Raw genomic sequence first — 56,580 nt, 5'->3', positions numbered from 1 at the left:
GCATCCGGGCGGCGCTCGATCAGACCGACGGCAACCGGACGAAGGCGGCGGAGCTGCTCGGCATCAGCCGGGCCACCCTCTACCGGCGCCTCAACGAGTACGACATCGGGTGACACGCACCAGGGGGCTCACTCCCCGAGCGTCTCCATCAGGCGCTCGTAGTCGTCCGCGGTCAGCTTCTGCTCGGCGCGGAGCCGCTGCAGGGCCGCCCGCACGGCTGCCGCATCGGTGGTGTCCGGCTCCGAGGCCGGCGCAAAGTCGATGTCCCGCACCATCGCCGCGTCCAAAAAATCGGCGACGTAGGACGCGGCCTTTGGCGTGCCCGAGAAGTCCATCGTCAGCTCGAACGTCGCCCGCCCCCGGTTCACCGTCAGGTCCACCCCCTTGCCGCCCAGCCCCAACCAGCGGCTCTGCGTCTCCACCCGCACGAGGTCCGGATACCGGACGGTTTGTGTGGCCTGAAGGTCGTTGTTCTGAAAGACAAACCGATCCCGCGTAAAGACGGCCCCATCGCCCCCAGTACCACTCAGCGTCGCGTCGTACAGCGCGAGTACCTCGTCCCGCCCCACCTCCGTCGCGTAGTCGGAGAGCGCGTTGTCGAGCCGGCCTGACGGCAGGTTCGGCGTCACGAAAAGACCCATCTGCGGGGCATGCGGCAGGCGGTCGCGGAGCAGGGCCTCCATGGGAGCAGGGGTTCAATGGGACAGACCCGACGCGGGGCCGTCACGGCGCCGCGGCCATCGCGGCGGCCTCAAAGAAGCCCGTCGTGGTGTCGAGGACCCCGCCAAAGAAGACGCCGAGCAGAACGAGGGCGACGGCGCACACCACGAGCGTCCCCTGGGCCCCCAGCGTGGCCTGGGGAAACGCCGCGTGCCGCACCGGGTCGGTCGCGTCCACCGCGTCGGCCGACTGCATCCAGAAGACATAGACGACGCGCAGGTAATAGTAGGCGCTCAGGGCACTCATGAGCACGCCGATCACGACGAGCCAAGTGAGCCCCGCGTCCACGGCCGGGGCGAACACGAAGTACTTTCCTGCGAAGCCGCCGAGGGGAGGGAACCCGATCAGGCTAAACATGAAGATCCCCATCGTGGTACCCAGGACGGGCCGGTCGTTGGCGATGCCCGCGAGGGACGACAGCGTCTGCTCGCGGCCCTCCTTGCCGTCCCACTCCAACATCGCCATCACGCCGAAGGCCCCGATGTTCATCACCGCGTAGATGAGCAGGTACAACAGCGCCCCGGCGTATCCGGCCGACGTGCCCGCCGAGAGCCCCACCAGCACGTATCCGGCGTGCGCAATGGAGGAATACGCGAGCAGTCGCTTCACGTTGGTTTGGGCCAGCGCCATCACGTTCCCGATCACCATCGTGAGCACCGCCACCGCGGCCAGGGCGAGTTGCCACTCTCCCCCGGGCACGGCGTGGACGAGCACCAGAATGAGGGCGGCAAAGGCCGCGGCCTTCGTCGCTGTGGACATGTACCCGGTGAGCGGCGTGGGGGCCCCCTGGTAGACGTCGGGCGTCCACATGTGAAAGGGCGCCGCGCTCACCTTGAAGAAGAAGCCCACGAGGAAGAGCGCAAAGCCGCCCCAGAACAGGAGCTGGGTCGAGACGCTGCCCAGCTCAGCCGCCGCCATCTCCGGCAACACCATCGTCCCTGTGGCCCCGTACATGAGGGCAATGCCGTATAGGAAAAAGCCGGTCGAGAAGGCCCCGAGCAGAAAATACTTGAGCGCGCTCTCCACCGCTCCCTCATCCTCTCGGATGAATCCCGTCAGGACGTAGAGGCACACCGACATGGTCTCGAGCCCGAGGAAAATGCTCACCATGTTGTTGGCGGACCCAAGCATGATCATGCCGACAGTACAGAACATGATCAGCGCGTACACCTCCCCGTAGTCGTATCGCAACTGGTTCAAGTAGGGCACCGAGAGGAGAATCGTGGCCAGGCCCGTAAGTAGGATGATGAGGTTGATGAAGGCCACGAAGCCCCCGGTCCGAAGGGTCTCGAAAAACACCGTGTTCGGAGGGCCCCCGAGGGCCGTGGCTTCCCACACCGCACACACGCCGAGGGCCGCCACCCCGAGCCACGGAATGGCCGGATGGTCGTTGCGGTACGCATCCAGCACAATCATCGCAAGCCCGACCAGCCCCACGACCGACATGGAAAAAGCCGCCGGCAGGTCGGCCACGAGGGACGGAAATGCAGTGGACAAATCCATAGGCACAATCACACCGTTCGTTGCTCAAACATCGTCCGCCGTGACTCCCACACGGCAGGGTCCCCTCGGCCGCCCCCTAGGCGAGGTCTTCGATCTTCGCGGCCAGTTCGACGTCCATTTCCGTCACCGTGCCCCCCGCATCGTGGGTCGTGAGGGCGACGGACACAGTGTTGTAGACGTTTTCCAGTTCAGGGTGGTGCATCATCTCCTCGGCGTAAAAAGAGAGCCGGACAATGAAGCTGATGGCCTCCCGGAAGTCCGAAAACTCGTAGGTCTTCTGGAGTTTGTCGTCGGCGTGGGACCATCCGTCCAGGTCCGCAAGGGCGTCGTCGATCGCGTCGTCGGAAAGGGGCTCACGTGAAGGCATAGGCCACAAAAACGTAGGTTGGAAAGAAGAGAGCGGAAGAAGCTTCGCCCGGAGGCTACCGGTCGGTCCGGCAGTGGTCCCCGAGCCCGGTCAGGGCGAGGGGGTCGGAATGTCGATGTGCACTTCCTGAGCCTCGGGGGGCGCCGTGGGCACCTGCGTCGGCTCCTCCGCCGTGGGGGCGTTGTTCGCCTCCATTCGCGCCACCGCCGCCCGCTTCTCCTCCACCGTCTCCAGGAGAAATTCGGTCGTGGGGGCGGTCTGCCGGAGGAACGGGCTCGGGAAGAAGCCAAGGACAAACATGAGCACGATGAGCGGCGCCATGAGCCCAAACTCGCGGGCGTTCAGGTCCGCCATCTGCGCGTTCGCCTCGTCGGTGAGGGCCCCGAAGAAGGTGCGGGACACCATGTGGAGCAGGTACATTGCCGCCAGGATGACGCCGGTCGTCGCGACGGCGATGAGGACCGGACTGTCAATCACGGTGCTCTTGAAGGACCCGAGCAGGATCAGAAACTCGCCCACAAATCCATTTAGGCCGGGCAGGCCCGCCGAGGCAAGCACGCTAATCACCATGAGGGTGGTGAGCACCGGGACGGACGTCGCGAGCCCGCCGTAGTCGTCCATCATGCGGGTGTGGCGCCGCTCGTAGAGCATCCCTACGAGGAGGAAGAGAGCCCCAGTGGAGAGGCCATGGTTAATCATTTGAATCACCGCCCCCTGCATCGCCTCCGCGGTGAAGGCAAAGAGGCCCAGCACCACGAACCCGAGATGGCTGATCGACGAGTACGCCACGAGGCTCTTCGCGTCGTCCTGCACGCGGGCCACCAGCGCCCCGTAGATGATGCCGATGACGGCGACCCCCGCAAACAGGCCGGCGGAGCTCTGCGCCACGTTCGGGAACAGCGGCAGGCAGAAGCGCAGCAGGCCGTAGGTGCCCATCTTCAGCAGCACCCCGGCCAGGATGACCGACCCCCCGGTGGGGGCCTGCACGTGGGCGTCTGGCAGCCAGGTGTGCAGCGGAAAGAGCGGCACCTTGATCGCAAACGAGAAGGCAAACACGGCGAAGAGCCAGCCCTGCACCGCCAGCGGAATGTTGTACTCCAGCAGCGTGTACCAGTCGGTCGTGAACACGCCGTTATTGACGGCGTCGCCCGCCGCGTAGCCGAGGTACAAGATGCCCACGAGCATCAGGAGCGAGCCGACGAGCGTGTAGATCACGAACTTAACCGCCGCGTAGATGCGCTCCGTACCGCCCCAGACGCCGATGATGAAGTACATCGGGATGAGGGTGAGCTCGAAGAAGATGTAGAAGAGAAAGAGGTCGAAGCTCGTAAAGACCCCCGTGATGCCCGTCTGCAGCAGCAGGAGCAGCGCGTAGTAGCCCTTGTGCTTCTCCTCGATGTAGGTCCAGGACGAAAGCACGACGATCGGCCCCAGGAGCGTCGTCAGCATCACGAGCAGGAGACTCAGCCCGTCGATGCCCACGAAGTACTTGACGTCGTAGCCCTCCGGCAGCCAGCCGGCCCACACGTCCGCCAACTGCGGGGCCAGGGCCGTACTCACCGACGGGTCGTACCCCACGAAAAGCCCAATCGAGAGCAGAAACGTGACGGTCGTGGTCGCCAGGGCCGTCCAGCGGATCGCAGAGGCGTGCCGCAGGAAGAGCGTGAGCAGCGCCCCGGCGGCGGGCAGGAAGATGACGAGAGACGTAAGATAAGGAATGTCCATCAATTGTGGCAGTGCCTGATCGGCAAACAAGGAATCACCTACAAATCGGTCGCCCGCTCATGCACTCGCGCGCCCCACTGTCGGGCTCCGAGAAGGGCGGCCCAGAAACAATCGCCTTCCTCAAATCCCGTACAGCATCAGCCCCACCAGGAGTGCAGCCCCGAGAGTGAGCGCGAGGGCGTAATTCTGAACGAGGCCCGTCTGGACCCGACGCAGCAGGCCGCTCGCGTTCTGGGCAGCGTCGGCCACCCCGTTTACGGCCCCGTCCACCACGGCCGTGTCGAACGCCGCGAAGCCCTTGCGTCCGATCCCGTTGATGAGGGAGTCCACGACCACACCGTCGTAAAACTCGTCCCAGTAGTACGCGTCGTCCCAGGTCTGGTAGAGGCCCTGCAATCGCTGCTGGAGGGCAGCGTCGTACGCCAGCCCCTGCGCCGAGTAGACCCGCCAGGTGTAGTACACGGTGCCCAGTGCGATCACCGAGCTCAGCAGGATGAGCCCCCACTCCAGCGCCAGCGGCACATGCCCGTGTACCGACGCCTCCGCCACCGGCCCGCCGTATTTCGCGCCGAGGTAGTGGTGAATCCAGTTCCAGTCGCCCCCTTGAATGACGGCGGGCAGGCCGATAAAGCCCCCGACGACGGAGAGGGTGCCGAGTGCCCACAGCGGCCCCGTCATCGTAGACGGCGACTCGTGGGGCGTGAGCTGATCCGGGAGCGGCCACCGGGGCTCTCCCTCGAACGTGAGCATGTAGGAGCGCATCATGTAAAACGCCGTGAGTACCGCCGTAAGCACCCCGACGACCCAGACCGCCATCGCGTACGTCTGTCCGTCGTAGCCGTATTCGAAGGCCTTGAACAGGATCTCGTCCTTGGAGAAGAACCCGGCGGTGAGCGGAATGCCGGAGATCGCCAGCGTGGCGAGCAGGTAGGTCATGCGCGTAGCAGGCATATACTCGGCGAGCCCCCCCATCGTGCGCATGTCCTGCGGATCGAAGTCGCTCGTGTCCCGCCCCCGCTCCTCCAGGCCGTGCTCCACCTCCTCCATTCCGTGGATCACGCTGCCGGAGCCGAGGAAGAGACAGGCCTTGAAGAAGGCGTGCGTAACGACGTGAAAGATGGCCACGAAGAACGCCCCCACGCCCGCCGCCATGAACATGTAGCCCAGCTGTGACACCGTGGAGTAGGCCAGCACGCGCTTGATGTCATCCTGCGCGATGGCAATCGTGGCCGCCATCAGGGCCGTGGCCGCCCCCACGACGGCAACAATCATCATCACGACCGGCGTCCCCAACACGAGCGCCGAGAGGCGCGCCAGCAGGTAGAGCCCGCTCGTCACCATCGTCGCCGCGTGGATGAGGGCGGACACCGGCGTGGGCCCGGCCATCGCGTCCGGGAGCCACACGAAGAGCGGAATCTGGGCGCTCTTGCCGGTCGCCCCCACGAAGAGCAGGAAGACGATCCAGTTGAGCGTGGCCTCCGGGAGGCCGGGTCCCTCCGCCAGCAACACGTCAAAACTCAGCGACCCGAGCTCCTGAAAGACCAAGAACATGGCGACCAGGAAGGCAAAGTCACCCACCCGGTTCACGATGAAGGCCTTGTTGGCGGCGGTGCTGTTGCTGAGGTCCGTATACCAGAACCCAATCAGCAGGTAGGAGCAGAGGCCGACCCCCTCCCACCCCAGGAACAACACAGGCAGGTTGTTCGCCAGCACGAGGTTGAGCATGGCGAAGATGAAGAGGTTGAGGTAGGCAAAAAACCGCCAGTACCCCTCGTCCCCGTGCATGTACCCGATGGAGTAGAAGTGAATGACGCCGCCGACCCCCGTCACGACCAGCGTCATCAAGAGCGAGAGTTGATCCACCCGGTAGGCAAACGAGAGGTCGAGGTCCCCCGCCGCCATCCAGGTAAAGTAGTCCGCCACGACCGGCTCCCCGCCAAAGGTCACGAACAGGTAGACCGCGAGAACGAACGGAATCCCCACGACCGCCGTCCCGATCGTGCCCAAGAGCGTCTCCCGAGTGCGGAGGTTCTCCAGAAAGAGCGGCGCCACGCCATTCAAGACCGCCCCGACGAGCGGCAGGAGAAGAACGAAGCGAAGCAGATCGGCAGAAGTCATCAGCGCGGCAAAAGTCCGATGTCCGAGACGGGCACGACGAAAGCGAGACGCAGCGGCACGTTAGTGTTTGAACAGATGGATCTCCGTGATGTCCACCGTCACCTTGCTCCGGAAGATGGCGATCACGATCGCAAGCCCGACGGCGGCCTCCGCGGCGGCCACCGCAATTGAGAAGAAGACGAGCATCTGCCCGCTGGGGTCGCCCATCGACTGACTAAATGTGACCAGCGTGAGGTTGACCGCATTCAGCATCAGCTCCACCGACATCAGCACCACAATGGCATTTCGGCGGAAGAGCACCCCGAACGTGCCGATGGTGAAGAGCACGGCGCTCAGCGCCAGATACCAGTTGGGGGCGACGTCCATAGCAGCAGGGGGAATGCGGGTTCGCGGGATCGTGCGTGCGGTGGGCCCCTTCGAGGTGAGCGAAGAAGCAGCGCTCCGCCCCACTGGCCTGAGCGCCGGGCTACTGAAAACGGCGCTGGGCGAGCAAAACGGCCCCGACCGTCGCGGCCAGCAGCAGGACGCCCGCCACTTGCAGGTGAAGGGCGTAGCGAGTAAACAAAATCTCGCCGAGGGAGGCCGCGCTCCCCACCTCCGCCGCGGCCTCTGCCCCCACCGGATCGACCCCAAGCTCAAACTGCAGCGCCACCATGTAGAGCAGCTGGCTCAGCAGCACGAGCCCAACCGCGAAGCCCCCGATGCTGGCCCATTCGATCTCCTCCAGCTCGGGCAGGGCCGAGAGGTTGAGCAGCATAATCACAAAGAGGAAGAGGACCATGATGGCGCCGGCGTAGACGAGAATTTGAATGACGCCGATAAACGACGCATTCAGGGTCAGGTACAGACCAGCAATGCAGAAAAGATTGAGCACCAACCAGAGGGCACTTGACACCGGGTTGCGGGCGATGAGCATGCCGAGCGCAGCGGCCACCGCCACCGTCGCCAGCAAGAAGAACATGGAAGGTGCGGCCATAAGCCCTAGCGTCCTAGCGGGAGGAACCGTCCTGTGCAAAGAGGCCCGGAAGGGGTTTCCGGAAGGAATGGAACGAATCCGTGATTGTCCACCGGGCGCAAAGTAATGCGCCACCGACGTAGGGGCAAGATTCGGGGCGGTTAATCATGCATGAATTGAAATGGGCCGCCCAGACCGCCCGTCTCGACGCTACGACGGCAGGGACTGCTCGGAGACCGGTGCGGGCGAGGGGGCTTCACTCCCATGAATGGGGATCTCGGTGGGGGCGACGTGCAGGTCTCGGTCGAATACCTCTTCGAAAAGGGCCCCGTGCTCCTGGGCCGCCCACACTTCAAGCTGGGGGTCCGCCTTCGTGGCCAGCAGCACGTGCAGGGCCGTCTCGGTAAGGGACGCACGCAGGGCCATGACATTCTGGAAGTGACTGCGATCCAGGTTCTCCGCGATGCGCAGCAGGGCCGCGAGCTGGCGGACGCGCCGCTGCCGCGCCGGGGACAGGCGGCCATAGTGCTCGTGCGAGGCTGCGTCCGGCGTCTCCGCTCGGTGGTAGCGAGCCACCAGCGCCACGATTGCGACTTCTTCGGACCGAAAGCCTTGGAGGTCGGCGTGCTCGATGAGGTAGTGGGAGTGCTCGTGGTGCTCATCGTGCGTCACGAGATAACCCACGTCGTGCAGAAGGGCCGCGTATTCGAGCAGCTCCGCGTCGCTCGCAGGCCCGTCGTAGAGGGGGCGACAGATATCAAACAGGAACGTGGCCGTGGCGGCCACATGCTGGGCGTGTTGTTCCTCCCAGTGAAACCGATAGGCAATCTCGTGGACGCTTCGACGCCGCGGGCTCCGGAACCGCGCCATCCGCTGGAGGCGATCGTAGTTCGAATCCAGGAAGTGCACCACCATCCCCTCACGCAAGGCATTCGGCGAAACTGCAAAGTGGCGCACCGAGGGCAGTCCAGTACAGACCGTATCGAGCAGCACTGCCCCCGCCCCGATCTGATCGACCCGTCGCGGCTCGATGGCCGGATGATCGGTCCGCTCCTCGGCCGTGGCCTGCATCACCGAGCGGAGGGCTGTGCGCACATCCCGAATGGGAAGCATCGCCTGGAACGGCGATCGGTCCGGCATGCCCTCTTGCTCCAGGGTCACGCGGGCCAGGCTCTTCATGGTTCCCGAGGAGCCCACGATGCGAACCACCCCGTGCTCCCGACATGCCGTGAGCACGTCCGTGAGCACGCGCTGGCAGTGTGCCCGCAGCCGCGCCTGCTCGTCTTCCGACATCGGATCCGTCGTCACGAATTGCTCGGTCATGCGGGCCGCCCCGAGCTTCAGGCTCGTGCTGAAGACCGGCCTGTCATTGTCCACGACGATACACTCGACCGATCCGCCGCCGATGTCCATCACCAACGAGGGCTCACTAAACCCCTCCGTCCGGCTGACACCCTGAAAAATGAGATCGGCTTCTTTCTCTCCACTAATGGGGCGGATGCGCAGCCCCAGCTCCTCGTGGGCCCGCTCGATGAAGTCTCCCCCATTGCTTGCCTCTCGGATGGCGCTGGTGGCAAACGAAAGGTACTCGCGCGTGTCCCACCCGTCGGCCAGCAGCTTGATGCGAGTGAGGGCCTGCAGGCCCCGCGCGATCGCGTCCTCGGGCAGACGGTTGGCGTCCAGCCCGTGCTCGCCGAGACGTACCATTTCTTTCAACCGGTCGACCACCTGATAACTGCCGTTCGGATGGGCGTCCACGATGATGGCATGGAAGGAGTTGGTCCCGAGGTCGATCACGCAGACCCGAACCGGCGAGGCTGTTCCGTGGGCCCCGTAGGTGGTCTCCGGGATGAGGGTGCAGGCGGCGCGTTCGTGGGGGGAGGGCATTACCAGTTCGGCTTGGTGAAGACTAACTGAGCGTGCGAACTGCCGCCGGAGAGACAGGCCCACGGGGAGAGGGAAATGCGGGACATGATACCTATACATCTCCCCTCTGGTTCGCGTCAAGCCCTTCCCTCTCGCACAGCCAAGCCGAGAAAAAATGACTTTAGGCCGAGAGCTCAGCCTGACCGGGAATCTGCTCCGTGACTGCATGGGCCCAATCGGGGGGCGACGCGCCTGGGTCCCACCGCACCGCAGTCAGTTCATCGCGATGCGCGTAGACCCAGTGCGAGAGCAGGCGGATTTCGGTCGCGTCTCGCTTGGAAAACGTCTCCGGCGGATCGGCGTCCGCGTCGAAGACCGACCGGCACCGCTCCCGCAGGTGGGCCCGCTGCGCCGGCGAAGGGGAGAGCGCATGCGTGATGGCTTCCTCGAACTGCCCGAAGCGAACCAGGATCACGTCCACCCGGTCCGACCACTCGGGGGCGCGGTGCACCAGGGCCGCGTGGTGCTGGCGCACCGGGGCTGCCGCCACCCGCTGCTTCTCCAGAATGCGCTCCAGTTGCTCCAGGGTGTCCCGTAGCTCGGCAGCCTTCTCGAAGTTGAGCTCGTCGGAGGCCCGCTGCATCCGGCCCCGCATCTTGTCAAGCACGCGCTGGTCCTGACCGGTGAGAAACGCCCGCACGCGCTCAACGACGGTGGCGTACGTCTCCGGATCCTCTGTCTCGCAGGGGACGGCACACCGGTCCATGTCGGCGTAGAGGCACCGCTGGCCCAGGTGCAGCCGCTCGTCATCACACTCGCGGAGCTGAAAGAAGCGGCCAACCACGTCCACCACCATCTCCGCCTGCTCGGTGTTGCGCACCGGGCCGTAGTACTCGGCGCCGTCCGCCTCCAACCGGCGGGTCCACGACACCGTCGGGTACTGGTGGGCGGTATCCAGCCGAATGAAGGGGCGGTTGTAGTAGCGGCGCTGCGCGCGGTTGTACCGGGGCTTTTCCGCTTTGATGCGGCGCGACTCCAGGAGGATGGCCTCCAGCTCCGTTCCGGTCGTGGTCCAGTCCACCGACCGCACCTTCTGGAGCATCTTCCGCTTCCGGGCACCGCTCGACTCGACCGCCGTAAAGTGGCTGCGGAGACGGTCGGACAAGCACTTGGCCTTGCCGATGTAGAGGGGCGTCCCCGAACTATTTTTCATCACGTAGACGCCCGGCGCGTCCGGGGCATCCGGGAGCACGTCGTCCCGAATGGACTCGATGTGCCCCGGCACCTCCCGCACCGTCTGGTAGCTCTGGTGCTGAAAGCGCAGCAGGGCCTCAACGGTCTCCACCTCGTGCTCGAAAGCCAGCTGGCTGAGGAACCGTCGCAGCACCACGCCGGTCGCCTCCGCGTCCCCGAGCGCCCGATGACGCCCGTCCACGTCGATGTCGTAAAACTGCGCGAGCCGCCCGAGGCCCTTCGAGTCGAGCCCTGGCAGCAACCGCCGCGCCAGACGGACGGTACAGAGCGTGTCGTTGGAGAGGGTGTCCTTCCCGGTCCGCTGCAGTTCGGCGTCCAAGAATGAGACGTCGAACGAGGCGTTGTGCGCCACGAGAATGCCCCTCCCCAAGAAGGCGCAGTAGTCCGGGAGAACCTCTTCGACGGGCGGCGCCTCGAAGACCATCCCCGTCGTAATTCCGGTCATCTTGGTAATCCGCCCCGGAACGGACTGCTGGGGGTTGACCAGCTGCTGAAATCGGTCCACCACCGCCCCCTCCCGCACCTTGACCGCCCCAATTTCCATGACTCGATCGTCGTCCGGCGTGGTGCCGGTCGTTTCCAGATCGGTCACCACGAATGTTGCGTCGGCAATGTCCATGCTACTGCGACCGCTTCGGGGAAAGGTGCGTGTGCTTCTCCTCGAGACGTTGACGGGGCGATAGGCCATAGTCGAAGTCGTACAGGGCCCCTTCCCAGGATCCATATTGGGGATTGGGGAGCACGATCCAGCGCGTTCCCCAATATTCTCGGAACGATCGGCCCTGCGCCCGCCGGGCCGACACGCTCGTGTCTGCCTCCGCTACGAAATCCCCGAAGTTGTCTCCCACGAGCAGCAAAATGCGGTACCGCTCGGCAACCCACTTCCGGCGGGCCGTCTTCGAGTCCCAGCCCTCTCGTTCGCCCTGCGTGAGCACGGCATCTGGGGCGTCCTCCACGGGAAAGTCGAGGGCGGCGAGGTTGCTGCGGGTGGCTCCCTCCAGGGGCGCGTCCCGGTTGGTCAGGTAAATCACCTGTACCCCACGGCCCGCAGCCGCCTGTGCGAAGGAGCGGGATCCCGGCACCGGAGCGGCCTGCTCTTCGCGGACCCAGGCGGCCCAACTCTCCGACCCGTACCGGGCGCCGTCCCGAATGAGACGGGCCTGATAGGGGCTGTTGTCGAGGACCGTCTCGTCCACGTCGAGCACCACGGCTGGCGGCTTGTCGCGGTAGGCGTCACTGCCGTCGGCCGCCTGTTCCACGGAGGCCGTCCACTGACTGTCGGCCAGCGCACGCTGCATCATGATCTCCGCCACTCGATACGCCTGGCGCGCCGTTCCCTCGTACTCCACCGCGGTCTGTGTCCAGAGGGTGCTGTTGAGGAGCGGGTTGCGGAGAGACGCCGCCCGGGCGAGGCTGTCGGTCCGCGCCTCAAGCGAATCCACACGGGCCTGAAGACCCGCTCGGTCTTCCGTTCCTTCCTGAGGCTGGAGGGTCTGACAACCGGTGAACAGCAACAGTATGAGCGCAACACCCGGAGCACATCGAGGCACGAAACACAACGGTCAAACTCGAGGGACGACGACTTTTATCTTCTTGTGTGCGCAGCCACCGCGGTACGATAACATATTTGGTGTCTCATTCAGAGGCAACCCTGGCAGGGACCCTCCGCTTCAATTTCTTGCGGGGTGGTTACACCTTGCGGAGACGAGCCGTGCGCGACAGAGGAACGATTTGCCCGAAAGCAGGTGCGGTACACTGCGAAGTTCTCCCACGCTCTTCCCGATGCCTTCCATGCCTGACCCCGACGACTTCCTACAGTTTAGCAAGAGCATGACGTCGCTGCCCAGCAGTATTTTTCAGGGCGGCCTCGGCGACCAGCCACAGTCCGGTCTCGTCCCCAAGGTTGTGGAACAGACCACCCGCGGCGAACGGGCCTATGACATCTTCAGCCGCCTCTTGAAGGAGCGAATCGTGTTCATTGGCACGCCGATCAACGACCAGATTGCCAACCTTACCGTGGCCCAGCTCCTCTACCTGGAGAGCGAGGGGTCCAACCAGCCGATCAACATCTACATCAACTCCCCGGGCGGCGTCATTTACAGCGGACTGGGCGTATACGACACCATGCAGTACGTGGGCGCTCCCATCTCCACCACGTGCGTGGGACTGGCCGCGTCGATGGGGTCGGTGTTGCTTGCTGGTGGCGAAGACGGGCAGCGGGCATGCCTCCCCAACTCCCGTGTGATGATGCACCAGCCGATGGGCGGGACCGAGGGCCAGGCCTCCGACATCGAGATCCAGGCGAAGGAGATGGCCTGGCTCAAGAAGCGCCTGTACCAAATCCTGTCGTTCCACACCGGCAAGGACATCGACCAGATTGAGGAGGACGCGGACCGCAACCACTGGTTGAGTGCCGAGGAAGCACGGGACTACGGCCTCGTCGACAAGATCATGAACGAGGATAACCTTAACGCCCTTAAGTCTCTCCCCACCAACGGAGAAGCGGGCGACGACGAGAACGCGGATGAAGACTCGGCCTGAGGCCTTCCGTCTCGAAACGTACTGCCCATCTCCGGCCCCGACGGCCGGGGATGGGCTTTTTTTATGGCCCAAAAAGCCAGCCTCCGCGGCCAGGGCTAAGTCCCGCTACGGCTTTTCGGTTTCGGTAAATATCGTCACCTTTTGGTCGTTGAGATAGCGGTGATTGGCCTCCAAAAAGTCTACGGAGGTGTCTTTTTGTCGAACCTGCCGGGCTGACCGAACGGCCCCTACCAGGGCCCCAACCACCAGCCCTGCGTCGTATGCGCTCGTCCATGCCCCCCAGAGATACCAGATGAGGGAGCCTCCCAATGTTCCCATCAGAATCCCTCCAAGGGCGTACTTGAGGACTGGGACGAGGCTCGTAAGGATGCCTCGTCGCCACAACCCCCAGGCCCGGGGCATCCGCTCGGCCAAATATCGGAACGCCCCCTGGCCCGTGACGAGCCATCCGGTGATGCCCACCCCCCCGCCGATGGAGAAAACACCAGTGGTTTCTAGCTTCTCCAGTAGAGCCGTTCGGCTGAGTGGAAGCCACGTCAGCGCACGGTTCAGAACGATCCCTGCCTCCTCGTACATCGCCCCGACCCAGATGGACAGCGCCAAGAGCCCTGCCACCGTGAGAAGGGCGTACGCGAATGCAATCATGTATCGCATCGTGGAACAGAGGCTCGGTGGTAAAAGCCTGCGTCTGGAGAGACCCTGCGAGGAAATTTGTTGTTCACCGTGCAAAAACCGAACCGTCTCTGCACTGGGTGTCGGCGATGTCTGCCTTCAATCTACGGGGGTTTTCACACACTGCCCTGAATTCGCCGACACGATGCGGCGGACGGCTCGTTTTTAGGCCTGTCACGGTTGCCCCTTCTTACCACCGCTTTTTGCTCCATGGAATATCGTTCTCTCGGATCCTCCGGCCTCAAGGTCTCCGCCCTGTCGTTCGGCTCGTGGGTAACCTTTGGGGACCAGGTCGACGTCGATCGGGCCGCCGAGTGCATGCAAATCGCGTACGACCACGGCGTCAATTTTTTCGACAACGCTGAGGCGTACGCCGGCGGCCAGTCCGAGCGGATGATGGGCACAATCATTCAAGAGAAGGGGTGGACGCGGAGCGACCTGGTCGTGTCCACCAAAATCTTCTGGGGCGGCGACGGCCCCAACGACCGGGGCCTGTCGCGCAAGCACGTCGTCGAGGGCACCAAGGCCGCCCTGGAGCGTCTGCAGATGGACTACGTGGACCTCGTGTACTGCCACCGCCCCGACCGACAGACGCCCATCGAGGAAACGGTCCGCGCCATGAGCTTCCTCATCGAAAACGGATACGCGTTCTACTGGGGCACGAGCGAGTGGAGTGCCGATGCGATTCGACACGCCCATGAGGTGGCCCGCCGCGAGCACCTGGTGCCGCCGACCATGGAGCAGCCGCAGTACAACATGCTTCACCGGGAGCGCGTGGAGCGCGAGTACGCCCCGCTCTATGACGACATCGGCCTGGGCACTACGACCTGGAGCCCCCTCGCCAGCGGCCTGCTGACGGGCAAGTACAACGACGGCATTCCGGACGACAGCCGCCTCGCCATGGAGAACTATGAGTGGCTGCAGGATCAAGTGCTTCGTGAAGAGCAACTGGCGACGGTCCGCGAGCTCTCAACCGTCGCCGACGACCTGGGGTGCAGCACCGCCCAACTGGCCCTGGCCTGGTGCCTCCTGAACGAGGACGTCAGCACCGTCATCACCGGCGCCTCCAAACCGTCCCAGGTGGAGGAAAACATGCAGGCCCTCGATGTCGTGGATCGGATTGACGACGCCACGGAGGCGCGAATCGAATCGATCCTCGACAACGAGCCGGCCGCCCGGCCCAACTTTCGCGATCAGTAGCGGTCGCTGCGTCCCCGCAGACTGGAGCAACGGCCAGAGCCCTCCCTATAAGGAGGCCGCGGTGGCGGGGTCAGAAAGGTCTCCGTCCACCTCTACCCGATACGAAGCCCCGGCCCGGTCAAGAGTGGGGGCGGAGCAAACCAGCGTATAGGCATCGTCTGCCTCTAAGACCTCCACGCGCATCAAAACGGAGAGGCTGGCTTCCTCCAGGTCACTGAATCGATTCGACAAAAATTGATCGTTGAACCGCGCCTCGAGGTGCGCACGCCCTCCCTCTACGACAAGCGTCCCGGTGGTGAAGCCATGCAAGGGCCGAAGGGCCTCATCCCGGTCTTGGTGTCGCCAGTGGACCTCAGTCAAAAGATATTCGCCGTCGGCAAGCGTGCTCATGATACGGAAAAGAGAAGACGCACAAAAAACGGATCGTTGACTCGCACTTGTCGCCAGTCGAAGCGATCCTACGCTGGCCCCCCTGGGAAGTTGCGATTGGTACCGGTGTCCAGGCCGGCCCGAACACTGTGGAATCAGCCGTGTCTCTTTCCCCGGATCGTCTGTAAGATCCGGTGGTCCATGTTCACGACTCCTGTTACGCCCCGTGGCCGTGAAGCTTGCCTCCTGGTTCGAACATCTGTCGCCCGTTTTCCAGTCCCTCTTGGCTGGGGGATTTACCTGGGGAATCACCGCGCTTGGGGCCTCTCTCGTCTTTTTCACGCGCCGCGTAAACCAGCGCCTCCTCGACGCCATGATGGGGTTCGCGGCCGGCGTGATGATTGCCGCCAGCTTCTGGTCCCTTCTCGCCCCGTCCATCGACATGGCCGCGGCACAGGGCGTGACGGAGTGGGTCCCCCCAACGATTGGGTTTCTTCTGGGCGGTGTATTTCTCCGCCTGTCCGACGCGCTTCTTCCTCACCTCCACCCCGGCGCGCGACGGGCGGACGCTGAGGGCCCCTCTACGTCTTGGCGTCGGGCGACGCTGCTGGTCCTCGCCATCACCCTGCACAACATTCCCGAGGGGCTCGCCGTGGGGGTTACCTTCGGGGCCGCCGCGATTGAGTTGGAGGTCGCGACCGGAGCCACCCTCGCCGGGGCTGTCGCCCTCGCCCTCGGAATTGGGTTGCAGAATTTTCCCGAAGGCATCGCCGTCGCCATGCCCCTGCGCGGCGAAGGCCTCTCGCGGGGCAAAAGCTTCTGGTACGGTCAGTTGTCGGGCGTGGTGGAGCCGCTCTCCGCTGCGGCGGGTGCGCTGGCGGTCGTGGGCGTGCGGCCCCTGCTGCCATACGCCCTCTCGTTTGCCGCGGGGGCCATGATCTATGTCGTGGTCGAGGAACTCATTCCGGAATCGCAGCGCCACGACAACACCGACCTCGCCACCCTGGGGGTAATGGGCGGGTTCGCGGTGATGATGGTGTTGGACGTGGCCCTCGGATAGATCGCATGCGCGGCGCCCCCGGTCCCTTCTTGTCCTGACCTCTCCACAGCCCTACGTTTTCATGTCCCATCGCCTGCCCTCCGGCGTCTTTGCCGCCGGCCTCACGCCGTTCCGTTCGGACCTTTCGCTCGCGCACGACCAATTTGTGCAGCACACCCGGTGGCTCCTGCGTCATGGCTGCAACGGGGTGCTGCTCTTCGGCACGACGGGGGAAGGCCTCTCCCTGTCGGTCCGCGAGCGCCTGGCGGGCCTGGATGCCCTCCTGGATGCGGGGACTGCCGCCGAGCGGCTGCTGGTCGGGACGGGGGCCTTGGCCTTCCCCGATGCCGTCGAGATGACCCGCAAAGCAACGTCGCGAGGGGTGGGCGGCGTCCTCGTGCTCCCCCCGTTTCACTTTCGCCACATTTCGCCAGAGGGCCTTTTCCACTTTTACGACCGGCTGATTCAGACTGTCGGGGACGCCGACCTGCGTCTCTACTTTTACCACTATCCTGCCCTGTCGGGGGTCCCGATTCCCTTTTCCGTCGTCCGGGATCTGCAAAATGACTACCCCGAGCAAATTGCCGGGGTTAAGGATTCGAGCGGCGAGTGGGACCACACGGAGGCCTTCTGCCACCACTTCCCGGATCTACAGGTCTTCGCCGGCACCGAGCGGCTGCTCCTCCACGTGTTGGAGGCCGGCGGCGCCGGGTGCATCTCCGCCACCGCAAACGTTACGGCCGCGCTCGCCGCGAAGGTGCTTGCCGAATGGCGCGCCAACGAGGCCCCGGCCCCCGTCCAGGACTCGCTGAGCGAGCTTCGCACCGCCTTTGCGTCCCTCTCCACCATTCCGGCCCTAAAGGACATCCTGTCTGAGCACCTGGACGCGCCCGAGTGGGCCACGGTGCGGCCGCCCCTCGCTCCCCTCTCCGATGCGGATAGGAATCACACGAAAGAAATTGCGGACCGCCTGGATGACGAGGGGCTCTTGCGAGGCCTCGACGGATGATGGCCCCTTCTGTTGGTCTCTTTCACGGGGTTCGTTCCGAGGTCGGACGCGGCACCACTTGTCCGTCCGGCCTGATTCGTTCGTCCGCATCCGGCTTTTCGGTGGGAAAGCGGCTCACCGGAACGTCGGGGTTTCGGTCTCTCGGGACATAGTGCACGTGGTCGCCGTGCGGAATTTTCTCGAAGCGCTGGCCCCGGTAGGGGTTGATGACCTCCCACATCAACCCGACGAAGAACACCAGGAACAGCGCCCCCGCTACCCACCGGCGCCAGGAGCGCGAAGACGTCGGGTCTGAAGAGGATTTGTTGGCCATGACGGTTGGCAATAATCGGTCGTGGGCGTCCCCACAGAACAGTTCATTCTTTACTCCAGTCGGGGAAGCGTAATGCCCTGCTGGCGCTGGTATTTTCCTTTCTTTTCCTCGTACGACACCTCCGGCGTCTCTCCCTGCAGGAAGACGACCTGTGCGATGCCTTCTTCGGCGTACACCTTGGCCGGAAGGGGCGTGCCGTTCCCGATCTCAATGGTCACGTGTCCCTCCCATCCCGGCTCCAGTGGGGTTACATTGACGATGATGCCGGACCGCGCATAGGTGGACTTTCCGAGCACAAGCCCCAGCGTGTCCGGCGGCATCTGGAAATACTCAATTGAGCGACCGAGGACGTACGAATTGGGCGGAATCAGGATGTGATCGTCCGTCTCGTGTTCAACGAGCGCCCGCTCATCAATCCGCTTCGGGTCCACCACACTGTTGTGGACGTTTGGCGTGAAGACGCGAAACTCTCCCGCCACCCGCATGTCGTAGCCAAACGAACTGAGCCCGTAGCTGACCACGTCTTCCCGAACCTGTTCGTTGACGAACGGATCGACCATGTCGTGTTCGGTCGCAAGGGTGCGAATGCGGTGGTCGGGAAGAATCATAGTCGCGATGTGTTCGATGCATTGTGCGAAGAGAAGGCCGAAGCACACGAAAGGTACTTGGAACGGGTGCCGAGGTCAACCCGTCTCGCGTGGCCTGGGGCCATGCGGGTCGGGCCCGTCCGCCTCGGGGGTGCGGCCCCGGGCGAGAATGCGCCGGGCCTCCGGGCCGTAGTTGAAGGCGAGGTCGGCCGCAGACATGCCCGGCTCAAACTCTTCAAAATTTTGCCGGTAGGTGGGGTGCTCGTACGCGACGGCCTGTACGTCGACCCCCTCGGGAAGGGACTCGGGAGCGTGCCCGGATGGGACGCACAGCAGTTCCGTGTCCAGTGCCCGGGCCACGCCGCCAAGTGTTTGGGGGGGGCCGTCCAGCTCCGAGGCCCGCATGATCGATGTCTGCAGCCCCAAAAGCTCCGCCAGGAGGTCGACGGACCGACAGACGCAGGGACTGAGGCGCGTCCACGTCTGCTCGAAGAATGGACGGAACGAGGCCTCAAAAAATTCGAAGTACTTTGTCGTGCGGTAGTTGTAGAGGAACGACCGCCAGTGCTTCTCACGCCACCGCCCTCCCGTCTCCAGCTCGATCTCTCGAAGGGGCGCCCCATTGCGTCGGCCAAAAATGGGAATCGTGATCCAGTGCCATCCTTGCGGGCTTCGCAGTTTGCTACGGTTCTGGAACGATTGCCGCCGGTACGGGAACGTATCGGCAAGGATGAAGTGATCCACTTTCTGAACTACAGCCATGTACTTGAGGCGGGGAAAGTACTCTGGCGGCTGTACGGCGATCATGGTTTGCACCGTTGACTGGTCCCGATAACTCGCCAACTCTGACGTGTCGCTACGTGCGATGGTCCTCCTTCTCTAAGAAGCTTTCCGGCCTTTTTGCTCTCCGGTCTTGCGCTCCTCTGGGGGGCCGCCGTGCCCGATTTCGGAGGGTCTGTCCCGTCGTCCCACCAACCTGCCCGACCGCTCGTTCATGTCGAATTCTCCTCCCTCCTCTTCTCCCACCCTGGAGGACAACTACGACCTCCTGTTCCGGTTCGCGTTCTGGCTGTTCGTGGGGGCCATTTCGTTCAGTGTGGCGGGCATGCTGTTGCTTCGCCTCGTTCCCTCGTCCATGGCCTTCTTCGGGCCGATCTACACGAAGCTCGTGAAGACGCCCACCTGGACGTTCATGGCCCTGTTGGCAGTGCTGCCTCTGCTGATGTACGGCCCCACCCTCGGCTGGAAGCGAATGAGCCTGATGGCCGCCTGGGGATGTCTCATTGGAGGCGCTAGTGAACTGATCGGGACCACGGGATGGCTGACCCTCGGGAGCATTCCCCTTCCGTTTGGGGAGTACCAGTACACGCAGTGGCTAGGCCCCAAGATTGCAGGCCACGTCCCGTACTTCATTCCCCCGTCCTGGTTTGCAATGTCAATCGTCTCCCTTGACCTTGCCCGTCGCGTCACCAAGCACCGTACCGGGGCGCTCCTGCTGGGGACCCTGTTCATGGTGCTCTGGGACGTGTCGCTCGACCCCGCAATGAACCAAGCCTTCCCTTTTTGGGAGTATGGGGTCGACGGCGTGTTCTTCGGGATGCCGCTTTCCAACTGGGCGGGATGGGCCGGGGTCACGCTCGTGATTCTCCTCGGCTACGAATACATTGGCCAGGACACCCCCATCCAGAACGATTGGGCCCCGTGGGTATACGCGCTTAATTGCATCTTCCCGATCGCGATCTGCCTGCTGCGAGATGTGTACCTGCCGGCGCTCATCGGCATCCTCGCGACTCTTGTGCCCTTCGCCCTGATCTGGCGCTCCAATCCCGACTCGCTGAAGCGGGCCGTGTCGCTTCTGCGCAGATAGCGCACGCGCTCTCGTTTTGTCACCCCGGACGCCCTCATGTCAACTCTCTCCCTCGAGACCCGTGCCGACGAAGATCAGTGGATTTGGGAGTCGTTCCGGTACCATTCCCGCACCTTTTCCCTGGCGGCGTATCTGCTGCCCCGCTCTGTGCAGATGTCCGTGGCGACCCTCTACCTCTACTGCCGCCGGGTCGACTCCATTGCCGACCAGCGGGTCCTGGAAGTGGGGCGGGAGCGCGCCCTCCAGGAGGTGAAACAAGTGCGAGACCGGCTGGATGAGACCCTAGCAGGACACCCTCCCTCCAACACAGTGCTCTGGCGCCGCCTCGCCGAGGTCCATGAGCAATCGTCGCTCCCTCGCGGCCCGATGTACGAGTTGATCGAAGGGGCTCTGTGGGACCTGGAAGGCCGTCCGGTCGTCACCGAAACGGACCTGGTCGAGTACTCGAACCTCGTGGGGGGAAGCGTGGGGGCCATGATGCTTCCCTTCCTGGCCGCCCCGAACCGGCACGACGACCTGGAGCCGGCCGCCCGCAAGCTGGGCATTGCGATGCAGATCACGAACATCGTGCGGGACGTCGGGGAGGACATCGATGAGTTGGATCGGGTGTACCTTCCGGAACATTGGCTCGACACCTGCGACGTATCGCCGGGGGCCCTGCGTGCGGCCCGCGTTGCGGAGGGCTATCCGGAGCTCCTGGAGGCGGCCATGGCGCTCGCCGAGCAACGATACGAAGAAAGCTTTGAGGGGGTGGCCGTGCTTCCCTTCCGGAGTCGATATGGCATCCGGGCCGCGGCTCGGATGTACCGGGAAATCATGAACGAGGTGCGCGCCAATGCCTACGACAATCTCAGTCAGCGGGCGTACGTGTCCCTACGTCGAAAGCTCTCACTGCTGGTCTACGACGGATACGAACGACGGAAGCACCGGCTGACCTCGGACGCGCACTGAGTGTCCTTCTCGACTGTCTTCCTCCCCGTGGCTCTTGCTCGTCGGCTCGTTGCGGCCCTCCTGCGATGGGACCTCCGCCACGCCTTTCGGCGCGTGTGCTGGGTTGGGGGGACGCTTCCCGATCTGCCCGACGGTCCCGTCATTGCCTATGCCAACCATCACCACTTTTACGACGGGCACCTTGCGTGGCTTCTGTTCCGTGCACGCCTTGAGCGACGCCCCACGCTCTGGATGGAAGAGTGGGACCGATTTCCTTTCTTCGCCGCTGTGGGCGCCCAGCCCTTCCCCGCCGACGACCCCGCCCGCCGGGCCGCCACAGTTCGCCGCACGGCGCGTCGGTTTCGGGCCCACCCCAGCACCGTTCTCGTGTACTACCCAGGCGGGACGCTTCACCCCCCAGAGGACGGCATTCAGGCCTTCCAGGCCGAAGCAGTGACGCGCATTGCCCGCCTCTACCCTTCCGCCACATGGTGGCCCTACGCCGTGCACGTGACCTGGCGGAACGAAGCCACCCCGACAGCCTTTCTCACCGGCGGCACGCCCCACGAGGCTGATGGGCACGAACACGACCGCCTCCAGCGGCTCTGGCAACGTCTCCAGACGCCTTCGGATCGTCCCACGAAGACGCTTCTTCGGGGGCGACAAAGCCTGGAGGAATGGTGGGACTTTTCGTTCGCTTCTTCCTTCTTCGAGCGCTACTTGTAGCGCCCATGGTCGTCATTCTCCTGCTCACCATGCTGTCGTCCCCGTTCGCCGAAGCAACCCAGACGGCCTACGCGCAACGGGACGCCGATCGACTCCGCACCCTCCTCGATCAGGCCTCTTCCCGGGTCGACAGTCTGCTCGTCCGGTACCGCCTCTACCCCCTCACCGAGGACGCGTCGGTCTTGAACGATCTTCCGTCGTCCCTCTCGGATGCAACGGCCCGGGAGTACGCCTTGCTTTCGGGGCTGTGGGCCTATCGCGCCGGAGAGGCCTCCCTCTTTTCCGCCGTGAGGTATGGACGGCGGTCAACGAGCCTCCTGGAGCAGGCGAAGGCCCGGGCCCCCGAGGCGCCCTTCGTGCTGCTCGTGGAGGGACAGTCTCTGCTCTTTCGGCCCGCGATCGCGGGGAAGGATCCCGCTGCCGCCGTCGACCGGTTCTCCCGCCTGGCCGAGATCGTGGAAACGAGTCAGGGCGAGGCCATCACGGAGACGGAGGCCCACATGTGGCAGTGGCTGGCCCTGCGAGAGGCCGATCGGCCGGACGAGGCCCAGGCCCTCTTCGAGCAGCTCATGCGCCAAAATCCCGGCCCTCTCTACCGACAGTTTTTGGAGTCTCCTCCCGACGTGTAGTCGCCCCGTTCCGCCTGTTTCTGTCCCCTCATGACGGCTGAGCTTACTCTCCTCATACTGATCCTGCCCCTGGCATTCGTTCACGTCGGGATCTGGGGAGTTGTGCTCGTCAACCTCGCGTACATCCGACGCCAGCCTTCCGCCTCAGCGGACTCGTGTCCGTCCCTCTCGGTCTGCATTCCGGCTCGCAACGAGGCCGACAACCTGCGCCGACTGCTGCCAACGCTCACGGACCAGGAGTACCCCGACCTGGAGATTCTCGTCTGGGATGATGGCTCGGAGGATGATACGTGGGAGGTGCTCATGGCCGCCCAGGATTCCCGCCTCACGGCACTCCAAGGAGCCGACCCACCGCCCGGATGGGTGGGCAAGGTGCATGCGCTGCATCAGTGCACGCGCCAGGCCACGGGCGAATGCTACCTGTTCCTCGACGCCGACGCCGAGTTGCGCCGTCCCGATGCGCTCCGCCAACTGGTCGCCCGGCACGTTGGCAGCCGGACGCAGGTGTCCTCCGGGTTCCCACGACTGCAAGGGTCGGCTCTGCTGCTCGTCAGCCTCGTCCCCCACGCGCTCCTCAGCAGCCTCCCCTGGCCCCTGGTGCCCCGCACAAAACTGCCGGCGCTGAGCGCCCTGAACGGACAGTGCTGGCTGGTCAACCGCGATGTGTACCACCGCCACGAGCCGCACGCCCAGGTGAAGGACGCCGTCCTCGAAGACGTTGCCATCGGCCGCTACTTGAAACGACAGGGCCACCCCCCGACGCTCCTGGACGTGCAGGATCTCGTGGCCGTGCACATGTATGAGGGCTTTGTGGAAGCCTGGCGGGGATTCCGAAAGAACGCGTACCTCCTGCTCGGCGGCACCCCAGGTCGATTTGCGGTGATGTATGGGGGGTTTCTCCTGACGTGGCTGGTCGCCCCGCTGCTCTCCATCTGGTTCCTCGCGTCCCTGTACGGGCTCAAGTTCATGACCGACCGGGCCAGCGGCATGCCCCTGCGCATTACCGTGCTTGCTCCGCTCTCATATCTCCTTGGACTGATCCTCCAGTTCGACTCCGCCGTGCACCACTGGAGCGACCGAGTCCGGTGGAAAGGGCGTTCGGTCCCAAGCTCTGCCCGGGAGGAGGCGTCTCCCGCCCCAACGAACCGGTAGACAGACGGTCGTCTGGGCGTTACGTTCTTGGTGTGATCAGTTCCCCCTTCCAACCCTTGCCCCTGCCATGCGTCTCAGCCTGGTCTTTTCACTGATCCTCGCCATCCTCGCGGTCATCTTTGCGCTGCAGAACCCGCAGACGATGGACGTGAATCTTCTTTTCTTTCAGACGCAGGGATCGACCGCCCTGATTCTGATCCTCACCTTCGGCTTCGGCGTACTTGTGGGCCTCCTGAGCACCCTCCCTAAACAGCTGCGCACCCGCCGCCAGCTAAAAGAACTGCAGAAGGAACAGGACCAGGGCTCATCGTCCAGCCCGTCGGTGCCGTCTGGCGGATCGGAGAGCATGGAGAAGTGATGCCAGCATGAGCCCCTCGATCACTCCGTTCCTCCACGCCCGTGCTCCGTCGCCCCCCACCGCTGACGCCCGGTGCCCCCGTTGCGATTGTGGCTCCGGCCAGCCCGCCGCGCGCCTCAGACCCCTACCAGGCCGGCCTGGACCGCCTGCGCACCCTGTATGACGTGCGACCGTTCTGGGCATCGGGCTCCGAGCGGGGCTACCTCGCCGCCCCCGACCCCGACCGTGTCGCCGCGCTGCACCGCGCCCTGGAGGACCCGGAGGTACGTGCAATTTTTTGTGTGCGGGGTGGATACGGCTGTCTTCGCCTCCTTCCCCACCTCGACTGGGATCTTGCGCGAACCCACCCCACCCTGCTGGTCGGATACAGCGACGTAACGGCCCTCCACCTTGCGCTCTTTGCCCGGGCCGGCTGGGTGGGGCTCTCTGGCCCCGTGGTGACCGAGTGGGGGGAGGCCGACGAGGCCACACTGTCGGCATGCCGGGATTGGTGCGAGGGACGCACCCCGAGCTTCGTGGACACCTACGACGCCACCCTCACTCCACTGACTGCCGGAACCGCGTCGGGGCCGTTGCTCGGCGGCAATTTGGCGGTCCTGACGCGTCTCGTGGGCACCCCCTTCGCCCCAGATTTCGAGGGCGCTATTCTCGTGCTCGAGGAGGTCGCTGAGGCACCCTATCGGGTGGACCGCATGCTTGCCCACCTCCAACTGGCCGGCGTGCTGGACGCCGTGTCCGGCGTGGTCCTCGGAACATTCACGACCGGGCCGCTGGATCCCGACCCGCCAACCCTGTCCCTCGACGAGGTTTTTCGGGACCACCTGGCCCATCGGTCTTACCCCGTCGTGACGGGACTCCCATACGGCCACCACCTGCCCCGCTGCTCACTTCCCCTTGGACTCCCGGTGCATCTCCACGCCTCCCCGACGGACGCCACCCTGAACGCCGAGGCCTCGCTCGTGGCCCCGTAGTCCCGCGCATGCGCGGCCATGGCGTAAGGCCACCGGGAGGGAACTTCTTTCGTGTCTGCCCGAACAATGGAAACCGTATTCAGAGGGTGCCCCACGAAACGCCGCTGCCGCTTCCGGCCGTGGCGTTCCTTTTTTGGTATGTGCGGCACTCTTGCACTCGCGCAACAGTGGACCAATGGATCCCAGCAGCATGGCTGACGACGAGATCGTTTACATGACCGAACAGGGCCTCGAAGAATTGAAGGAAGAGCTCCGCCACCTCAAAACGGAGGAACGCTCCCGCATCGCCGATGAGATTGCCGAGGCCCGGGCCAAGGGCGACCTTTCTGAAAACGCCGAGTACGACGCCGCAAAAGAAGAGCAGGGCAAGCTCGAGGCCCGCATTAAGCAAATCGAAGACACGATCGCACGGGCCCGCATCGTGGACGAGTCGACGGTCGACGACAGCAAAGCATACATCCTGTCCGACGTCACCGTCGAGAACCTCGACACCGGCGACGAACAAACGTTCACGCTCGTCTCGGAGGAAGAGGCCGACATTTCCGAAAACAAAATTTCTGTAGATAGCCCGATTGGCGAAGGCCTGCTGGCTCGTGAAGAGGGGGACGAGGTCTCCATCGATGTGCCGGCCGGCACCGTACACTTCAAAATCAAAAACATCGCTCGTTAAGGCATCCTTGTCGCCGTTCCCTCCGGATCACCCGCCCTCTCACGATGCCCATCGATCTTCGGAGCGACACCGTGACGCGCCCCTCGGACGGCATGCGAGCGGCCATGTATGAGGCCGAGGTCGGCGACGACGTCTACGGAGAGGACCCCACGGTGAACCGGCTGCAAGAACGGGTGGCCAATCGCCTCGGGACGGAGGCCGCCTTGTTCGTTCCCTCCGGGACGATGGCGAATCAAATTTGCCTTCGTGTCCTCACCGATCCCGGGGACGAAGTGATTCTGGAGCGCGGGAGCCACGTCTTTAACTACGAGACCGGGGCGGCGGGCCTCCTCTCGGGGGTCCAGCTGCACCCGCTTCCCGGCGACCGGGGCCGCCTCTCTCCCCCGCAGGTCGAGGCCGCCGTCCGTCCTGAGGCGGACGTGTCGCCCCGGAGCCGCGTGTTGTCGATCGAAAATACCGCCAACAAGGCCGGCGGGGTGGTGTACTCGCTGGACCGGATTCAGGCGCTCGCGGCAGTTGCGCAGGACCACGACCTTGCGGTCCACCTGGATGGGGCCCGACTCTGGAATGCGGCCGCGGCCCTTGGGGTGGCGGAAGAGTCGCTGGTCGCTCCCGCCGACATCACCTGGGTGGCGTTGTCGAAGGGCCTCGGCGCACCGGTCGGCTCGGTCGTGGCCGGGCCGGCCCCGCTTCTCCAGGAGGCCCGTCGCGCCCGCAAGCAGTTCGGCGGAGGCATGCGGCAGGCGGGAATTCTTGCCGCGGCCGGGCTTTACGCCCTCGACCATCATCGCCCCGAGCTGGCCCACGACCACGAGAAGGCCCAACGACTCGCAGGTGGGATCGCGGAGTGCCCCCCGTTTTCCATCGATCCCGACGCGGTAGACACCAACATCGTGATGTTCGAGGTTTCGGAGAACACCGCCGACGAGGTTGTGGCCCATCTGCGAGAGCAAGGCGTCTTGCTGACGGTCTTCGGGCCGTCGACGATCCGCGCCACCACACATCGTGATGTCTCGATGGCGGCCATTGAGGAAGCCCTAGACGTTCTTCGTTCCTACGCCCACAGGGCTCCTACGCCTGCCAAGTGACCCATCGCGTCTACGGAACGACCCAGGTTCCCTCTCGCCCGTCTGTCGTGTATTCAAACCGGGCTCGGTAGTGCCCGTCCGGGTGCAGGTGCAACCACTCCATCCGGTCGATTGTCGTGCGGATCGCCGCGAAGTACTGCCGGCCGCCCGCGACGTCCTCTTCGGTGATCGGGTCGTTCTTCACCGCTGGGCGAAGCCCGTCCTCGGGGGCATCGAGGGCTGTGCCGGGCGCTGAGGGACGCGGATACACGGAGAGGGACCCGGGCGACTGGGCGTCCCACAGCGAGTCGGCGACATCGTCGTCCAGGTGAACAGTGGCCGAGCCGTACAGACGGACCTGTTCCAGGGAGTCGGGATCCCACACGTGCCACGCGATGCGGTCGTTTTCGCGGAGCGCCTCCACCTTCCGCGAGCGACGGTCGGAATGGAATTGCAGGACCCGCGCGTCGGCGTCTGCGGCCCGCAGCACGACCGTGCGGAGGTCGGGGGTCTCCTCGTAGACCGTGCCGAAGGTGAGCTGCCGGTACGGGTGGCCGGGGTCCTGGGCCGCCGTCTCGATGTCGTCCCAGACGCGGGCGTGGACGGTGTCGAGGTCGGTGTATCGGGGAATGGACATCGTGAGGGGAAGTGATTCGTGCAAACAGTTTGAGGGGGGGGCGAGGGGCCCTATCCGGCCCGTTCGACCGAGACGCTCAACGGGTCGACCCCCGTCGCGGAGGCCGTCAGGTGGTCGCCGTCGTGCACGGGCCCGACCCCGGACGGGGTGCCGGTATAGAGCAGGTCGCCCGGCGACAGGGTAAAGATTTGCGAGCAGTAGTGCACGAGCTCGCGCACCGAAAAGATTTGGTGTCGGGTGCTGGCCTCCTGGCGCGTGTCCCCGTTCACCGTTAACCGCAGGGTCAGGTCCTGCACATCGTCCACCGCCTCCGCGGGCCGGATGGGCCCGAGGGGCGCGAAGGTGTCAAATCCCTTCGCCACCGACCAGGGGTGTCGCCGCTCCTTGGCCTCGGCCTGCAGGTCGCGCGCCGTCATGTCCAGTCCCACGGCGTAGCCCGCGACGTGGTCGAGCGCCGCCGACCGAGGAATCCGTTTCCCCTCTTGCCCAACCACGGCCACCAGCTCAACTTCGTGGTGTACGTCTTGCGACTGGGGCGGCAGTTGGACGGACGCCCCCGAGCGGAGGAGGGCCGACGGGGGCTTCAGAAAGACCATCGGCTTGTCCGGGACGTCCCGGTCCATTTCGGCGGCATGGTCGGCATAGTTGCGGCCGATGCAGAGGACTTTGCCGACCGGCACGGGACGGGCACGGGAAGGAATTGAGATCTTCATGCGAAACGGAAGGCGGACTAATGAGTGGGGAGGAACGGATGCACAGGTGGTGCGTGGCTAGCCTTCAGCACAGCGCCAAAACCGGTCACTCTCGCGTCGGTAATCAACCCGGTGCTCCAAAGCAGAGACGCCTTATGTACGCAGTTGTTGACGTCAAGGACAAGCAGTTCAAGGTTCAAGAGGGCGACACCCTGTACGTCCCCTATCATTCGGACGCGGACGCCGACCAGGAACTGACCCTGGATCGGGTGCTTCTCGTCTCCGACGGCGACGGGGAGGTCACCCTTGGCACGCCGACGGTGGAAGAGGCCTCGGTGACGGCCCGCGTGCAGGAGCACGTAAAGGGCGACAAGGTGATCGTGTTCAAGAAGAAACGGCGCAAACGATATCGCGTTAAGCGCGGACACCGGCAGCAGTACACGCAAATTGCGATCGAATCGCTGAACGTGAACGGCTCCTCCGCTGCTTCCTCCACGGAGGAGGAAACGGACGCGTCCGGCCAGGAGGACGACGACACGGCCGACGCAGTCCCTGACGCTGAACCGACCGAGGCGTAACCGGTCACGCCTCCCTGTATCAATTTGTCGAATCAATTCCTACGAGGTTGCCATGGCACACAAAAAAGCCATGGGGTCTACGGAAAACACACGGGACTCCAACCCTAGCTATCTCGGCGTAAAATCGTACGGCGGTGAGCACGTGCACGCGGGCAGCATCATCGTGCGCCAGCGCGGCACCAAGTTCCACCCTGGTCACAACGTGGGCCGCGGGAGCGATGACACGCTCTTCGCGAAGGAGCACGGCGTCGTCAAGTTCTCCCGCAGCGGCGGCGATCGGAAGTACGTCCACATCGTGCCCGAAGAGGCTTAGGTCCCACCCCCATTTTGCCCCGCAGGAAGCTCCTCCCGCCACTGTGCGGCAGGAGCTTTTTGCATTTGAGGCTAATTTCCCTGACCCACCATGTCTACCCCTCCCATTCCTTCCGCGTACCGCTTTCCCGACGAGCCGGACGCGGTGGAGCTCCGGTCGTTCACCCACGGCCTCCAGCCCGAACGGGTGCCCCACATGATGGAGCAATTTACGGAAGACTGGCGCCAGCACGGGGTGGACGCCTGGAACAGGGTCCCGAACCATTGGCGTCCCGACACGGACGATCCAGTTGGCTGGTGGACCCTCCCGACCTATCTCGGCGATGAGTTTGTTGCCCCCCTCCTCGGGGCGCCAGCTCATACGTGCATCCTGCAGCCCAGCGTACACTGGACGATTCAGTGCCTCCTCTCCAGTCCCGAGGTGGGCGCCCGGGGCGACGAGGTTCTCGTCTCCGAAACGGCATTCCCCTCCATCCTCCACAGCGCCCAGCGGTGGAGCACCCTCCGCGACCTCGATCCGCACATCGTGTCCCCCACCGACGCCCGCCGTGTCGATCGCGAGGCACTGCTCGGCGCCATCGGCCCCGACACCGCCCTCGTGGCCCTTAGCCACGTCGGGTTCACGACCGGGGCCTGTCTTCCGGCCTCGTTCTTACGATCGGTCGCCGAACGGGCCCAACGGCACGACGCACTGTTTCTGTTGGACGGCTACCACGCCGCCGCCACCCGCCCGATCGACGTCACGCATCTCGGCTGTGACCTCTATGTGGGCGGCCTCCTCAAAGAGGCCTCCGGCTCGGCCGGCAATACATTCGTGTACCTGCGCAACGGCCTGGACCTGACCCCACGGCTCACCGGCTGGTTCGGGAACGCGGCCCCCTTCGAGTTTCGAACCAAGCCGCACCCCCACCCCGACGTGCGCCGACGGTTCCTTGGCGGGACGACCGCCGTGGCCCCCATGTACCACGCCGTTGAGGGCGTCCGCCTGCTGCTCGACCTGGGCCTCGACGCCGTCCGCGACCACTCGCTCACACTGACCGATCGCGCCATCGCGCGCGCCAACGCCCTGGACGTGCCCCTCCGTTCGCCCCGCGCCGCCGACGAGCGGAGCGCCATGGTCCTTCTGGAGGTGCCGGAGGCCGAGCGCCTTGCGGCCCACCTCAAGGAGCACCACGTCTACACCGACAGCCGCCGCAATGAGGTTCTCCGCATGGCCCCCTTCGTTTGGAACACCACGGGCGAGATCGACCGGGCCTTCGACCTCATCGGCGACGCGCTCGCGGCGGGCACCTACCGTTCCCGCTCCGTAGACACGTCCGGCCCGGTCACGTAGCTTCCGGTTCCGCCGCGGCCTCCACCGCCGCGTCGCCCACCGCCCCGGTACGGGGATCAATACGAAAGAATGCCACCAGGGCCCGGAAAAGCTCGTCGTGCCGACGCGCCATCGGGCCGGGCTGCTCGAAGAAGTGCTCCACGGCCACCGCAAAAAACTCCGACGGCGCCTCCGCCGCGTACGGCCGCAACAGCGATCGCCCCTGTTCGATGCGCCGCATCTCGTCTCGCACGAGCGCCTGCCAATCGGGGGCCGAGCCCGGATCCACGAGCGACGGCACGCCGTCGGCGCCCTCGTTGTCGAAATCAAACAGGTGGGCCAACTCGTGGAGCACCACGTTGTTGCCGTCGCCCGGATCCGCCCAGCTCTGCCGGACGGCGGCCACCGTCAAGATGATTGGCCCCTGTTGGTGGGCCATGCCGTCGTAGCTAGCCGTGATGTTTTCGTGGTAGGTCTCGTCGAATCGCTCCGGGTAGAAGAGCACCGACCGGCTCCCCGGAAGCTCCCAGGAGGGCCGCCCGTGAAGCAACACCGCAATGCTCGATGCAACACTGAGGCGCAGCGGGTCGGTGACGGTTACCCCCTGGATCCCTTCAAAGGAATACTCGTCCAAGGCAAACTGCACGTCGCGCTTGAACCGGGTGCGGCCCGCCTCGTCCAGCCGAGCGTAAAGGGGCACTTGTCTCCGCAGCCAGCGGCTGAAGGCGGACGAGAGGTCCGTCTTTGCCACCCGCCAGCGCCGCCAGGGGCGGCGGAGCCCCACCCCAAGCACCACCGCCGCCGGCACGAGGCCCAGCGCCGGCCCGACCGAAGTGACTTCGTGGCCGATCACCGCGCCCCCGCCGCCGAGAATCAGGGCCAAGAACCCCATCGTGATCATCGAAGAACGTCGGGCGATGCGCATGGCAGAAAGACACCGGCGAAGGAAAACGAGTGGCTCTACAATTTGGGTCTGAAGGCGTCTTTGCTTTTACAAACCGACCCAGATCGTGTGCCCCTAAAGGATCTTCAAGCCGCCCCACCCCCTCACGGTGCACGGCTGAGGGATGCGAACAATTTGTCACAGAACAAGGTATGGGGAGAGCGTATTTCATCTTCGGTCTGTCAACCATTCCCAGCCCGCTTCCCCTTCACCAACGACCACACATCTCCATGGGCGCGATGAACACGCTCCGGCAGAACACCGGAGTGATTCTCTGGATCCTCGTCATTTCGTTCGGCGTCATCTGGACGCTTCAGGACTCCGACGTCTTCTCGGCCATGAACCAGACGAATCGGAACGTGGCCACCGTGAATGGCAGTCCGATTCAGCAGGAGGAGTATCAGCGCATGCTCAAGCGCCAGCGCCAGCGATTCCAGGAACAGCTGGGCAGCGATATGAACCCGCAGATGGAGCGCCGAGTGCGGGAGCAGGCGTACGATCAGGTCATCAACCAGGAGCTCCTGCAACAGGAAATGGGACGGCTGGGGATCTCGGTCACCGACTCTGAGGTGGAAGACATGGTGTTCGGCGAGACCCCACATCCCATCATTCGCCAGCAGTTTGCGGACTCGACGGGGCAGATCAACTACAACCTTCTGCAGAACATGGCCTCCAACTCTGAGGCCCGCGCCCAGTGGATCAAGCTTGAGGAATTTCTGCGTCGGCAGCGGCGCCAGCAGAAGATGAACTCTCTCGTTCAGTCCACGATCCAGGTTTCGGAGTCGGATGTCGAAAACTACTATCACCGCCAGAATGCGTCCGCGTCGGCCCAGTACGTCGCCCTGCGGTACGCCCGCGTGTCCGACGACTCGATTACGGTTGGCGAGTCCGACCTCCGGGACTACTACGACAACAACCGCGAAGACTTCAAGCGCGAGAAGACCGTCACCCTTCAGTACGCGACTACCTCAAAAGAGGCCACGGCAGAAGACTCTTCGGCCATCTCAGACGACCTATCCACGCTTCGAGGGAACTTCGCAACGACTCAGAACGACTCTCTCTTCCTGGTCAACAACGCTTCGGACCAGGACTTCTCGAGCGCCTACCGCACCCCCGACCAGATGAGCGCTCGTGTCGCCGACTCGGTGTACGCCACCCCCGAGCCGGGACGGGTCGTGGGACCGGTCTTCGGCGGCGGCCAGGCCCACCTCCTCAAGATCCGCGACACGCGCCCCGCTGAGAACGACTTCCTGCACGCCCGCCACATTCTCTTGAAGACGGACCAGGCGGACTCGGAGCTGCTGGGTCGGCTGCAGGCGCTCCGGGACACCGTCGAGTCCGGTGCCGCCTCGTTTGCCGAAATGGCCCGTCGGTACTCCGACGACGGCTCGGCCTCGAACGGGGGGGACCTCGGCTGGTTTGCCCGTGGCAGCATGGTGGACGCGTTCGAGGATGCCGCCTTTGAGGCCGACCCCGGGAGCCTGGTCGGCCCCGTTCGCTCCGAATTCGGCTACCACCTCATCCACGTAGAAGCCCGTGCCTCTCAGGCCGTCCAGGTGGCCGACTTGGCGTATAACCTAAGCCCGAGCCAGGCCACCCTTTCCGACAAGGAAAGTCTACTGGGCGACCTCGCGTACTTTGCCGAGGAGGAAGGGGCCTTCCTGGAAGAAGCCCAGCGCCTGGAGCTGTCTGTGGAGGAGGTGCAGGTGGAAACCGACCAGTCCTCCGTCCCTGGAATCGGCCAGAGCCCAGCCCTCTCCCGGTTTCTGGAGTCGGCCTCCGAAGGTGCGATCAGCGACGTGATCGAGGTGGCCGACAAATTCGTGGTGGCGGAGGTTACGAGCGTGACGCCCGAAGGCTACCGCCCCTTCAGCGAGGTGAAGTCGCAGATTCGTCCCCGGGTGGAGCTTCAAAAGAAGCGCGCCGTGCAGACCCGGCGCATGGAGCAGGCCCTCACGCAGAACCCCTTCGATGCCCTGCCGGACGTGCTTGGCACAGAGCTTCGCACCCAGTCAGACATCACCTACTCCACGACCACCGTGCCCGGACTCGGTCAAGAGCCAAAGTTTGTGGGCACTGTCCTCGGGCTTGATGAGGGCGAGACCTCCAGCGTGGTCGAAGGCAACAACGCCGCCTTCGTGGTGCAGACGACCCAAAAGACCACCCCGCCGCCCCTGACTGACCAAAAGCGACAGCAGATCCGTCAGGAGCTGCTCAAGCAACGCCGACAGCAGGTGTCGGCCGACTGGATCGCGGCCCTGAAGGAAAACGCCACGATTAAGGACAACCGCACACAGCTGCGGTAGCCCGTGTGGGCACGCAAGGACGACCCAATCAGCGCAGGGCCCTCGGGCGGTCGATGCGCCCTTCGAACACCATTGCCACTGGGCCCTCCAGGTACAAGGAGGTCCCCTCGCCCGCATCTGCCCGCCCCACGGTGAGCCGACCGCCCTTTGTCTCGACCCCGATCGGTTGGGAGCGCTTCGTGCTCGAAAGGCGTTCGGCAACCACCGCCGCGGCCAGAACCCCGGTGCCACAGGACGGCGTCTCGTCCTCCACGCCCTTCTCGTACGTGCGGAGCCCAAGGTCATGCGCCCCCTTCAGCTCCACGAAATTAACATTTGCTCCAGTCGGCGCCAGGGTTGGATCGCGGCGAAGCGTCCGTCCCCAATCCCGGACCGGAACGGCGTCGATGTCGTCCACGACGGCCACCAGGTGCTCCGTGCCGGCATGTGCGAAGTAGAGCTCCCGGATGGCCTGCGGCACCGACCGGTCGAGCGACACATCCGTCCGGAGATCCGTAACGTCCGGGACGAAGAGCCGCACCCCTGCCGAGTCGTCCCCCGAGGACGTGGCCCGATACAGTCCGGCATCGGTATCGAACGCCAGCGGATCGTTCTGAAGTCCGGCGCGGCGGGCAAACCGGAACAGGCACCGGGCGCCGTTCCCGCACATGGTCGCCCGCGATCCATCGGCGTTCACGTAGTGCATCCGATAGTCGGCCGCCGAGGTGGCAGGCGTATCGAGGGCCAAGAGCCCGTCCGCCCCGACCCCGTAGCGGCGCGGGCACCACGCAGCCGCACAGGCCGCCAGTTCATCCGGGCTGAGATGGAGCGACCGGTTGTCGAGGACGACAAAATCGTTTCCCGCCCCGTGCATCTTGGTAAACGAAACCATTCAACCACTCGGTTCGATCGTGTATAGCTCGTGACCATCCCCCGCCCTCGGCACGATTGGCGGTGCCCCCCGTACATCTACCCCAATTTCGCAGTCTGCGCTCATTACCCCCCTGATCCCGTTGCCCGAAAAACAACTGAGCATTGACGGTGCCGATCCGCTTCTGCTGTTCGGTTTTAACGACATTTACCTCCGAAAGATCGAGGACGCATTCCCGGAGACGCAAATTACAGCCCGGGGCACAGAGGTTCACCTCAAAGGCGAACCAGACACCCTGGAGAAAGTCGAGCGGGTCTTCAGCGAGATGATGACGCTCCTTGAGCGCAACGAGCACCTCACCGAAGAGGACGTCGACACGGTCCTCGCCCTATTCGACTCGGACGGGACAACCGCAACCGCCCCGACGACGGATCCTGGACAGCGCGACCTGATCCTCACCACGCCCGACGGCGAGATCATCAAGCCCCGCTCCGCCAACCAGGAGCGCCTCGTCCAGTCCGCCGCGACCAACGACGTGGTGTTTGCCATCGGGCCCGCCGGGACCGGAAAGACGTACGTTGCCGTGGCGCTGGCCGTCGCCGCGCTCAACAACCATGAGGTGGACAAGATTGTCCTCTCCCGCCCCGCCGTGGAGGCCGGCGAAGAGCTCGGGTTCTTGCCGGGCGACTTCTACGAAAAGGTGGCGCCGTACCTGCGGCCGCTCTACGACGCCCTCGGCGAGATGATGCCCCGGGACGAGCTGGCCGAGTCGCTAGAGCAGGACCGAGTGGAGGTAGTTCCCCTCGCCTACATGCGGGGCCGGACGCTCAAGTCCTCGTTTGTGATTCTCGACGAGGCGCAGAACGCCACCACCAGCCAGATGAAGATGTTTTTGACCCGGCTCGGGCCCCACAGCCGGGCCGTCGTGACGGGCGACATCACGCAGACAGATCTTCAGGACCGGAATGCGAGCGGCCTCATTCAGGTCCAGCACATCCTCAAAGGCATCGACGGGATCGAGTTTGTCTACCTGGAGCGCGAGGACGTGGCCCGGCACCGCCTGGTGCGCGACATCATCGCCGCCTATGAGGAGCACGACGAGTAATCCGGAATCGGGACCGTGCGTCTAGACTCGGCCGGGCCGGGCGCCCAAATTCTACGCGACCGTTGTCAGTCGTACTCGAAGAACCCCTCACCCGTCTTGCGTCCCAGCTGGCCGGCCGTCACTTTGCGACGGAGGAGCGGGCATGGGCGATACTTGTCGTCGCCCAGCTTCTCGTGCAGCACCTCCAGGATGTGCAGGCACACGTCCAGGCCGATGAAGTCTGCCAACGTGAGGGGCCCCATCGGGTGGTTCATGCCCAACTCCATCACCGTGTCGATGTCTTCCGGCTCGGCCACGCCCTCCATCACGCAGAAGACCGCCTCGTTGATCATGGGCATGAGAACCCGATTCGACACGAACCCGGGGTAGTCCTCCACCTCCACGGGATTCTTGTCCAGATTCTCCGCGACGCCGGCCACCACGTTGAACGTCGCGTCACTCGTGCGCTGCCCCCGCACCACCTCGACGAGCGTCATCACCGGCACCGGGTTGAAGAAGTGCATCCCGATCACCTGATCCGGTCGGGCGGTCTGGTCAGCAATCCAGGTAATCGAGATCGACGACGTGTTGGAGGCAAGAATGGCCTCGGCGGGCGCGTGTTGGTCGAGCATGCCGAAGACCTCCGCCTTCACGTCCTCTTCCTCAGGCACAGCCTCGACAACGAGATCGGCCGTGGCCACGCCCTCGGGCGTGTCGGGGGTGAACGAGAGTCGGTCGAGAGCGGCGGACTTCTCCTCCGGCGCGATGACGTCGTTGTCGACCTGGCGGGACAGGTTGCCCTCAATGGTCGACTGGGCATCGTCGAGCAACGACGCGTCGAGATCGATCAGGGTGGCGTCGTAGCCGTGGAGGGCGAAAACGTGAGCGATGCCATTGCCCATCGTGCCGGCCCCCACGACGGCGGTGGTGTGCACGGACATGCGAAGAACGGCGGGTCTGTGAGCAAGAACGCGTACACTTCAATCTAGGATCGCGTGGCCCACGTGTCGAGCCCCACACCACGAATTTCGGGTGGGAATCGGGCTCGGCCGACAAACGACGTTTTTTCCTCCCCGCCCCCAGGAAATCAGTGTTTGAAAACTCTTTTTGCAATAACGGATATTACCCCGCCGTATTCGGCCGGGCGGGGACTCTCTGGGAAGTCGCCGGCCCCGCAACGCCCGGCGCCGCTCCTCAGGTGCGGGGCGAGTCCGCAATGAGGACGTCCTCCATGCCCTCCGGCGCAAGGTTGTCGTTCGTCGTCCCCTGCGCGACATCGAGGGTCCGGGTTTTCGTCACGTCGTTGTCCTCGTCGACGTGCACCACGCGCGGATGATGCTCGCGGGCCTCCGAGGGGGTGAGCTCCGCGTACGCAATGACGATGACCTCGTCCCCCGGGGCCGCGAGCCGGGCCGCCGGGCCATTGAGACACACCGTGCGCTCCCCGGCGGCCCCCGGAATGGTGTAGGTCTCGAGCCGACTGCCGTTGTTCACGTTGACCACCTGCACCTTCTCGTACGGCAGGATGCCGGCCGTGTCCAGAAGCTCCCGGTCGACGGTGATCGACCCTTCGTAGTAGAGATCGGCCTCGGTAACGCGAAGCCGGTGGAGCTTCGCCCGGAGCATCTTGATGTCCATCGGTAGGGTGGGATTGAACGAGAAGAGCGCTACGGGCCGACCGATTATGAAGGGGAGGCCGGCACCTGGACGAACGTGTTGTCGATGAGGCGCGTGTCGCCGAAGAAGACCGCCACGGCGGCCAGCACCTCCTGCCCGGGAGCGAGGTGATCCACGGGCTGAAGGGTATGGGCGTCCACGAGTTCGGCGTATTGCACGTCCGCGTCAGGGGCCGCCGCGAGCGCATTTTCCATCGCTCCAACAACCGCTTCGGCGGCCTGTTCCCCCCCCTCAATCGCCTCCTCCGCGGCCGTGACGGCCTCGTAGAGAACGGTTGCCTGCTCGCGCTCGTCGGGATCGAGGTACTCGTTGCGGGAGGACTGTGCGAGGCCGTCGGGCTCGCGCACGGTGGGGACCCCCACAATGTCGATGTCGAAGAGCAGATCCTCCGCCAGGCGCTGGAGAATGACATACTGCTGCGCGTCCTTCTCGCCAAAGACCGCCACGTCGGGCTTGCAGGCGTGGAAGAGCTTGGTCACGACAGTGGTGACCCCGCGAAAGTGGTCCTCCCGGTGGGCCCCGCACAGGTGCTCGTCGAGCCGCACCATGTCGACCCACGCGAGGGGGCCGGGGAGGGCCTCGTCGTCGGAGTAGGGGTACATTTCCTCCACCGACGGGGCGAACAGTGTGTCCACGTCGAGCGCCCGGAGCGTCTCGCGGTCCCCCCCCAGGTCACGCGGATACGTGTCGTAGTCCTCGCCGGGCCCGAACTGAGTGGGGTTGACGAACACCGAAACCGTCACGTGATCGGCCGCCTCCAGGGCCCGGCGCACAAGGGCGAGGTGGCCATCGTGCAGGGCCCCCAGGGTGGGCACGAGGGCGAGGGTCTGTCCGTCGGCCCGGGCCGCGTCGGCGTGGGCCTGCATGGCGTCGACGGTGCGAATCAGTTCCATCGGCGGGCGTACTCGATTGGTGTGCGAGACTGGGACCGTAGCCGCTCGGCACTACGGAGCCACGCTCGTCAAGTTCGTGCCTCCCATCACCGCCGCAGCGGCCGCTTCCCTCCGTGCGGAGCAGATCCTGCGGCACCGGGTATCTGTTCGTGTATTTCGGTCCACAAAATTACGCCGGCCGCAATTATGCCCCAATCAATCGATGACATTCTCGGAGAACTCGACCAGGTTCTTGCTGAGTCGCGCCGGCAGCAGAGCCGCCTAGGCTATTTTGCGGCCCTCTATCGGGACGTCACCGCCCGGGTCAAAGCGGCCATCGAGGACGGCGCGTTCGACGACGCGGCCCGCATGGAACGACTCGACGTCCGCTTCGCGGAACGGTACCTCGACGCACTCGCGGCCCGCGGGACCGAGGACGGTCCGCCTCGGGCCTGGGCGCGGACGTTCGCGGCCGCCGAGCGGTGGCGGCCCCTCATCCTTCAGCACCTGCTCCTCGGCGTCAACGCGCACATCAACCTCGACCTCGGCATCGCTGCCGACGCGATCACGACCGAGGACTCGCTCCCGGCCCTGAAGGGCGACTTCGACCGGATCAATCAGATTCTCGGGGCCCTGATCGAGGACGTCCAGACACGGGTGGCGGCGGTGTCGCCGTGGATCGGAACGCTCGACCGGTTGGCGGGACAGGCCGACGAGGTCATCAGCAACGTCTGCCTCGTCCGGGCCCGCGAGGACGCGTGGGCCTTCGCCACGACCCTGGCCGGCCTCGACGCCGACGAGCGCGAAGACACCATCACAGCCAAGGACCGCGAGACGGCCCGGCGCACAGACAAAATTCTCCGACCGGGCGGGTCCTGGGCACTCCCACACCTCGTGTGGATTCGGCTGTGGGAGACCGACCCGGTCCCTGCCGTCCTCTCAACGTTGTCGCGCACAAGTCCGGTGGTGTAGCCGGAAACCGGCCTGTGCCCTAAAGACGGGCGGTCGTGGAGGTGCCGGGGGTGGGACTCGAACCCACACGGGACACAGGTCCCAACGGATTTTCGTACCACCACAACTTTCGTTGCTGGGGGCGTGGTCTGGACTTTCTCTTCACCGTGTCCGATCGGACGTAGGTGCTGCCCGTCAAGTCTCTGCACCTTCCCTGGATCGGGCTTGGCTCAGGGTTACCAGCCAAAAGGCTTCCCTGACGTTGAGCAGTTCTACGCGGGGCGTTTCCGCCCCCGCACTCACTTCGGTAAGTCCGTTGCGTCTGCCGATTCCGCCACCCCGGCAATTTGGAGCCTCATGTATAAGCACTCGACGGGATGTGGTTCGGAGCCACCGCCACAACGACCCCGTCGGACACCGGCCCGACACGCCTGTCCCCACACTCCGAGCCCCTCTACAAAACGGCGCACGCGCCAAAATCCATGCTCGGCGAGGGGCCCGATGACGGTGCAGAGTTCCCACTTCGTCGCGCCGCCCCTTCCGGGGCGTACGGGGGAATGACCGGCAGGACAGATGCCACATCCGAAGAATCGGCTGCCATCGGGGCCCCACTCCTTACGATGCCGTCACGTCCGGGCTCCTACGTCGTTGGTTCAGATCAATTTGAGAGGGCGTGAATTGTACGGTTGTTCGTTTCGGCGATTTCCCCAGTGGGTCCCCTGCTTTCTCCTCACAGCCCGAGCCGATGTCAAAACGCGGTGATGGAGCCCTCGATAGTCCCTCGCGGAATTCTGCCCGGTCTGAGGCGTCCTCTCCGGACCCGTCATTGGCCGAGCAGGCGGTCGAGGCCTTCGGGGTCGTTCAGCGGCGCGTCGATCGGGACGTCAGCCCCGAACGCCTCCGCGGGTTTCTTCAGGTGAAGACGGTGACCCCCGACACCATCCTGGGCCTGCTGGCGGACTACGGGCGCGCCCGGGGACTGGTTATGAAGCCGCAGTCTCTCTCCCCCTCCGATGTTCTAAAGGAGGCAGCCCCCGGCGATCTCGTTCTCCTGCCGGACCAGACTCTGGGGGCGGTCGAACAGACGCGCACCAGCGTCCTGGCCGTGCGCAGCTTCGGACGGGACGAGGTGCAGCGCGTGGGCCCGGAGGCCCTGGCCGGGCCGGACGGATCGGTGTCTCTCCTCCATATAGAGGGAGAAACCCCCCATTTCCTCGACAGCGAGCGCCGGTCCTCTTCGGGCTCGGACATCCGCTCCGCGGAGTACATCCACGACCCGCACGACCACCGCGAGAACATTGAGGAGACGTTCGCCAGTCTGCTGAGCCTGCTGAGCGACGAAGGCCAGGACCTCGTTACGGTGGCGGTCTACGCCGCGATGGTGGCGATCTTTTCGCTAACCGTGCCCCTCGCCTCGCAGGGCATCATCGACTCGGTGTCGCTGGGAACGTTCACCAACCAGATCGTGGTGCTCTGTGTCGCGATCACCGTGGGCCTGCTGCTCTACGGCGGCTTCGACATCCTGAAGTACTACACGGTGGACATGCTCCAGCGTCGTCTCTTCGCCTCCACGTCCATGGAGATGGCCTACCGGCTGCCCCTCATGAAGCGGTCCGAGCTGGAGGGCGAGTACGGGCCGGCCCTGGTCAACCGGTTCTTCGACGTCGTCTCCATGCAGAAGAGCCTGTCGAAGATTCTTCTGGACGGGATGGTGTACGCCCTCATTGCGCTGGTGAGCCTCGTCCTCCTCACGATCTACAGCTCCTTTTTTCTGATCGTTGGCCTGATGGCCGTCCTCTTTACCCCGGTCCTCATCTGGGGGCTGGGACGACGGGGCCTCCGCACGAGCATCGAGCAGTCCAGCTTCAAGTACGCCACGGCCCACTGGCTGGAGGACCTCGCCCGGTGCCAGCAGAGTTTTAAGCTGAACGGATCGCCGTCGTACGTACACGCCCGTACCGACCGGCTCGCCTCCGACTACGTCCGGGCCCGCGGCAACCACTTCCGGATCTTTGGGCGTCAGCTCGCGGCCGCGGCGGCCTTCCGGGCCATCATCGTGGGGCTCGCCCTCGGCATCGGGGGGTACCTGGTCACGCAGGGCGACATCACGCTCGGCCAGTTCGTCGCCGCGGAGCTCCTGATCGTGTACCTCACCAACAACGGCTTTAACCTGGTTCAGCTGTTCGCGTCCGGGTACGACCTGTTGACGGCAATCAGCAAGATCCTCCACGTGACCGAAAAACCGCTGGAGGAGGTCGGGGGCGAGGAGGTGCCCTCCGGATCCGGCCCCGCATCGCTCGGCCTGCACAACGTCACCGTCGGGTACGACGACGCCGCGCCGGCACTCAGCGACGTGTCCTTCGACGTGGCGCCGGGCGACCACCTGTGCATCGTTGGGGACAGTGGGGCCGGCAAGACCACCCTCACGCAGGCCCTCGTGCGGATGCACGACCTGGATCAGGGACAGATCACGTTCGACGGCCACGACATTGCGCGGCTCGATCCGCAGGCGTACCGGAGCGTGGTGGGCCTGGCCCTCTCCACCGACGAATTGTTTAAGGGCACGGTGGAAGAGAACATCACCATGGGGCGTTCGCTGAGCTACGCGGACGTGGAGCAGGCCCTTCGGCTGTCGTGCCTCGAGGACGCCATCCTGGAACTCTCCGATGGACTTCAGACCCCCATCACCTCCGCGGGACTCGGGCTGCCCCAGGGGATGGTGCGGCGCATCATGATTGCGCGGGCGGTGATCGGGGAGCCCCGACTGCTGATCCTCGACGAGCCGTTTAACGGCATCGAGAACCCGGTGAAGCGGAGCCTGGCCAATCGGCTGTACGGGCACGACGCGTGGACCATCGTCTCCGCGGCCGACGACAACCCGACGGCCGTGCGCCGGGCCGATCAGGTCCTCGTGCTGGAGCAGGGCCGGGTCGCATGGCGGGGGTCGGCCGACCAGCTTCCCGGCGAGTCCGACGACTTTCTGCGGCGGCACTTTCCTCGCCTCCTTTCGACGATGCAGGGGGAGGAGGTCCCGTCGTAGTGCCCCACGGTTCATTCGTCCCGTGGTCCCCCATGACGATGAGACGAACCCATAGTTTATCATCCCCTTCGGCCAGCCGACGCATTCCGCATGACCGCTGACCGGTCTGACCCAGACGCTTCCTCTTCCGACCCGCTGCCCCCTTCGCGGGGCCGGCAGTGGCTACAGCCCACGGCGGAGATGGACGCGCCCGAGAATTTGGGACGCACAAGCGCCCTCCGGGCGGCCCAATCCCCCAGAATCACGCGCTCGGTCCTCATTGGGTCGGCGGTTTTTCTCCTGGTCCTAGGGATTGCGCTAACGTTCATCCCGTGGCGGCAGACGGTTTCCGGCACTGGCGAGGTGACGGCGTACGCCCCAGAGGCCCGCCCGCGAACCGTCGAATCTCGGATCTCGGCCCGCATCGCCAACTGGCACGTCGTAGAGGGCGATGAGGTGACAGAGGGGGACACGATTGCGGTGCTCGAGGACCTGGGGTCGTCCTACCTGGACGACGAGTTTGCGGCCCGCGTGGCGGAACAGCGAACCAGCACACTCAACGGGCTGCGCCTGGAGGTGGAGCGGACGCGCCAAAAGCTCGCCCAAGCCCGCCAAAAACGTCGGTCCGCCGAGGAGAAGGTCAGCAACGCGGCCCTGGGCATCTCCACGGCCCGCACCCGGCTTGCCCGCACCGAGGACCTGCAGGACGACGGCATCTCGTCCGTTCGGGACGTGGAGACCGCCCGCCTCAAGTTTCAAAAGGCCCGGACCGACTCGGTGGCCGCCGCCGCGGACCTGGCGGCGGCGCGCCGGGCCGTCGAGTCGGCTCGCCTCAACGTAGAGCGCAAAGAGCGCAAGCTGGAGGCCAAGCAGGCCGCGCTCAACCGCAAGGTCGAAAACGCCCAGGAACGGACGTCGAACGCCATCGTCCGCGCCCCGATCGACGGAGCAGTGTCCAGCATCAACCGCGTGGGGCCGGGCCAGACGGTGAAAAAAGGAACCACCCTCGCGACGGTGGCCCCCGAGACGGACGACCGCGCCGCGGAGCTCTTTGTGAGCAGCATTGGCGCCTCCCTGATCGAGCCGGGCCGGCAGGTCCAACTCCAATTCTCCGGGTTTCCTGCCCTCCAATTTTCGGGGCTCCCCGACGCCTCCACCGGCACCTTTACGGGCACGGTCCGCTTCATCGACCCCGTGGGCGACGGCTCCGGGCGCTTCCGGATGCTCGTCGTTCCGGACACATCCGCCGACGATTCTCGCTGGCCCAGCCCCGAGTACCTCCGTCAGGGCGCCCCGGCCAAGGGCTCCGTCCTGCTCTCAAACGTATCGCTCGGGTACGAAATTTGGCGCCGCATGAACGGCCTCCCCCCACAGCTTTCTACCCAGCAGAACACGGCCCCGGCGAAGTAATCCGCCACGGGCCCCGCACTGTCCTGCACGCCACCTCTCCCACACTCCGGATGATCCCTCGCGTCCTCGCCCTTACCTTCGCCTTCGCCCTGGTCGGCGTGACGGCTCAGGCACAGCGCCCAGGGGAGCCCGATCCGAAGAACAACACGAGTGCCGCCGTCCCGTGCCGGTCGGCCGACGACTGCCCGGTGCTTACCCTCGACGACGTGCGCCGGCGGGTGCTGCGGACCAGCCCGTCCGCCCGGGCGAACCGACTCGAAGATCAGCGGGCGGCGGCGGAGGTGTTGAACGCTCGGGGGGGCTTTGAACCGGCGCTCGTGTCCGGCTATGAGTACAAGACCCAGGGCGGGAAAGACAAGCTAAACGTGCTGCGCAGCGGGGTCCGATGGCCCTTCGATCTGCCAGCGAGCCCGACCCTCAAGGTGGACTACCGCCGGGGGCTCGGCTCCAGCATCGACCCGTCGGTGAAAACCTCTCGGGTTGGGGAAACGCGGTTCGGCCTCTCATTCTCTCCCCTGGGGGGGTTCCGGACCGACAAGTCCCGTGCGGCCCTCGACAAGGCCCAGCTGGCCCCGCGGCGGGCCGACGCCCTGCAGGCAAGAAAACGAAACCAGTTGCTGTTGAAGGCCTCCAAGGCCTACTGGGACTGGGTCAAGGCCCGGCGGAGCTTGGACGTGAGCCACGATCTGCTCCAGTTGGCGGAGCGGCGCCAAGCCCTGGTGACGAAGGAAGCACGGGCCGGAGAAATCCCGGCTGTCGACAGCATCGACGCGGCCCGGACGACCGCGGACCGGCAGGCGACACTGGAGAAGGCCCGACGGACGGCACGCGAGAAGCGCATCCGGCTCGCCACGTTTTTGTGGGCGGAGGACGGCTCCCCCGCGTCGTTCCGGTACGCCGCCCCGGATCCGGACCTGCCCGCCTCCGTGGATACGCTCCGCCGGGCGGAGGCCGTGGAACTGGCCCGCACGCGCCGGCCCATGTTGCAGGTGATGGACCTCAAGCGACAGAAGACCCAGATCGAGCAGCGTCTCGCCCAGGAGCGTCTTCGCCCCAAGGTAAAGCTCGAAGCCCAGGCCGTGTCGTATACGGACAGTCCGCTCAATATCTCGGACGTCAAGGTCGGCGTCGAAGTCGATCAGCCGTTCTTTTTCCGGACCCAGCGCAGCAACGTGGAGCGGGCCGAGATTGACCTCCGCGACCTTGAATTGAAGCAGAAGGTCGCTCGACGGACGGTGCGCGCGGACATTGAGTCTGCCCTGGCCGCCCTGTCTCAGGCCCGCCGCCGGGCGCAATCGGCCCAGCGCAACGAACAACTTACACAGAAGCTACGGCGGGCGGAGCAGCGCCGCTTCGAGCAGGGGGAGGGCACCCTGTTCGTGCTCAACAAGCGGGAGCAGTCTCTGGCGAAGGCCCGGAAGCAGTCCATCGCCGCCAGGATCAGTGCCCTGAAGGCGTACGCGACCTACCAGTGGGCCACCGGTACCATCGGAGATCCGTACGTCAGTGCCGAATCTCGAAACGAAACAGGAGGCCTCGGGGGCGACTGATCTCCGGTGGTGCCCTCCGGTAGACAGCTTTTCGAGCAACGGCCGCCCGCCACGACCGCCGCGAAGAGTTCTCTTCTCATAGCCTCACCCCCATGACCCTGGCCTTCATCAGTCTCGTAGCCATCACCCTCGGCGTCGTGCTTGTTTTCGGCCTCGGCTTTGGCGCCATGTACATCTTTTGGACGCTGTTTCAGCCCCCCGAGACCCCAGAGGACTCCGACGAAAGGTAGAAGACAGGCCTCGGGGTTGCAGTGTGACGTGGAGGAAAACAGCAGAGCGCCTTCCAACACCGCCCCATGACGATCGGACGTAGGCGAAACCGTGGCAGCAATGCGGCTCTATCCGGCGCCGCACTCTTCGCAGATGTGGAAACCGCTGGACCTGTATTGCGAGCGGATGGGGCCCCGAGACGCAGTGGGCGACGCCGCAATGAACCGCTCAAATGGATCTTGTTGCGGAGCTACCAGGAGATGTGCCGACGGCCCATTGCACGAGATCCATGAGGTCACAGCGCTGGAAGCGGAGCGCCCTGAGCGTAAGCGAGGAAGTGTTCGTGGGGCGCGACCGAGTACTCGTCGGGGTGACCTCAGGCGTCTCGCCAAACAGGCCCTCAAGGGATATATTCCTTCACGTCAGGTCTCGTCGCCTTTCGCATCGTTGGTGTCGTCACAGACGGCGGCGGGATCGCGCTGTGTCTCTTCGTAGGTGACGGTCCGCCCTTTCGGAAACGTAATGTCCATCGTCTCTTCGTCGACCCGTTCCACCATCCACTCGGTTCCCTCACGAAAACGAATTTTGTCGTCTTCGTACTGAACCGACGAGGGATACATCATGCAATTCCCTTCTTCTCCCACCCGCCATGTTTCAATCCACTGGTCTTCGATGCGCAGGTACACCGTGTATTCTTCCCCCTCTCGTTGAAAGTCGTGCTTCAGCGTCTGCGCCCCAACGGTAGACACACCAAGGACCCCGAGCAGAATCACGAAAAGAGAGCTCCTGAAAATGCTCCTGAGAATGTTGTCCACAGCGGGGAGGGGGTTGGAAAGCATCAAAATCGGCGGACCCCTACGCGGGACGCCACGCAGGGAATCGGTGTCGGAAGCCGCCCTTAAATAGATGCACAGCGGAAATTATTGACTTCCAGTGTTGCGAAAAGCACGTATTTCGTAGTGAACCAAAGGGGGTGGTGTGTAGCAGTAACCAGGCACACGTTACGTCAGCAAAATTGCTCCAAGACGTTGACGAGATAATGTAACGCGCCTGGAAGCCATAGTTGATGCGAAAAATAGGGCGGCCCAAGAGCGTGTTTTGGGGCATGCCACCGAGGGCATGACCAGGTGCCTGCCCCAGGACGTACCGTCCGAACCCGTCACCCTACAGCACTCGCGTGAAATGTCCTCGGAGGGTGAATCCGGACCCGGTTGCGACCGTCCCTGTCTGCGCCCCCGGTTGGAGGTCACGCCTGGGGCAACAGAGGGGCGAGCCCGGACTTGCTACGGCACGGCGACGGGAAGCGGGAAGAATGGAGTCTGGAGGGGCCCCTCCGCCCGTCCAGGTCTCGCTCCGCCCGCCCTTACTCCTCGTCGGGCTGGATATGAAGTTCGCGCCGTTCGGTATCCACCTCAATACTGGGATCGTTGACCGACGTGAGGGCCGACCGTAGGCTCAGGTCAGGGCGCGGGAGCCCCCCCACTACGAGCGTCCAGAAGTCACCGTCGTAGCTACGGGGGTCGATGGCAGCAGCGCCGGTCGTGATGTCAACCTGCAGGGCCAGCCGCACGGTGCTCGTCTCGGCGTCTTGGTACGTGGTGGTGAACAAGTGCTCCTCGGTGCGGGTCGTCTCTACGCGGAGGTCGTCCCCCTCCTCCGAGGTGACAAAGCTCTCACCAACGGCGAGTTCAGTCGGCTCGTCGGGCATAAGGGACGGGGGAGTCATGAGGATTGATAAACACAGGCTAAAAGTGTAAGCACCAGCGAGACCGACTGAAAGGCCCGAATCAATTGACCGGACGACTCCACACGAGCAAAGCGATTAATGGGATCAGCTCACAGTCTTCTCTGCCGGTAGACACTGCCGTGAGTGGTGCTTTGAAAGATGAGGGATGAGGTGCGATTTCAAAGCATGAGACATCGGGACGCCCCCCAGAACGGAACCTCGCTCGTTCCCACCGATTCCCCCGGGTCCAATTCGCTGATCTCAGTCGAGCACCTTCAGCCTGCCCCTATGCCCCCGCCCGATTCTACCCTCGCTTCGTTACGCAGTCGGGCGCGCGACCTCCGACCCCGGGCTCACGTTCCGTTTTCTGAGGCCCCGTCAGCGGCCGTGCTCCTTCTGGACAACGGGCACTGGATCCCCGGTGTGCGCGTGGAAAGTGCCTCGTACTCGCTCACGATTCCCGCGCTGCAGAACGCATACACCACCGCCGTGGCCCTCGGGCGGGCCTCATCAATCGCCGCCTTCGTTTTGTCACGCCCCTTTCGACGAGAAGAGGCCCTTTACGTCGAAGAGCTGCCCCAGGGCCCGCTGGAACCCTGCGCCGACGATGCCTGGATTCGAGGGGCCGGGCACAATGGGACGCTCCCGACCATGGAGGCCCCTCTCTCGCCAGGCTTAGGGACGGCCATCGAGGAGGCGGACGAAGGCATTCAGGCCGTCCGCCGCGTGGCTGAGCGCGCCCATGTCCCCTCGTCCGGATACCCCGTCGGAGCCCTTCTCGACCCCCGAGATGGGCCCGTCGTGCCGGGGGTCAACGTGGAGCATCCAGACTGGGCCCGCATCCTCTGCGCCGAGCGCAACGCCCTGGGCACCGTCCAGTCGTACGCACTCCCATCCCCGCGCCGCCTCTACCTCACCTGCCACAATGACCCCGACGGCACGCCGTGCGGGGCCTGTCGGCAGCTCCTCGCGGAACTCGCCCCCGAGACGACGCTTTGGATGGATCGGCATAGCCCCCCCCATGAGCGCTCGAGTGTGTCGGCCTTGCTGCCGGGCTCGTTTCAGGGACAGGCCCTCCTTGACACCTCGTAAGTCCCCATCCCTGGTGCGCCCACCTCGAATGCCCTGGACGGCACAGGGCTTACAACTGCACCGCACCCGGTCCGCCACGAGTCCCACCCACGCGACCTGCCGCTCCTGTCCACCAGCCCGTCGGCGCAGGCTTCGCCACGGTCGGCGATTCACCCGAGTTGCCCTGCATGATCCTGTACGTTTTTCTCTTCTTCGTCGGCCTGTTGCTGCTGTACTTGGGGGCGGAGGGCCTCATCCAAGGTGCCTCCAGCATCGCACTCCAGTACGGCATCCGCCCCGTCATTGCGGGACTGACCGTCGTTGCCCTCGGGACCTCCATGCCCGAGTTTCTGGTGAACGTCTTTGCACTGATTTCGGGGGAGCCCCCCCTGGCGATCGGCAACATCATCGGCTCCAACATCAGCAATGTGGCGCTCATTCTAGGAATGTGCGCTATGGTGTTGCCCCTCACCGTCACCCCTGCGGTGCTGCGGCGCGAATACCCGGTAATGCTTGGCACGATGGTGCTGTTCTACCTCTGCGCCCTCGACGGGGTTATTGGGGCCCGCGACGGAATCCTAATGGTGGTGCTCCTCATCGGGCTCGGGATCTACGTCTTTTACGACGCGCAGCGCACCTCGAAGGGAACCGTCCTCGAAAGCATGGAGGGCGAGATCGACGCTGGCAGTCCTGAGTTTTCCTCTCTCACGAAGACTGTCTACGTGCTCGGTGGGATGGGCGGACTCACGCTCGGGGCCCACCTGATGGTCGACAATGCCCTGGCCATCTCGGATGTCTTGGACATCGACCACGTTGTGATCGGACTCACGGTGGTGGCGATCGGGACGAGCCTCCCCGAACTGGCGGCCTCTATGGTGGGCACCTTAAAGCAGGAGGTTGACATGACGGTGGGCAACGTCATTGGGAGCAATCTCTTGAACGTACTGTTCGTGGTGGGGACGCTCGCCATCGTGGAGCCCATCACGGTCGATCCCGAAACGATCCGAGTACACTTCCCTGTGATGTTGGGATTTTGTGCCCTGGTGGTGCCGCTGACCTGGTGGGATCAACAAATTACGCGAATCGAGGGGGCATTTATGGTGCTTGCCTTTCTGGGGTTCATGGTGTTCCTGTATGTTTGAGCGTCCCGCGCCCGCCCTCGCAGGGCCCCAGTCGATGGGGCCTCCGTTCCAGCTTTGGATTGACGCCGTCCAGATGCTCAGCGTGGCGGTCCTGACGGCTTGTCTGGGGGCGGTCGGCTCCGCACCACCAACGGAGGCCGCGCCCCTTGACAGCACGAGGACGGACAAATACTGGATCGTCCTGGCGGACCGCTCTCCGAGGGTCTCTTCTAGCGCCGACACATCCTGGACCCGCCCTGTGGCCCCTGCCTACCTCGGCCGTCTTCGTGCCCGCGGGGTGCAGCCCCTCGTTCGCAGCCGCTGGCTCCATGCCGTCTCCGCCCGGCTCTCACCTGACAAACGGGCCTCGGTGGCGGCGCTCCCGTTCGTCGAAGAAACGCGCCCGGTGGCCTCACTTCGCCCCCAGGGGCGGTCTTACAAAGCGGATCCTGACCATCCCCCCCTCGAGGTGGGAGCCGCAGAGGGCCCCCTGTCCCGCATCAACGCCCTCCCGCCGCTGGCCCGCGGACTCAGCGGACATGGCGTTCACGTGGGCTTTTTGGACGCAAACTACGCCGGCCTTCGTCACCCGGTGTTCTCTCGCCTGCGGATGAACAACCAGCTGGGGGGACTGCGCACCTTCACGACCGGCCAACAGGGCGGCAATCACGGCGCCGGCGTCGTGTCCGTGGCCGCGGGGTACGAACCGGGCTCGCTCGTGGGCCCGGCCTACGGGGCGACCGTGTGGGGAGCCACGACGGAATTTACCCAGTTTGAGCGCAACGTGGAGGAGGACCACTTCGTGGCGGGCCTCGAATGGCTCACGCGTCGTGGGGTCGATGTGGTCAACGTCTCAATCGGATACACCCGCTTCGACGACGGCCAACGCAGCTATTCGACTGACGACCTGGACGGGGACACAGCCCTCACCACACGGGCAGTCGACCGGGCCGCCCAGCAGGGCGTAACGGTGGTGGTGAGCGCCGGCAACAGCGGCTGCGCCGCCCCGGACGACTGCTGGTTCTACGTCAACACCCCCGCCGACGCCGACTCGGCCATCGCCGTGGGGGCCATCGCTCCCGACTCATCAGTGGCCTCCTTCAGCGCCCGTGGCCCCACCCCAGACGGGCGCCGCAAGCCGGACGTGGTCGTGCAGGGGCAGGAGGTGCCCGCCGCCTGGGAGAACGGCGGGTACGCCCGGGTTGGTGGCACCTCCTTCGCCAGCCCCCAGGTGACCGGAATCGTGGCGCAGATGCTACAGGTAAATCCTGCGCTGGGCCCGATGCAGGTCCGGCGGCTCCTACGACGGACCGCCTCGCAGGCCCACGCCCCCGATAGCACGCGCGGGTGGGGGATCGTGAACGCGGAGGCCGCCGTCCGCCACGCCGAATGGAAGGCCCGCCGCTCCCCCCCGCACACCCTGCAGGGATCGGCACCACACTCGCCCCCCAATGCTCACGCCCTGGTCTTCCCGGTCTCCGCCCCGGCCCAGACGGCCACCCTCCAGGCCACCCTGCGCACCCCGCTCGGCAAGCCGGTGCGCCACATTGAGCGGGTCGGGCATCCCGGCCCCAACCGGCTCGTCCTCGACGTGGACGGCCTCGCTCCCGGGCGATACCGGTACGTGGTGACCACCGACCAGGGCCACGAGGCCACCGGCTCCGTTACGATTTCCAAGTAAGTTCTCTGACGGCATGGCGTTCTCGTTCGGGTACTCCCCCTGGCTGCTGCTGCTCTGCCTGGCGGTGGCAGGGGGGCTCACGTACTGGACCTACCGGTCGACCGTCCCTTCGCTCTCTGCGAAGTGGCGTGTAGTGCTGGGGGGACTTCGCTTCCTCGCCCTCGCCCTCATCTGCTTTCTGCTGTTCGAGCCCGTTCTGCGTCAATTCCAGACGGCCGAGCAGCCCCCGGTCCTGGCCGTCCTCGTGGACGACAGCCAGAGCATGCAGGTGGTGGCGGCCGCCGACACCGCCTCGGCCCGCCCCGACGCGGTCCGCACCTCCATCCGGCCCGTCGTGGACGCCCTTCAGGACGAGACAATGCCGGGGACGGCACGCTTTTTCCGGGTCGGGGCGTCGTCGCAGGCCCTCTCCGGGTCGATCATCGACTCGCTCCGCTTTGACGGCGCCCGCACAGACCTCGCGAGCGGGCTACAGGCAGCCCCAGAGGACCTGCAGGACGAAAACCTGGACGGAATCGTGCTCGTCTCCGACGGGCAGCACAACACCGGGCAGAGCCCCCTGCGGGTGGCCGACCGGTCCCCCGTTCCCGTGCACACCGTCACCGTTGGCGACACCACCCGGCAGCGCGACCTCCGGGTCCAGAGCGTCACGACCAACGAACGGGCCTACCTTGATTCGTCGGTCCCCGTCCGGGTCGTCCTCAGCGTTTCGGACGGACCAGGCGCCCCGATCTCCGTCACCCTCGAGCAGTCCGGCCGTACGCTTGACGAGCGCCAGGTGCGCCTGCCAAACGGCACCGGCGAGGTGACGGCGGACCTCACGTTCGAGCCCGAGCAGGCCGGCCTCCAGCAGTTGACCGTGCGGGTGCCCGAACTGTCCGGCGAAGTGACCGCCCGCAACAACGCGCAGTCGGTGTCCCTCCGGGTCCTCGAAAGCAAACGGCAGGTGCTCGTGCTCGGCGCAGCGCCCTCCCCCAACATGAGCGCCCTTCGCCGCGTCTTCGAGCAGAATGCCGACACCGACGTCACCGCCCGCACGCCGACCCCCGAGGGGACGTTTTTGGAAGGCCCGCTGCCAGACGACCTGTCCGCCTTCGACGTGGTCGTCCTCGCAGGCTTCCCCAGTGCCCCCGTGCCCAACGACGTCGTAGAACGCATCGCCACACTCATCGACGACGGGACGCCCGCACTGTTCTTTCTGGACCCCCAAACGGACCTGACTGCGTGGACGGAGCACTTTTCAGAGGCCCTCCCCGCCCGTCCAGAGGCGACCACGAACCTTTCAGAGGCCTCCTTCAGCGTTCCGGAGAGGGCCCGGGAGCATCCGGTGTTTCGCATCGAGGAGGCCGAGGTGTCCCTGTTCGAGCGCCTTCCGCCCGTTCAGGCCCCGGCCTCCGCGTGGTCCCCCACGCCGGACGCCGAGGTCTTGGGGACCGCTGCCGCGACGGACGCTCCCGTGCTGGTCGTGCGTCGCCGCGCGGGCCAGCGAACCGCCGCGTTTCTCGGAACAGGGGTGTGGCGATGGACCCTCTTGCCGTCGGAGCTCGACGCAGCTGCCCCCCTTTGGCCCGGCCTCGCCTCCAACCTGCTCCGGTGGGTCAGCACCGAAGGCAACGACTCTCCGGTTCGTGTCCGTCCCACAGCCTCCACCTTCGGTGGAACCGAATCCGTGTCTTTCACCGGACAGGTATACGACCAGAGCATGCAGCCGGTGTCGGATGCCACCGTGGAGATGACGGTCACGGACTCCACTGGCACTGAGTACCCCTACACCATGGATCCCGTGGGACCGGGCCAGTACACGCTCGACATCGGGACCCTGCCGGAGGGGACGTACCAGTATGCCGCCACGGCGCGGCGCAGCGAGACGGAACTGGGCACCGACGAGGGCGAGTTCTCCGTCGCCCCTCTCCGGATCGAATACCAGGCCCCCCGCGCCGATCCCGTCTTCATGCGCCAGTTGGCCAACCGATCGGGCGGGACGGCCTATACGCCCGAAACGGTGGACCGTCTGTCTGGGGCCCTGTCCGGGCAGGACTCTTTTTCCAGCGAGGTCGTCCGGCAGTCGTCGGAGGCTGAACTCTGGCGCACGTCGCTCTTTTTGATCGCCATCCTCGTCCTGCTGGCCGGGGAATGGACGCTTCGAAAATACCTTGGACTCGCCTGACTGCTCTGCCGAATCTCTTTTCCGACCCACTCGTTAATTTGGTATAGCTGTTCTGTCTTTCCTGAACGGCCGACCGTCTATGCTACGTACGAGTCTCTCCGGCCCTGAATGCTCTCTACCCTCTCCCCCATCGACCGCTCGCATCTCCCCGACCCCATTGCCGACGTTGCCGACCAGGCCCAGTCGTTGGCCCAGGTGCTCGTGGGGGTGCGCCGCTACCTGCACCGGCATCCGGAGGTGGGCATGGAGGAGCACAACACGTCTCGCTTCATTCGAAAGACGCTGGAAGGGTACGGGCTCGACGTGCACGGCCCGATCGCCGGCACGGGGCTGTACGTCGACATCGAAGGCGAAGGGGCCGGCGGGGCCGTGGGCTACCGGGCCGACATCGATGCCCTCCCCACGCAGGACCAGAAGCAGGTGCCCTACCGCTCGCAGACCCCCAACGTGGCGCACCTCTGCGGCCACGACGCCCACACGGCCATCGCCATCGGGGTCGCGTTGGTCCTTCACAACAACCGCGACCTCTTGCGGGGACGGGCCCGGGTCTTTTTCCAGCCAAACGAAGAAGGGCTCCCGAGCGGCGCGCCCCTCATGATTCGGGGCGGCATCCTTGAAGGACTCGACGCCGTCTACGCGGTGCACGTCGACCCCACCCTGGAGGTGGGGCGCTACGGCCTCATCACTGGTCCTGCGACGGCTTCTTCCGATCGGTTTGAGGTTCGAATCCGCCAGGAAGGAACGGGGCACTCGGCCCGCCCCCACGAGGGGGCCGACACCGTGTGGATCGCTTCACAGCTGATGAACCAGTTTTATCAGCTTTCCGGCCGCATCACCGACCCCCGCACCCCGAGCGTCTTGACCGTCACCATGCTCGACGGCAGTGAGGCGCACAATGTCATTCCGGAGCAGGCCGCCCTCGGGGGCACCCTGCGTACCGTCTCCCCGAACGACCGCGAAGCCCTCCGCACTCATATGCGCCAGACGGCCAAACAGATGGGGGCGCTCCACAACGTGCACGTGGAGCTGGACTTTGAGGACGGCTCGCCCCCCGTCATCAACGACGAGACGACCATCGAGAACGTTGAGGCCACCATTCGGGACGAATTTGGGGAGGAGGCGATCCACCAGATTTCGGAGTCGAGCATGGGGGGCGAAGACTTTGCCCACTACCTGAAGCACGTCCCCGGCGGCTTCGTTCGGGTTGGCACCGCGTCCGGGCCGGAGACCAGCTACCCCCTCCACCACCACCGGTTCGACCTCGACGAGACCCCCCTCGCGCCCACGGCTCGCCTCATGGCTCGGGTGCTCATACACCACCTCGATCGGGCAGTCTCGGAGGACACCACCGCCAGTGCCCCGGACCTCACGTCATCGGACAATGGGACCCCCGAGACAACCCGGTGACCTCCATCTGGGCTTGACCAGCGCCCACCCTTTTGTTAGGTTGGATTCAAACCTCTCAAAGAGGACGCTTTTCTTCTGGTCTGGCTCCCCGTGGATCCATGCGTCCGCTTCTCTGGGGCACCGCCATCCTCTTGGGGCTCGGAACCCTCCTCAGCCCCCGATCCGTCCCTGCCCAGCCGGCGCCCGGCGACGTGGTGATCAACGAGATCCTGTACGCCCCGTCGCCCTCTACGAATGAGTTTGTGGAGCTCTACAATCGGACCGGTGCCCCCGTTGCGCTCGACGACCTCGCCTTCGCGGACGCCAACCGGTCGTACGAGCCGGTGACGACTGCTGACACCACGCTCGGGGGCGGGGCTTACGTCGTGCTGGTGCGCGATCCAGAGGCCTTCACGGCCGCCTTCCCAGCCGCCCCCTTCCTGGCGCCGGGTGGATGGCCGACCCTCAACAACGGGGGCGACACGGTCTATCTCCGCCATGCCCCCTCCGGTACGCCCCTCGATTCTGTGCCGTACGACCCGTCGTGGGGAGGAAGCAACGGCCAATCCCTGGAACGGATCGACCCGGGAGGGCCGTCCGGCACCGAGAAGAATTTTGCGTCATCGGAGGCTCCGTCTGGTGCGACCCCCGGTGCCCAAAACAGCGTGTACGCCCCGGACGAGACCCCACCATCCCTCGCCCGTGCCACTCCCACTCAACGGGGAGACTCGCTGACGGTGGTCTTTTCCGAACCCGTAGCCCCCACCACCGTCGCCCCCAGCGCGTTCCAGTTCGACTCGGTCGGGACTCCCTCCATTGTCGCAACGCAAGTCGACGACGACGTTCCGACGCAGGTTCATTGCGCGTTGTCGGACTCCCTCTCCACCGGCGAGTACGTTCTCGTTGCGACCGGGGTCGCCGATCCGCGCGGCAACGTGCAGGACGAAGACACCGTCTCGTTCTCCTATGTCATCCCTGACACCCCGGTCCCCGGCGACGTGGTGGTCTCCGAACTCCTGTACGCCCCCTCGCCCGCGTCGAACGAGTTTATCGAATTGTACAACCGCTCAGACAAGACCCTCGACCTGGGCGCCTTCCGCTACGCCGACGAGGCCCGAGACTTTGCCCCGGCCGCCCCGCCGCTAACGCCGTTCCGCCCCGGCCAGTATGTCGTGCTCGTGCGGGACGAGGACGCGTTCACTGACGCCCATCCCGGTGTGGAGTTCATTGCTCCGGAAGGGTGGGACGCCCTCAACAACGGCGGGGACACGGTCATCCTGCGTCACGCCCCCTCCGACACCGAGATCGACGCCGTGCCCTTTGCCCCATCATGGGGGGGTCGCGACGGCCGGTCACTGGAGCGGATCGACCCGCGCGGCCCTTCGGACGACGCCTCGAATTTCGCCTCGTCGACCGCCCCAAACGGGGCAACGCCCGGCGCGCAGAACAGTCGCTACGCGCCCGACACGGTGCCCCCGCACCCCACATTTGCCGAACAGGTAGATTCCCTGACCGCCACGGTCACCTTCAATGAGCCGATTCGGGCCGTGAGCATCCGGCCGGAGGCGTTCCAGCTCGATGGATCCACGGTCGTGGACACCCACGTTCGGGCCGACAGCGTCGTGCGCCTGTCGCTCGCGGAGGCCCCGATGGCCGAGGCCATCGTCGTCACCGATGTGCGCGACCGGGTGGGCAATCGGCTCAACCGGGCCTCTCTCCCCTTCGCCCGGCGTCCCCGCCCCGGCACCTTGGTCATCAATGAGCTCATGTTTGATCCGTTGGCCGACGACTTTGACAATCGGCCCAACCAGGTCGAATACGTAGAGCTTCGAAGTCTCGCCGACCATCCCCTGACCCTCAACGGACTTATGCTGACCGACCGGCCCACTGAGAACGGCACGGCGGATACGCTCCGGGTCGGACAGCGACAGCGGCTCGCGCCCGGTGGATTCGCCATCGTGGCGGCCGCCCCGGAAGGCGCCGCCTCTCCCCAATCGTCTCAGTTGGCCGCCGCCTTTCCCAACGCACCGCTGAGGTCGGACTCGGTGCGCTACCTTCCCCGGCGTGGCTCCACGCTGGGCCTTCGGAACGACGGCGACCGCGTTCGGGTGCACCGCCGCGACAACGCCGTCGTTGCAGATGTCTCCTACACACCAGACTGGCACACCGCCGGCCTTGCGGACCCGACAGGCACTGCACTGGAACGCATCAGCCCGACCGCCGAGGCTCGTGGGACCGACAACTGGACGAGCAGTACGGCGCCTGCGGGCGGCACACCGGGGGCCCCGAACGACGTGTCGCTAGCCCCCCCAGACGACGCGCCCGACGCCCCCGGGGTCGACATCCGCCCCAGTCCCTTCTCCGTTGAGCGGGACGGAGCCACCCGCATCCAATACACCCTGTCCGGCCGCCCGAGC

Annotated in this window: 54 protein-coding genes (2 of these 54 running past the window's edge); 30 read left to right on the top strand and 24 right to left on the bottom strand. The window is 65.1% G+C overall.

What is annotated here, in order from left to right; all coding sequences use genetic code 11:
- Window positions 1-113 carry the end of a sigma 54-interacting transcriptional regulator gene (locus V5A20_RS00525; protein ID WP_332326519.1) on the top strand. Its footprint begins 1,567 nt before the window's first position, so only the last 113 of its 1,680 coding nucleotides appear in the window; its start codon lies beyond the left edge, outside the window; its stop codon occupies window positions 111-113.
- Between the two features lie 15 nt (window positions 114-128).
- Here V5A20_RS00525 and V5A20_RS00520 read toward each other — a convergent pair whose 3' ends face one another.
- The 10 genes from V5A20_RS00520 to V5A20_RS00475 all read right to left on the bottom strand — a co-directional run bounded on the left by V5A20_RS00520 (window position 129) and on the right by V5A20_RS00475 (window position 11,950).
- The gene (locus tag V5A20_RS00520; RefSeq protein WP_332326518.1) at window positions 129-683 is read right to left on the bottom strand and encodes a hypothetical protein; all 555 of its coding nucleotides are present in this window, start codon (window positions 681-683) and stop codon (window positions 129-131) included.
- A gap of 40 nt (window positions 684-723) precedes the next feature.
- Window positions 724-2,193 (bottom strand): NADH-quinone oxidoreductase subunit N, encoded by a 1,470-nt coding sequence (locus V5A20_RS00515; RefSeq protein WP_332326517.1) that lies wholly within the window; start codon window positions 2,191-2,193, stop codon window positions 724-726.
- 106 nt (window positions 2,194-2,299) lie between these two features.
- Window positions 2,300-2,590 (bottom strand): 4a-hydroxytetrahydrobiopterin dehydratase, encoded by a 291-nt coding sequence (locus V5A20_RS00510; protein ID WP_332314419.1) that lies wholly within the window; start codon window positions 2,588-2,590, stop codon window positions 2,300-2,302.
- A gap of 90 nt (window positions 2,591-2,680) precedes the next feature.
- Complete coding sequence (locus tag V5A20_RS00505; protein WP_332314418.1) at window positions 2,681-4,315, bottom strand: complex I subunit 4 family protein; 1,635 nt, start codon at window positions 4,313-4,315, stop codon at window positions 2,681-2,683.
- 120 nt (window positions 4,316-4,435) lie between these two features.
- Window positions 4,436-6,433 (bottom strand): NADH-quinone oxidoreductase subunit L, encoded by a 1,998-nt coding sequence (gene nuoL, locus V5A20_RS00500; protein WP_332326516.1) that lies wholly within the window; start codon window positions 6,431-6,433, stop codon window positions 4,436-4,438.
- Between the two features lie 60 nt (window positions 6,434-6,493).
- Complete coding sequence (gene nuoK / locus V5A20_RS00495; protein ID WP_332314416.1) at window positions 6,494-6,799, bottom strand: NADH-quinone oxidoreductase subunit NuoK; 306 nt, start codon at window positions 6,797-6,799, stop codon at window positions 6,494-6,496.
- Between the two features lie 100 nt (window positions 6,800-6,899).
- Complete coding sequence (locus V5A20_RS00490) at window positions 6,900-7,409, bottom strand: NADH-quinone oxidoreductase subunit J (RefSeq protein WP_332314415.1); 510 nt, start codon at window positions 7,407-7,409, stop codon at window positions 6,900-6,902.
- A 189-nt stretch (window positions 7,410-7,598) separates the two neighbouring features.
- Window positions 7,599-9,275, bottom strand: coding sequence for a Ppx/GppA phosphatase family protein (locus V5A20_RS00485; protein ID WP_332326515.1), 1,677 nt, complete (start codon window positions 9,273-9,275; stop codon window positions 7,599-7,601).
- Between the two features lie 160 nt (window positions 9,276-9,435).
- Window positions 9,436-11,127, bottom strand: a complete 1,692-nt coding sequence (locus tag V5A20_RS00480; RefSeq protein ID WP_332314413.1) for a DEDD exonuclease domain-containing protein — start codon at window positions 11,125-11,127, stop codon at window positions 9,436-9,438.
- 1 nt (window position 11,128) lies between these two features.
- Window positions 11,129-11,950, bottom strand: coding sequence for a 5'-nucleotidase, lipoprotein e(P4) family (locus V5A20_RS00475; RefSeq protein WP_332326514.1), 822 nt, complete (start codon window positions 11,948-11,950; stop codon window positions 11,129-11,131).
- A gap of 349 nt (window positions 11,951-12,299) precedes the next feature.
- Between V5A20_RS00475 and V5A20_RS00470 the strand changes: the two genes are divergently transcribed.
- The gene (locus tag V5A20_RS00470) at window positions 12,300-13,049 is read left to right on the top strand and encodes an ATP-dependent Clp protease proteolytic subunit (protein WP_332314411.1); all 750 of its coding nucleotides are present in this window, start codon (window positions 12,300-12,302) and stop codon (window positions 13,047-13,049) included.
- 105 nt (window positions 13,050-13,154) lie between these two features.
- Here V5A20_RS00470 and V5A20_RS00465 read toward each other — a convergent pair whose 3' ends face one another.
- On the bottom strand, window positions 13,155-13,694 hold the full coding sequence (locus V5A20_RS00465; RefSeq protein ID WP_332314410.1) for a hypothetical protein: 540 nt from the start codon (window positions 13,692-13,694) through the stop codon (window positions 13,155-13,157).
- A 237-nt stretch (window positions 13,695-13,931) separates the two neighbouring features.
- On the opposite strand from V5A20_RS00465, the gene V5A20_RS00460 reads away from it, so the two are divergent.
- On the top strand, window positions 13,932-14,921 hold the full coding sequence (locus V5A20_RS00460; protein ID WP_332314409.1) for a potassium channel beta subunit family protein: 990 nt from the start codon (window positions 13,932-13,934) through the stop codon (window positions 14,919-14,921).
- A 45-nt stretch (window positions 14,922-14,966) separates the two neighbouring features.
- On the opposite strand, the gene V5A20_RS00455 is transcribed toward V5A20_RS00460, so the two are convergent.
- Complete coding sequence (locus V5A20_RS00455) at window positions 14,967-15,311, bottom strand: hypothetical protein (protein ID WP_332314408.1); 345 nt, start codon at window positions 15,309-15,311, stop codon at window positions 14,967-14,969.
- A 205-nt stretch (window positions 15,312-15,516) separates the two neighbouring features.
- On the opposite strand from V5A20_RS00455, the gene V5A20_RS00450 reads away from it, so the two are divergent.
- Together V5A20_RS00450 and V5A20_RS00445 are read left to right on the top strand one after the other, a co-directional pair.
- Window positions 15,517-16,350 (top strand): ZIP family metal transporter, encoded by an 834-nt coding sequence (locus V5A20_RS00450; protein ID WP_332314407.1) that lies wholly within the window; start codon window positions 15,517-15,519, stop codon window positions 16,348-16,350.
- Window positions 16,351-16,411: 61 nt separating this feature from the next.
- Window positions 16,412-17,338 carry a dihydrodipicolinate synthase family protein gene (locus tag V5A20_RS00445; protein WP_332326513.1) on the top strand — a complete coding sequence of 309 codons (927 nt, stop codon included), beginning with the start codon at window positions 16,412-16,414 and terminating at the stop codon, window positions 17,336-17,338.
- Between the two features lie 22 nt (window positions 17,339-17,360).
- On the opposite strand, the gene V5A20_RS00440 is transcribed toward V5A20_RS00445, so the two are convergent.
- The 3 genes from V5A20_RS00440 to V5A20_RS00430 form a co-directional block, all read right to left on the bottom strand.
- Window positions 17,361-17,651, bottom strand: a complete 291-nt coding sequence (locus V5A20_RS00440) for a hypothetical protein (protein WP_332326512.1) — start codon at window positions 17,649-17,651, stop codon at window positions 17,361-17,363.
- Window positions 17,652-17,701: 50 nt separating this feature from the next.
- Window positions 17,702-18,259, bottom strand: a complete 558-nt coding sequence (dcd, locus tag V5A20_RS00435; RefSeq protein ID WP_332314405.1) for a dCTP deaminase — start codon at window positions 18,257-18,259, stop codon at window positions 17,702-17,704.
- Window positions 18,260-18,334: 75 nt separating this feature from the next.
- On the bottom strand, window positions 18,335-19,045 hold the full coding sequence (locus tag V5A20_RS00430; RefSeq protein WP_332314404.1) for a WbqC family protein: 711 nt from the start codon (window positions 19,043-19,045) through the stop codon (window positions 18,335-18,337).
- Window positions 19,046-19,232: 187 nt separating this feature from the next.
- Here V5A20_RS00430 and cruF point away from each other — a divergent pair, with 187 nt between their 5' ends.
- The 9 genes from cruF (at window position 19,233) to V5A20_RS00385 (ending at window position 26,629) form a co-directional block, all read left to right on the top strand.
- Window positions 19,233-20,105, top strand: a complete 873-nt coding sequence (gene cruF, locus V5A20_RS00425) for a bisanhydrobacterioruberin hydratase CruF (RefSeq protein ID WP_332314403.1) — start codon at window positions 19,233-19,235, stop codon at window positions 20,103-20,105.
- A gap of 36 nt (window positions 20,106-20,141) precedes the next feature.
- A complete protein-coding gene (locus tag V5A20_RS00420) occupies window positions 20,142-21,056 on the top strand; it encodes a phytoene/squalene synthase family protein (RefSeq protein WP_332314402.1) in 915 nt (304 codons plus the stop codon).
- 27 nt (window positions 21,057-21,083) lie between these two features.
- Window positions 21,084-21,761 carry an acyltransferase gene (locus V5A20_RS00415; protein ID WP_332314401.1) on the top strand — a complete coding sequence of 226 codons (678 nt, stop codon included), beginning with the start codon at window positions 21,084-21,086 and terminating at the stop codon, window positions 21,759-21,761.
- Between the two features lie 5 nt (window positions 21,762-21,766).
- Complete coding sequence (locus tag V5A20_RS00410; RefSeq protein ID WP_332314400.1) at window positions 21,767-22,390, top strand: hypothetical protein; 624 nt, start codon at window positions 21,767-21,769, stop codon at window positions 22,388-22,390.
- Between the two features lie 30 nt (window positions 22,391-22,420).
- Window positions 22,421-23,542, top strand: a complete 1,122-nt coding sequence (locus V5A20_RS00405; RefSeq protein WP_332326511.1) for a glycosyltransferase — start codon at window positions 22,421-22,423, stop codon at window positions 23,540-23,542.
- A 67-nt stretch (window positions 23,543-23,609) separates the two neighbouring features.
- A complete protein-coding gene (locus V5A20_RS00400; protein ID WP_332314398.1) occupies window positions 23,610-23,900 on the top strand; it encodes a LapA family protein in 291 nt (96 codons plus the stop codon).
- A gap of 41 nt (window positions 23,901-23,941) precedes the next feature.
- Complete coding sequence (locus tag V5A20_RS00395; RefSeq protein ID WP_332314397.1) at window positions 23,942-24,871, top strand: S66 peptidase family protein; 930 nt, start codon at window positions 23,942-23,944, stop codon at window positions 24,869-24,871.
- 190 nt (window positions 24,872-25,061) lie between these two features.
- Window positions 25,062-25,541 (top strand): transcription elongation factor GreA, encoded by a 480-nt coding sequence (gene greA, locus V5A20_RS00390; protein ID WP_332314396.1) that lies wholly within the window; start codon window positions 25,062-25,064, stop codon window positions 25,539-25,541.
- 44 nt (window positions 25,542-25,585) lie between these two features.
- Window positions 25,586-26,629 carry a threonine aldolase family protein gene (locus tag V5A20_RS00385; protein ID WP_332314395.1) on the top strand — a complete coding sequence of 348 codons (1,044 nt, stop codon included), beginning with the start codon at window positions 25,586-25,588 and terminating at the stop codon, window positions 26,627-26,629.
- 10 nt (window positions 26,630-26,639) lie between these two features.
- On the opposite strand, the gene V5A20_RS00380 is transcribed toward V5A20_RS00385, so the two are convergent.
- Together V5A20_RS00380 and V5A20_RS00375 are read right to left on the bottom strand one after the other, a co-directional pair.
- The gene (locus tag V5A20_RS00380) at window positions 26,640-27,245 is read right to left on the bottom strand and encodes a pyridoxamine 5'-phosphate oxidase family protein (RefSeq protein ID WP_332314394.1); all 606 of its coding nucleotides are present in this window, start codon (window positions 27,243-27,245) and stop codon (window positions 26,640-26,642) included.
- 50 nt (window positions 27,246-27,295) lie between these two features.
- Window positions 27,296-27,958 (bottom strand): fumarylacetoacetate hydrolase family protein, encoded by a 663-nt coding sequence (locus V5A20_RS00375; RefSeq protein WP_332314393.1) that lies wholly within the window; start codon window positions 27,956-27,958, stop codon window positions 27,296-27,298.
- A gap of 134 nt (window positions 27,959-28,092) precedes the next feature.
- Between V5A20_RS00375 and rplU the strand changes: the two genes are divergently transcribed.
- The 3 genes from rplU to V5A20_RS00360 all read left to right on the top strand — a co-directional run bounded on the left by rplU (window position 28,093) and on the right by V5A20_RS00360 (window position 30,160).
- Window positions 28,093-28,515 carry a 50S ribosomal protein L21 gene (gene rplU, locus V5A20_RS00370; protein ID WP_332314392.1) on the top strand — a complete coding sequence of 141 codons (423 nt, stop codon included), beginning with the start codon at window positions 28,093-28,095 and terminating at the stop codon, window positions 28,513-28,515.
- Between the two features lie 52 nt (window positions 28,516-28,567).
- A complete protein-coding gene (gene rpmA / locus V5A20_RS00365) occupies window positions 28,568-28,828 on the top strand; it encodes a 50S ribosomal protein L27 (RefSeq protein WP_332314391.1) in 261 nt (86 codons plus the stop codon).
- Between the two features lie 90 nt (window positions 28,829-28,918).
- On the top strand, window positions 28,919-30,160 hold the full coding sequence (locus V5A20_RS00360; RefSeq protein WP_332314390.1) for an aminotransferase class V-fold PLP-dependent enzyme: 1,242 nt from the start codon (window positions 28,919-28,921) through the stop codon (window positions 30,158-30,160).
- On the opposite strand, the gene V5A20_RS00355 is transcribed toward V5A20_RS00360, so the two are convergent.
- Window positions 30,153-31,064 (bottom strand): M90 family metallopeptidase, encoded by a 912-nt coding sequence (locus tag V5A20_RS00355; RefSeq protein WP_332314389.1) that lies wholly within the window; start codon window positions 31,062-31,064, stop codon window positions 30,153-30,155. The two genes, V5A20_RS00360 and V5A20_RS00355, sit on opposite strands and share 8 nt — an antisense overlap.
- A gap of 248 nt (window positions 31,065-31,312) precedes the next feature.
- On the opposite strand from V5A20_RS00355, the gene V5A20_RS00350 reads away from it, so the two are divergent.
- Entirely contained in the window at window positions 31,313-33,388 is a 2,076-nt protein-coding gene (locus V5A20_RS00350) for a SurA N-terminal domain-containing protein (RefSeq protein ID WP_332326510.1), read from the top strand.
- Between the two features lie 28 nt (window positions 33,389-33,416).
- Here V5A20_RS00350 and dapF read toward each other — a convergent pair whose 3' ends face one another.
- Complete coding sequence (gene dapF / locus V5A20_RS00345) at window positions 33,417-34,259, bottom strand: diaminopimelate epimerase (protein WP_332314387.1); 843 nt, start codon at window positions 34,257-34,259, stop codon at window positions 33,417-33,419.
- 121 nt (window positions 34,260-34,380) lie between these two features.
- Here dapF and V5A20_RS00340 point away from each other — a divergent pair, with 121 nt between their 5' ends.
- The gene (locus V5A20_RS00340) at window positions 34,381-35,343 is read left to right on the top strand and encodes a PhoH family protein (protein WP_332314386.1); all 963 of its coding nucleotides are present in this window, start codon (window positions 34,381-34,383) and stop codon (window positions 35,341-35,343) included.
- Window positions 35,344-35,408: 65 nt separating this feature from the next.
- Here the strand turns inward: V5A20_RS00340 and V5A20_RS00335 are convergent, their stop codons facing one another.
- The 3 genes from V5A20_RS00335 to panC all read right to left on the bottom strand — a co-directional run bounded on the left by V5A20_RS00335 (window position 35,409) and on the right by panC (window position 37,892).
- Complete coding sequence (locus tag V5A20_RS00335) at window positions 35,409-36,263, bottom strand: 3-hydroxyacyl-CoA dehydrogenase family protein (RefSeq protein ID WP_332314385.1); 855 nt, start codon at window positions 36,261-36,263, stop codon at window positions 35,409-35,411.
- Window positions 36,264-36,516: 253 nt separating this feature from the next.
- Window positions 36,517-36,960 carry an aspartate 1-decarboxylase gene (gene panD, locus V5A20_RS00330; RefSeq protein WP_332314384.1) on the bottom strand — a complete coding sequence of 148 codons (444 nt, stop codon included), beginning with the start codon at window positions 36,958-36,960 and terminating at the stop codon, window positions 36,517-36,519.
- Between the two features lie 44 nt (window positions 36,961-37,004).
- On the bottom strand, window positions 37,005-37,892 hold the full coding sequence (panC, locus tag V5A20_RS00325) for a pantoate--beta-alanine ligase (protein WP_332326509.1): 888 nt from the start codon (window positions 37,890-37,892) through the stop codon (window positions 37,005-37,007).
- Between the two features lie 186 nt (window positions 37,893-38,078).
- Between panC and V5A20_RS00320 the strand changes: the two genes are divergently transcribed.
- The 5 genes from V5A20_RS00320 to V5A20_RS00300 all read left to right on the top strand — a co-directional run bounded on the left by V5A20_RS00320 (window position 38,079) and on the right by V5A20_RS00300 (window position 45,031).
- A complete protein-coding gene (locus V5A20_RS00320; RefSeq protein ID WP_332314382.1) occupies window positions 38,079-38,843 on the top strand; it encodes a DUF5995 family protein in 765 nt (254 codons plus the stop codon).
- 724 nt (window positions 38,844-39,567) lie between these two features.
- On the top strand, window positions 39,568-41,862 hold the full coding sequence (locus V5A20_RS00315; protein ID WP_332326508.1) for a peptidase domain-containing ABC transporter: 2,295 nt from the start codon (window positions 39,568-39,570) through the stop codon (window positions 41,860-41,862).
- A gap of 90 nt (window positions 41,863-41,952) precedes the next feature.
- On the top strand, window positions 41,953-43,251 hold the full coding sequence (locus tag V5A20_RS00310; RefSeq protein WP_332314380.1) for an HlyD family secretion protein: 1,299 nt from the start codon (window positions 41,953-41,955) through the stop codon (window positions 43,249-43,251).
- A 50-nt stretch (window positions 43,252-43,301) separates the two neighbouring features.
- A complete protein-coding gene (locus V5A20_RS00305; RefSeq protein WP_332326507.1) occupies window positions 43,302-44,801 on the top strand; it encodes a TolC family protein in 1,500 nt (499 codons plus the stop codon).
- Between the two features lie 92 nt (window positions 44,802-44,893).
- Complete coding sequence (locus V5A20_RS00300) at window positions 44,894-45,031, top strand: hypothetical protein (protein WP_332314378.1); 138 nt, start codon at window positions 44,894-44,896, stop codon at window positions 45,029-45,031.
- Between the two features lie 402 nt (window positions 45,032-45,433).
- Here V5A20_RS00300 and V5A20_RS00295 read toward each other — a convergent pair whose 3' ends face one another.
- Window positions 45,434-45,760, bottom strand: coding sequence for a hypothetical protein (locus tag V5A20_RS00295; RefSeq protein WP_332314377.1), 327 nt, complete (start codon window positions 45,758-45,760; stop codon window positions 45,434-45,436).
- A 614-nt stretch (window positions 45,761-46,374) separates the two neighbouring features.
- Window positions 46,375-46,719 (bottom strand): hypothetical protein, encoded by a 345-nt coding sequence (locus tag V5A20_RS00290; RefSeq protein ID WP_332314376.1) that lies wholly within the window; start codon window positions 46,717-46,719, stop codon window positions 46,375-46,377.
- Window positions 46,720-47,025: 306 nt separating this feature from the next.
- Here V5A20_RS00290 and V5A20_RS00285 point away from each other — a divergent pair, with 306 nt between their 5' ends.
- The 6 genes from V5A20_RS00285 to V5A20_RS00260 form a co-directional block, all read left to right on the top strand.
- Complete coding sequence (locus V5A20_RS00285; protein WP_442978373.1) at window positions 47,026-47,829, top strand: cytidine deaminase; 804 nt, start codon at window positions 47,026-47,028, stop codon at window positions 47,827-47,829.
- 167 nt (window positions 47,830-47,996) lie between these two features.
- The gene (locus tag V5A20_RS00280; RefSeq protein WP_332326506.1) at window positions 47,997-48,950 is read left to right on the top strand and encodes a calcium/sodium antiporter; all 954 of its coding nucleotides are present in this window, start codon (window positions 47,997-47,999) and stop codon (window positions 48,948-48,950) included.
- Window positions 48,943-50,610 (top strand): S8 family serine peptidase, encoded by a 1,668-nt coding sequence (locus V5A20_RS00275; RefSeq protein WP_332326505.1) that lies wholly within the window; start codon window positions 48,943-48,945, stop codon window positions 50,608-50,610. The genes V5A20_RS00280 and V5A20_RS00275 overlap by 8 nt, the downstream gene beginning before the upstream one ends.
- Before the next feature lie 13 nt (window positions 50,611-50,623).
- Window positions 50,624-52,777, top strand: coding sequence for a hypothetical protein (locus V5A20_RS00270; protein ID WP_332326504.1), 2,154 nt, complete (start codon window positions 50,624-50,626; stop codon window positions 52,775-52,777).
- A gap of 108 nt (window positions 52,778-52,885) precedes the next feature.
- Window positions 52,886-54,184 (top strand): M20 family metallopeptidase, encoded by a 1,299-nt coding sequence (locus tag V5A20_RS00265; RefSeq protein WP_332314371.1) that lies wholly within the window; start codon window positions 52,886-52,888, stop codon window positions 54,182-54,184.
- Between the two features lie 98 nt (window positions 54,185-54,282).
- A protein-coding gene (locus V5A20_RS00260; RefSeq protein ID WP_332326503.1) for a lamin tail domain-containing protein crosses the window boundary here: on the top strand, window positions 54,283-56,580 show its 5' portion. Its footprint extends 225 nt past the window's final position; only the first 2,298 of its 2,523 coding nucleotides appear in the window; it begins with the start codon at window positions 54,283-54,285; its stop codon lies off the right edge, out of view.

Origin of the sequence: Salinibacter sp. (genome assembly GCF_036626415.1) — a bacterium.
Lineage (GTDB): Bacteria > Bacteroidota > Rhodothermia > Rhodothermales > Salinibacteraceae > Salinibacter.
This window is presented reverse-complemented; position numbering and strand designations above follow the sequence as displayed.

Coding starts and splice junctions, on each gene's coding strand:
- V5A20_RS00520 (WP_332326518.1), bottom strand. CDS start 683: ATGGAGGCCCTGCTCCGCGACCGCCTGCCGCATGCCCCGCAGATGGGT.
- V5A20_RS00510 (WP_332314419.1), bottom strand. CDS start 2,590: ATGCCTTCACGTGAGCCCCTTTCCGACGACGCGATCGACGACGCCCTT.
- V5A20_RS00505 (WP_332314418.1), bottom strand. CDS start 4,315: ATGGACATTCCTTATCTTACGTCTCTCGTCATCTTCCTGCCCGCCGCC.
- nuoL (WP_332326516.1), bottom strand. CDS start 6,433: ATGACTTCTGCCGATCTGCTTCGCTTCGTTCTTCTCCTGCCGCTCGTC.
- nuoK (WP_332314416.1), bottom strand. CDS start 6,799: ATGGACGTCGCCCCCAACTGGTATCTGGCGCTGAGCGCCGTGCTCTTC.
- V5A20_RS00490 (WP_332314415.1), bottom strand. CDS start 7,409: ATGGCCGCACCTTCCATGTTCTTCTTGCTGGCGACGGTGGCGGTGGCC.
- V5A20_RS00485 (WP_332326515.1), bottom strand. CDS start 9,275: ATGCCCTCCCCCCACGAACGCGCCGCCTGCACCCTCATCCCGGAGACC.
- V5A20_RS00480 (WP_332314413.1), bottom strand. CDS start 11,127: ATGGACATTGCCGACGCAACATTCGTGGTGACCGATCTGGAAACGACC.
- V5A20_RS00470 (WP_332314411.1), top strand. CDS start 12,300: ATGCCTGACCCCGACGACTTCCTACAGTTTAGCAAGAGCATGACGTCG.
- V5A20_RS00465 (WP_332314410.1), bottom strand. CDS start 13,694: ATGATTGCATTCGCGTACGCCCTTCTCACGGTGGCAGGGCTCTTGGCG.
- V5A20_RS00460 (WP_332314409.1), top strand. CDS start 13,932: ATGGAATATCGTTCTCTCGGATCCTCCGGCCTCAAGGTCTCCGCCCTG.
- V5A20_RS00455 (WP_332314408.1), bottom strand. CDS start 15,311: ATGAGCACGCTTGCCGACGGCGAATATCTTTTGACTGAGGTCCACTGG.
- V5A20_RS00445 (WP_332326513.1), top strand. CDS start 16,412: ATGTCCCATCGCCTGCCCTCCGGCGTCTTTGCCGCCGGCCTCACGCCG.
- V5A20_RS00440 (WP_332326512.1), bottom strand. CDS start 17,651: ATGGCCAACAAATCCTCTTCAGACCCGACGTCTTCGCGCTCCTGGCGC.
- dcd (WP_332314405.1), bottom strand. CDS start 18,259: ATGATTCTTCCCGACCACCGCATTCGCACCCTTGCGACCGAACACGAC.
- V5A20_RS00430 (WP_332314404.1), bottom strand. CDS start 19,045: ATGATCGCCGTACAGCCGCCAGAGTACTTTCCCCGCCTCAAGTACATG.
- cruF (WP_332314403.1), top strand. CDS start 19,233: ATGTCGAATTCTCCTCCCTCCTCTTCTCCCACCCTGGAGGACAACTAC.
- V5A20_RS00420 (WP_332314402.1), top strand. CDS start 20,142: ATGTCAACTCTCTCCCTCGAGACCCGTGCCGACGAAGATCAGTGGATT.
- V5A20_RS00410 (WP_332314400.1), top strand. CDS start 21,767: ATGGTCGTCATTCTCCTGCTCACCATGCTGTCGTCCCCGTTCGCCGAA.
- V5A20_RS00405 (WP_332326511.1), top strand. CDS start 22,421: ATGACGGCTGAGCTTACTCTCCTCATACTGATCCTGCCCCTGGCATTC.
- V5A20_RS00400 (WP_332314398.1), top strand. CDS start 23,610: ATGCGTCTCAGCCTGGTCTTTTCACTGATCCTCGCCATCCTCGCGGTC.
- greA (WP_332314396.1), top strand. CDS start 25,062: ATGGCTGACGACGAGATCGTTTACATGACCGAACAGGGCCTCGAAGAA.
- V5A20_RS00385 (WP_332314395.1), top strand. CDS start 25,586: ATGCCCATCGATCTTCGGAGCGACACCGTGACGCGCCCCTCGGACGGC.
- V5A20_RS00380 (WP_332314394.1), bottom strand. CDS start 27,245: ATGTCCATTCCCCGATACACCGACCTCGACACCGTCCACGCCCGCGTC.
- V5A20_RS00375 (WP_332314393.1), bottom strand. CDS start 27,958: ATGAAGATCTCAATTCCTTCCCGTGCCCGTCCCGTGCCGGTCGGCAAA.
- rplU (WP_332314392.1), top strand. CDS start 28,093: ATGTACGCAGTTGTTGACGTCAAGGACAAGCAGTTCAAGGTTCAAGAG.
- rpmA (WP_332314391.1), top strand. CDS start 28,568: ATGGCACACAAAAAAGCCATGGGGTCTACGGAAAACACACGGGACTCC.
- V5A20_RS00360 (WP_332314390.1), top strand. CDS start 28,919: ATGTCTACCCCTCCCATTCCTTCCGCGTACCGCTTTCCCGACGAGCCG.
- V5A20_RS00355 (WP_332314389.1), bottom strand. CDS start 31,064: ATGCGCATCGCCCGACGTTCTTCGATGATCACGATGGGGTTCTTGGCC.
- V5A20_RS00350 (WP_332326510.1), top strand. CDS start 31,313: ATGGGCGCGATGAACACGCTCCGGCAGAACACCGGAGTGATTCTCTGG.
- dapF (WP_332314387.1), bottom strand. CDS start 34,259: ATGGTTTCGTTTACCAAGATGCACGGGGCGGGAAACGATTTTGTCGTC.
- V5A20_RS00335 (WP_332314385.1), bottom strand. CDS start 36,263: ATGTCCGTGCACACCACCGCCGTCGTGGGGGCCGGCACGATGGGCAAT.
- panD (WP_332314384.1), bottom strand. CDS start 36,960: ATGGACATCAAGATGCTCCGGGCGAAGCTCCACCGGCTTCGCGTTACC.
- panC (WP_332326509.1), bottom strand. CDS start 37,892: ATGGAACTGATTCGCACCGTCGACGCCATGCAGGCCCACGCCGACGCG.
- V5A20_RS00320 (WP_332314382.1), top strand. CDS start 38,079: ATGCCCCAATCAATCGATGACATTCTCGGAGAACTCGACCAGGTTCTT.
- V5A20_RS00315 (WP_332326508.1), top strand. CDS start 39,568: ATGTCAAAACGCGGTGATGGAGCCCTCGATAGTCCCTCGCGGAATTCT.
- V5A20_RS00310 (WP_332314380.1), top strand. CDS start 41,953: ATGACCGCTGACCGGTCTGACCCAGACGCTTCCTCTTCCGACCCGCTG.
- V5A20_RS00305 (WP_332326507.1), top strand. CDS start 43,302: ATGATCCCTCGCGTCCTCGCCCTTACCTTCGCCTTCGCCCTGGTCGGC.
- V5A20_RS00300 (WP_332314378.1), top strand. CDS start 44,894: ATGACCCTGGCCTTCATCAGTCTCGTAGCCATCACCCTCGGCGTCGTG.
- V5A20_RS00290 (WP_332314376.1), bottom strand. CDS start 46,719: ATGCCCGACGAGCCGACTGAACTCGCCGTTGGTGAGAGCTTTGTCACC.
- V5A20_RS00285 (WP_442978373.1), top strand. CDS start 47,026: ATGCCCCCGCCCGATTCTACCCTCGCTTCGTTACGCAGTCGGGCGCGC.
- V5A20_RS00280 (WP_332326506.1), top strand. CDS start 47,997: ATGATCCTGTACGTTTTTCTCTTCTTCGTCGGCCTGTTGCTGCTGTAC.
- V5A20_RS00275 (WP_332326505.1), top strand. CDS start 48,943: ATGTTTGAGCGTCCCGCGCCCGCCCTCGCAGGGCCCCAGTCGATGGGG.
- V5A20_RS00270 (WP_332326504.1), top strand. CDS start 50,624: ATGGCGTTCTCGTTCGGGTACTCCCCCTGGCTGCTGCTGCTCTGCCTG.
- V5A20_RS00265 (WP_332314371.1), top strand. CDS start 52,886: ATGCTCTCTACCCTCTCCCCCATCGACCGCTCGCATCTCCCCGACCCC.